Here is a 56,513-nt window from a genome sequence, read left to right as displayed (position 1 = left end):
GAACGGACACGTGCCGGTGACGATCGACGACCGGACGGCGGTGCCGAGCGACGCCCGGATCCGGGCTCTGCACGAACGGCTCGCGCCGTCCCGCGAGGCGTTGCGCCTCGTCTGGACGCACTGCCGGATCGTGTGTGACATCGCCGAACAACTGCTCGACCGCAGCGGTGTGGACGCGGACGCCCGGTTCTGCTCCCGTCACACCGGCGTCGGAATCAGCCGGGCCGACGTACGCCGGCAGGGGCTGCCGATCCCGGCCGCCGACTACACGGCCGTCACCGCCGAGGAACACCTCGTGATGTACGCCGACAAGTTCCACAGCAAGACCACGCCACCGTCGTTCGTCTCCGCCGCCTCCTACGCGGTGGCCGTAGGGCGCTTCGGCGCGGACAAGGTCGACCGGTTCGCGGCACTCGTCGAGCGGTTCGGCGAGCCGGACCTGCCGATGCTCGCCGCCAGGTATCGGCAGCCGATCGTCTGAGGGGACGCGGCGCCACCGCGGTCGTGGTCAGTTGCTCATCGGCAGCCGGTAGTCGCGGGTGCCGCCGCCGGCAGTCACCACCCGCACCTCGCCGCTGCGCAGCCCGTACGTCACCGACCAGCGGGTGTGCGACTGGCGTACCGCGTTCAGCAGCCGCAGCGCCCCGGCCGCGTCGACCACCCCACCGGTGCGGTCCAGTTCCTTCGCCAGCACGCCGTACCGGTGGTCCTGCCGCAGTTCCCGGTCCGGCACCCCGACGGCCGGCACATTGGTGAGCGCCTGCCACGGGCCCTGCCGCCGGTCCACAGTGAGTTTCCCGTCGACGAACTCCACCACCGCGGACGCGCCGCTGGCGTCGGCGAGCAGGTAGTGCAGCGGCGGCCCGCCGTCGAAGTCGAGGTTGTAGCGCCGGAACACGGCGACCGCCTCGTCCACGGTGGCGGCCGAGTCGAGCACCAGGCGCAGGATGCGCACCGAACCCACGGTGGGCCGGCCGGGCACCGGCTCGGCGCGTGCCCCGTCGTCGGCGGCCAGCCCGACCGCGAGGCCCCGCTCGTTCATCCCGTCGAACGGCAGCAGCGGCGCGTCCAGCAGCCGCCGGTCCCCCGTCGGGTCGGCGGACACGCCCAGGTACGAGATGTCGACGAGCGAGATGGAGGCGTACCCGTCCGGCGGGTCGGTGCGCAGCACCAGCGCCGGGTTCGGCTCCCAGTCGAAGTTGCGGGCGAACAGCGGCCGGTCGCGGTCGGCGAGCGCGGCGAACAGCGAGCAGCCGAACGGGCTCGGCGGCGTCGACCCGGCCAGCCCGGCGGTCGGGTCGTAGTCGCCGTCGTACGTCATCTCGTACATCGGCAGGTCGTCGATCTTGCGGAGGCTGGCCAGGGTCCGCTCGACCTGCCCCGGGTCCTGCCGGGACGCGGTCGGTGAGCCGGCCGCGGCCGGCGGGCCGGACCGGCGGCTCTCGCCGCAGGCCGTGCCGAGCAGGAGCAGCGCGAGCCCGCCGGCGATGAGGGTCCTCCGCATACCGCGACGCTAGAAGAGGCCTCCGCCGATGTCCATCCGGGATCCGGTCAGCTCCGCACGACAGCGAACATCCAGCAGCCGTACACGACGTTGCGGCTGTGCAGCAGGTCTACCGCCGCATCGGCGAACAGATCCGCGATCACCGCCTCCGGGTCGCCGCCGTCGTGTCGCCGTCCGCCCACGATGCGGCCCCTGCTGTCGTACGCGCGCAGCACCTGCTCCCGTCCGCGCCACTGGGACGGGTACGCCGTCACGTCGACCGGGCCGGCGCAGCCGGTGGCGTGCGTGAACACCGGCCCCACCTCGCGGTACGGGCCGGGCGGTAGCGGCGGGGCGTACCCGAACAGCAGCAGCGCCTCGTCCGGCCGGGCGTCGCGCAGGCAGCAGCGCAGCGGCTCCCCGCCGGTGGCGCGCCGGTGCTCGGGCGGCTGCCCGGTGGCGTCGCGGCCGGTGCGTCGAAGCTCGGCGAGCGTCCCGGCGGGCAGCGGGCGGATTCCGAACGCGGTACGGGTGGTCGTCACGGTCCCAGCCTGGCGCGGCCCGGGCCGCGGCGCTGGCGGTGATCGGACCTGGTGTTCGGGTGCCGCGAGAATGAGCGCCGAGCGGGCACCCGCGGGCCGCGTCCGGCGCCGACAATGGCCGGATGGACGTCGACGACTACCGGACCCACTCCCCGTACAGCGATCCCCGCCACCACGCGGCGCTGCTCGACGCCGTGCCCGCCGACCTGCCCACCGTCGCGGCGGCCGCCCGCAACGTGATCGTCCACTACCGCGCCGGTGGCGTGGAGCTGCCGGACGTCCGCCGGGCCGAGGTGAACCTGCGCTGGCTGGACCGCATCCTCGACGCCGACCAGTCCCGGTTCCCGCTGCCGCTGACCGCCGGGCGCCCGGCCGCCGAGCGGGTCGCCGGGTGCTGCCGGGACCACACGCTGCTCACCGTCGCGGCGCTGCGCCAGCACGGCGTGCCGGCCCGCAGCCGGGTCGGTTTCGTCAGCTACTTCTCCCCGGACTGGCACCACGACCACGTGCTCGCCGAGTGGTGGGACGGCGAGCGCTGGGTCTGGTCCGACCCGGAGCTGGACCCGGCCGGCGACTGGCCGTTCGACGGATACGACATCGACCCGGAGGCGGGGCACTTCGAGTCGGCGGCCCGGGTGTGGCTGGCGTACCGGGCGGGCCGGATCGACCCCGGCACGTACGGGGTGGACCCGTCGCTGCCGTTCCGGGGCGACTGGTTCATCCACGACTACGTGCTGCTGGAGCTGGCCCATCGGCACAAGGACGAGGTGCTGCTCTGGGACGGTTTCGGGGCGATGACCGACGACCTGGCCGGTGCCGACCTCACGCTCGTCGACGAGGTCGCCGCCCTGCTGGTCGCCGCCGACCGCGGCGACACCGCCGCCGGGCGGGAGCTGGCCCGGCGGTACGCCTCGGACGCCCGGTTGCGTCCGGGCCCGACGGTTCACTGCATGGACCCGGTCTCCGGCACGGCCGCTGACGTCGGCCTGCGGCGTTGACCGGGCTCATCCGGGCAGGGGCGCCTCGTCGCCTCTGGTGCGGCGCGGGTTGACCAGCCGGCGGACCATCGGCGCGGCGTTCCAGCGGGCCGCGCCGACCAGGTCCCGGGCGTGCTCCAGCACGGTGTAGTCGGGCCGGGCCATCCCCTCGGCGATGGCCCGGTCGAGGTCGTTGCCGCACCGGGTGAGCACGCTGTCGAAGTCGCGTCGGACCGGTTCGAGCAGGTCGTAGCCGAAGGAGCGGTGCAGCCGGGCGAACAGCGGCTTGTAGAGGCGGGCCCGCTCGTGCAGCCCCGACGAGTAGGACATCGGGTTCTTCGGCCGCTGCCGGACGTAGGAGGGCAGCACGTCCGCGAAGGCCCGCCGGACGATCCACTTCTCCTGCCCGTCGCGCAGCTTCACGTCCAGCGGCAGCCGCATGGCCAGCTCGACGACGCTGAGGTCGAGGAACGGCACCCGGGCCTCCACGCCGTGCGCCATGCTGGCCCGGTCGACCCGTTGCAGTTCGGTGCGGCACAGATTGCGGATCTTGTGCAGGAACAGCCGGCGGGACCGCTCCGGCCCGACCTGGTGGTACATCGGGTACCCGCCGAACAGCTCGTCCGAGCCGTCGCCGGTGAGCACCACCCGTACGCCCAGCTCGCGCAGCCGCCGGAAGATGGGCACCGAGACGACCGCGTTGATGATGTCGCCGTACTCGGTCAGCTCGGAGATCCGGATCGCCTCGCGGACGTCGGCGAGCCGGATGTCGCGCGGGCGCAGCTCGATCACCTCGTGCGGTACGCCGAGGTCGGCGGCGAGCCGACGGGCGTACGCGACGTCCGGGCTCTCCGGCACGCCGATGGTGACCGCCACGCAGTCGGGGTGCAGTTCCCGGGCGTGCAGCAGCGCCAGCGAGCTGTCCAGACCGCCGGAGAGCACCACGCCGACGGTGAGGTCGGTGTCCAGCCGGGCGCGCATCGCGTCGGTGAGCGCGACGCGGACCAGCAGGGCCGCCTCGTCCGGGTCGTCGATCACCGGCAGGCCGTCGCCGAGGGTGAGCAGGTCGACGTGCGGGCCCAGCCGGACCGGGCGGCCGGGCTCGACCCAGCCGTGGTGCCCGGGCGCCACCTCACCGATCGGCGCGCCGTGCCCGACCAGCGCCTTGACCTCGGAGGCGAGGTGCAGGCAGCCGGGCTGGCGGGACCAGTACAGCGGCTTGACCCCGAGCGGGTCGCGGGCCAGGTACGCCCGGCCGGTGTCCCGCTCGACGATCACGAACGCGTACTCGCCGCGCAGCCGGCGTACCGCGTTCTCGCCCCACTGGCGGAACGCGGTGAGCACCACCTCGGTGTCGCCGGTGGTGCGGAACCGGTGCCCGAGCCGGGTCAGCTCGGCGCGCAGCTCGTGGTGGTTGAAGATCTCGCCGTTGAAGCAGAGCAGGTGCCGCTCGTCCGGCGACATCCACGGCTGGACGGACCGTTCCCGGTCCACGATCTTCAGCCGCCGTACGCCGGCGAGGAGGCCGTGCTCCTGCCGGGTCTCGGTGACCTCACCGCGCGGCGCGAGCGCGGCGATCATCCGCCGGAAGGTGGCCGGGTCCGCGTCGGGGCCGATGCTCAGCGCGATGCCGCACACCGGGTCACACCCCCATCTCGGCCTCGTAGGCCCGCCGGTACCGGCGGGCGGCGGCCGGGGCGAGGCACACGTGCCAGGCCTGCCCCTCGTCGATCACGTTCACCTCGCCGGCGTCCTGCCGGGCCAGCAGCAGTCCGGCGAGCGCCGGGCGGGCGCCGAAGCGGTCGTACCACGCCAGTTCGACGTCGGCGGCCCAGCCGAGGCAGTGCCCGCTGGGCACCATCGCGGCGTATCCGAGGCGGCGCAGCCGGTACTGGTGCTCGGCGCTGCGGGCCAGGCTGGTCACCCAGAGCGGCGGTGTGCCGTCCGGCGCGACGGCCGTGAACTCCCGGGCCAGGTCGTTGAGGAGGGCGATCATCTCGCGGCGGGCCCGCCGGAACAGCAGCCCGGCGGTACGCGGGGTGGCGTCCGGGCGCAGCCGCCGCCGGACCGCCCGCAGCCCGCGTCCCACCACTGTGGCGGGCTGTTCCTGGTAGCGGAACTCCAGCAGGCCGCGGCGGCGCAGCCATTCCAGGTCGACCAGTTCGGTGCTGGCGCGTACCTGGTCGTCGGTGAGGAACGTCGCGCTGTCCCGCCACCAGAGCACGTCGACGCGGGAGAGCAGGTAGATCCGGACCAGCGCGGTGAGATCCTGCGCCGAACTGCGCGCGTTGGGCTGGTAGCGGGCCATCTCCAGCAGCAGCGTCTCCCGGGCGCCGATCAGGCCCTGCGGGGTGGCGTCGAGGACGGCGGCGATGGCCGGTTCGCGCAGCCGCTGGTCGAGGAGCACCTGGCGGGCGGTGGTGGACGGCGCGTCGGCGAGCGCGCCCATCTCGACCAGGAGTTCCGCCACCGCCGCCCGGTACGCGGACAGGTCCGGCGTGCCCTCGGCGCGCCGGCCGGCGGCGGGCACCCGCCGGGCGGGAGCGGCAGACGTGACGGCGGGACCGGGCTGGCGACCGGGGCTGCGGCTGGGCACTCGCATGGTCTCCGTCCCCTCTCGGTCAGGACACGGCGTGATTGGGCCTGCACACACCGTAATTAGCCGAGAGTGCGGCAATCGCCCCATCTCCTGCGAAGTGCCCGATCAGGTGGCGGACGCCCGTACCAACGCCTGCACCTCCTCGTACCCGGGCGGCGCCGGCAGGCCCGCGTCGCGCCCGGCGCCGATCGCGTCGGCCAGGTGCAGCGCCGCCCCGAGGGCCGCCCGGAACAGCAGCGAGCCGGTGCTGACCCGGGCCACCCCGAGCCGTCCGAGGGCGGCCAGGTCCGGGCCGCCCGGCCGGTAGAGCACGTTCAGCGGCAACCCGGCCTCGGCGGCGAGCACGCCGACCAGGTCGCCGGGCGCGCCCGGCACGAACAGGCCGTCGGCGCCCGCGGCCCGGAACAGCGCCGCCCGCCGCCGCGCCTCGTCCAGCGGCGACGGCACGCCCAGCCACCAGGCGTCGGTGCGGGCGTTGACGAACATCCCCGGTACGGCCGCGCGGACCGCCGCGATCGTGGCGGCGACGTGCTCCGCCGGGGCCAGGCGCCCGTCCGGGCGGCCGTCCTCCAGGTTCACGCCGACCACGCCGAGCGCGGCCAGCTCGCCGACGTAGCGCGCCACCTCCGCCGGGTCGTCGTGGAAGCCGTCCTCGATGTCCACCGTGAGCAGCGCCGGCAGGTCCCGCAGCCGGTACGCCAGCTCCAGCGTCTCGGCTCGGGTGGCGCGGACCGCGTCCGGCCGGCCGGCGGCCGCCGCCACGCCCAGACTGGTGGTGCCGATCGCCGGGTGGCCCCGGCCGGCGAGCGCCGCGGCGGAGGCGTGGTCCCAGGCGTTGGGCAGCAGCAGCGGGTCGCCGGGCCGGTGCAGGTCACGGAACGCGCGGTACCTGATCGTCGGTGAATCCATCGCCCGACCGTAGGGCGCTGACAGTTCGGCCCGGACCGAACGATCCGGCGGGCACACCCGGGGGTCAGGCGCGCGCGGGACCGGCGTCGCGGGGCGCGGGCAGGTCAGGCGCGAGCGGGACCGCTGTCGCGGGACGCGGGCGGGGCCAGCAGCGCCGGGTCGACCCCGAGCGCCTCGGCCAGCGCGTCCCGCCCGGCGGCGGTGAGCCGGACCGCCCGTCCGGTGCCGCGGGCGGTCCAGCCGAGGTCGAGGAAACGCCCGCACAGCGCCGCCCCGAGCGCGCCGGCCAGGTGCGGGCGTCGCTCGGTCCAGTCCAGGCAGTCGCGCACGAGCGGTCGCCGCGTCGCGCGCAGCGGTTCGACCGGTACGCCGAGACCCGCCAGCCAGGTCACGCCGGTGCCGGTCAGCGCCAGGCCGCCGGAGCGGTCGAGCACGCCGCGGTCGAGCAGGGCGTCGTGCAGCAGCACGCCGAGCCGCCCGGCCAGGTGGTCGTAGCAGGTGCGGGCGTACGCCAGGGCGGCGCCGGCCGACGCGGCGCGCAACGTGCGGGGCGGGGTGGCCGGGGCGGGCGCCCGCGCGGCCAGGTCCTCGACGAGCTGGGCGACGCCCGGGTCGGCGAGGCGGACGTACCGGTGTCGGCCCTGCCGCTCCTCGACGAGCAGGCCGCCCGCCACCAGCCGGGTGAGGTGGTCGCTCGCGGTGGACGCGGCGACCCCGGCGGCGCGCGCCAGTTCCCCGGCGGTCCAGGCGCGGCCGTCGAGCAGGGTGAGGCAGAAGCCGGCCCGGGTGGGGTCGGCGAGCAGCGCGGCGAACCCGGCGAGTCCGCGGCCGTCGGCGCCAGTGGTCATCGGCCCATGCTGACACGGGCACGGTTCGGGCCGCGTCGAACGGTCCCCGGGGTTCTTTACAGCACTCTCTCCAACGTTGTAGAAACGATGGCACCGCACCTCCGTCTACTCTCCCGAGGGCAGGCCCGATGGGACACCTCCGCCGCGGCGGCGCGCTCGCCGCCGTACTCACGCTTCTGCTCGCCGGCGCGCCTCCCGCGTCCGCCGCCGGGCCCGACCGCTACCGCAACCCGGTCTCCGCCGGGTTCGCCGACACCTTCGCCGACCCGGTCGTGGTGCGCGGCGACGACGGACTCTGGTACGCCTTCGGCACCTCCGACCCGCTGCGCGAGGGCGAGGGGCGCGCGCATCGGGTGCCGATCGCCCGCTCCGCCGACCTGGTCGACTGGTCCTACGTCGGCGACGCGTTCGCCCCGGACCAGCGGCCCGCCTACGCAGCGCCCGGCGCCGCGTTCTGGGCGCCCGACGTGCGGCGGGTGGCGGGCCGGTGGGTGATGTACGTGACGGTCACCGACACCACGGTCTCCGGCGACACGTTCGACACCGCCGTGGGCGTGGCCACCGCGCCGAGCCCGGCGGGCCCGTGGACGTTCGCCGACACACCCGTGGTCGCGCCGCGCCCGGGCGCCGGCGGCGGTTACCTGTGGACGATCGACCCGAGCCAGCTCACCGGCGCCGACGGCCGCCACTGGCTCTACTACGGCAGCTACTACGGCGGCATCTCGGTCACCGAACTGTCGCCGGACGGGCTGCGCGCGGTCGGCACGCCGACGCCGGTCGCGATCGACAACAAGTTCGAGGGCGGGTACGTGCTGCGCCGCGACGGCTGGTACTACCTGTTCGCGTCCACCGCGAACTGCTGCGCCGGGCCGGCCACCGGCTACTCCGTCCAGGTCGGGCGGTCGCGTGACCCGCGCGGCCCGTTCACCGACCGCGACGGCCAGCGCCTCGACGTCTCCCGGGCCGGCGGCACGCCCGTGCTCACCCAGAACGGCAACCGCTGGATCGGCACCGGGCACAACGCGGTCCTCACCGACCTGTCCGGGCAGGACTGGATCGTCTACCACGCGATCGACCGCGCCGACCCGTACCTGGACGAGCCGTTCGGCGTCAACGAGCGGCCGATGCTGCTGGACCGCCTCGACTGGATCGACGGGTGGCCCACCGTCAACGCGGGCGCCGGTCCCTCCGGCACCGCCCGGCCCGCGCCCGTCACCACCGGCCCGATCGACGCCCGCTTCACCACCGACGACCTGCGCGGCTGGCGGGCCGAGCACGGCCGCTGGCAGGCCGCCGGCGGGGTGCTGACCGGCAGCGGCACGCTGACCTCGCGTACCCGCGTCGCCGGTGACCTGCGGGTGGAGACCGACCTGCGGCTGACCGGCGCGGCCACCGCCGGGCTGCGGCTGCACGGCGTGGACGTCCGCGTCGGGCGCGGCCGGCTGAGCGCGGGCGCCGCGACCACCGCGCTGCCCGCCGGCCTCGACCTGAGCGACCGGCACAATCTCGCGATCGAGGTACGCGGGCGGCACCTCGTCGCCACGCTCAGCCCGTCCCGCCTCGGCGACCCGGTCGCCCGGGTGACGCTGCGGCTGCCCCGCCCCGCGACGGGTGAGGTGTCCGTGCGCGCCGAGGGCGGCCCGGCCGAGTTCGACGACGTCAGCGCCGCCCGCCTGTACCGTCCGGCGCGGCACACCGTCCCCGATCCCCGGGTCGGCCCGGTGCTGCGCGGCTTCTCCGACGAGTTCACCGGCGGGCTCGACCCGGCCTGGCAGTGGGTACGCCAGGATCCGGCCGCCACCGTGAGCGGCGGCGCGCTGCGCTGGCCGGTGCAGGACGCCGACCTGTCCGGCACCGGCAACACCGCCTCGGTGCTGCTGCGCGACGCGCCGGCCGGGAACTACGTCGCCGAGACGAAGGTGACGCTGGACCTGGGCGAGGACATCGTGCGCAACTACCAGCAGGCGGGCCTGGTCGCGTACGTCGACGACGACCGGTTCGCCCGGCTGACCCAGGTGGCGATCTGGAACACCCGGCAGGTCGAGTACGGCTACGAGCTGCCCTTCGCCGGGCAACCGGTGTACGGCGGCAGCATCGTCGGCACTCCCGGCACCACCACCTGGCTGCGGCTGGCCCACCGGACCGACCCGGTCACCGGCGAGCACGAGTTCCGGGCCGGGTCCAGCCGGGACGGGAAGCACTGGACGTGGGGCGCGGTGTGGACGTTCCCGGCCGGCACGACGCCGCGGATCGGGCTGGTGGCGCACGGCGGCGCCACGCCCGCGGTGACGGCCGGGTTCGACTACCTGCGCTTCCACCGCTGACGTCCGGGGCCGTCCCCTCCGGTGGGGGCGGCCCCGGCTCAGCCGCCGGTACGCGGGCAGGCGGTGGTCAGGGCGCTGACCGTGCGGGTGTCGCCGTCGTAGCTGCGCGCCGCCACGAACGCACCGGCCGGCGGGTGCGCCCCGACGACCGCCCGGGCCCGACGCCGGTCCGCCGCGCCGAACCGCAGCGCCAGGCTCAGGTGCGGCACCCACCGGCCGGGCTGGTGCCACGAGTGCCCGCCGGACGCCTCGGCGAGCACGTCCCAGACCGCGCCGTGCAGCGCGACGAGCTGCGGGGTCGGCCGGACCAGCCACACCAGCGGCGCGCTGCCGTCGAGCACCGCCACCCGGCCCAGCCGCACCGGCAGCGGCAGCGCCGCGTCGCAGAGGTCGGCCAGGCGCTGCTCGGCGCCGGGCGGGAACTCCTCGACCGAGGCGAGCGTCAGGTGCGGCCGGTTCGTCGGGTGCGTGTTGCGGGCCAGGCTGGGCAGCCCGGCGGCGGCGAGCCGGTCCCAGGCAGCGCGAACCGCCGCTTCCAGCTCGGGCGAGCAGAGCAGTTCGACCGTCCGCACGTGATCAGGCTAGTCGGCGCCGACCGCCCGCGACGCCCCGTACGTCAGAGCCAGCCGGCCTCGCGCGCCCGCCGTACCGCCTCCGCCCGGTCGGCGGCGCCGAGCTTCTGCACACAGGCGCTCAGGTGGTTGCGGACCGTTCCGGCGGCCAGATGGGTCCGCCGGGCGATCACCGCGACCGGGGTGCCCAGCTCGGCCAGCCGCAGCGTCTCCAGCTCACGCGGCGTCAGCGGGCACTCGGGCAGGGTGAGCGCGTCGGCCGCGAGCGCGGGATCGACGTAGCGGGCGCCGGAGTGCACCCGGCGGATCACGTCGGCCAGCGCGCCGCCGGGGGCGCCCTTGGCGAGGAATCCGCGTACCCCGGCGGTGAGCGCCGGCCGGAGCTGGGCGGGCCGGCCGTGTCCGGTGAGGATCACCGGGGCGCAGCCGGGCAGCGCCCGGGTCAGCTCGGCGGCGACCTCGACGCCGCCGGGCGGCGGCATCTCCAGGTCGAGCACGGCGACGTCCGGGCGGTGGGCCAGCGCCGCGTCCAGGGCGCTGCGCCCGTCGCAGGCGTGCGCGACCACCTCGATGTCCGGTTCCAGGTCGAGCAGCGCGGCGAGCGCGAGCCGGATCAGCTCCTCGTCGTCGGCCAGCAGCACCCGGATCACGGCGTCACCGGCACTGTGGCCACCAGGCTGAACACGCCGTCGGCGGCGTGCGCCCGGACCCGGCCGCCGGCCGGTACGAGCCGGTCGGCCAGGCCGCGCAGGCCGCCGCTGAGCCGGTCCGGTCCGCCGTCGTCGCGGACGCCGTCGTTGCGTACGGTCAGCGTCACCACGCCGTCCTCCCGGGTGATCTCGATCCGGCACCAGCCGGCCCGGCTGTGCCGCAGCACGTTCGTCCCGGCCTCGCGCAGCACGGCGGCCAGGTCGGCGGCGATCGGCGCGGGCACCTCACCGGCCGGCGGGACCACCGTCGTGCGTACCCCGCTGGAGCGCAGCACCTCCCCCACCGCGGCGGCCTGCTCGGCCAGGTCGACGGCGCGGTAGCCGTGCACCGCCGCCCGTACCCGGGCCAGCGCCGAGCCGGCCAGCCGCCGCGCCTCGGCCGCCTCCCGGGCGGCCCGGCCGGCGTCGCTCAGCGCCAGCCGCTCCGCCAGCTCGGCCTTGAGCGCGATCACTGTGAGGTCGTGGCCGAGCAGATCGTGTACGTCCCGGGCGAAGCGCAACCGCTCCTCGGCCGCGGCGAGCCGCGCCTGGGCCGCCTGCCCCTGCCGGGCCTCGACGAGCAGATCCCAGAACCACACCTGGACCCAGGTGAGCGCGGCGATCCCGGCGCCCACCACGCCGGTGACCAGCAGCGCCGTGGGCACCGGCCCACCCGTCGACCAGGTGACGGCGGCGGACACCGCGAGGACGCCGGCCGCCGCCACCGCCGCGACGACGGGCCGGAACAGCAGCGGCGTCATGCCGACCAGGGACGCGCCGAGCCACGCCCAGGTGGGCCAGGATCCGGCCGCGACCGGGCCGAGCAGCGGCAGGCTGAGCAGCGCCGCCACTGTGAGCGCGGCGTGCCGGCGACGGCGGGCCGGTACGGGCAGCCACGGCGTGACGGCGGCGTGCAGCACCGCGATCTGGGCGACCGTGAACGCGAGCAGCCCGGCGGCGCCGAGCGTGACGCGTACCGGGTCGGGCTCGCGGACCAGGCCGACGACGGGCAGCAGCACAGTGGTCCACACGTTCGTGGCCAGCGACAGCAGGGTGACCCGCCGGGCCCGGCGCAGCCGGTGGTCGGCGGAATCGACTGTCATGCCCGCCGATCCTAGGGCGTGCGCCGGCCCGCCCACCCCGGCAGATGTCACGGCCGGATCGTGCGATCCGCACGGTTTCCCGGTGACGCACGCGCCTTCTCCGGTGCGCCGGACGGCGGCAGGGTCGGAGCATGACGGAGATGACTGTGGTCGTACCCCGGCGGTGGGCCGGGTGGGCGCGGACCCGGCACCTGGCCGGGATGGTGGTGGCGATGGTGGCCGGCATGGTGCTGCTCGGGCCGTTGTGGCAGGTGGGCGGGGGCCTGCTCGGCGGCGCGGCGGTGCTGGCGCGGCCGGACGTGGGCGCGCTGGTGATGGCGACGAACATGGCGGCGGGCATGGCCGCGTGGATGTGGTACCGGGGGGACGGCCGGGCCGCCACCGCGGAGATGTCGGCGGCCATGTACGTGCCGTTCCTGCTGCTGCTCCCGCCCTGGTGGGCCGGGTGGGTCGGGGACGGCGCGCTGCTGCTCGGCGGTCACCTGCTGATGGTGCCGGCGATGCTGCTGGTGGCGCTGCGCCACCGGCACACGGCCGCCGCACCGCCCCGGCACCCGGTCGCCGCGGCCGTGGCGCGGGGGTGGCCGGCCGGGCTGGGGCTGCTCATGACGGTGGACATGTCGTTCGCGCCGACCGTCTTCGCGCCGTGGACGCTGCTGGTCCTGCCGGCCGGCTACCTGCTGATCGGCACCTGGCGGCGGCAGTGGCGCGACCGGCGCGCGCTGGCCGCGCAGCTCGCCGGGGCGGCCGTGTGGAGCGGCCTGGCGGTCGTGGCGATGACGGCGTCCGCCGGCGTCGCCGGGGTGCTCGTCGGGGCGGGCTGGCTCGTGCACGCCGCCTGGGACGCCTGGTACCACCGCAGCGGCACGGTGGTGCCGCGCGGGTACGCGCTGTGGTGCGCGGTGTTCGACGTCGGGGTGGGTCTCACCACGCTGCTGGCCGTCCTGTCCCGGTGATCCGGCGGGGGCACGGGGCCGCGCCGGATCACCCGGAGGGGACGGCACACGGGTGGCGCGGCGAACGTTTGCCCCGGTCGCCGTGACCGCCGTGCGGCGGTGATGAAAAACTTGCCGGATGAGCTCCGCACCGACCCCGACCGACCCCGCCATTCCCGACGACGCCGAGGACACCACCGCCTTCGCGGATCTCGGGCTGCGCGACGAGTTGCTGAACGCGCTTGCCGCGCTCGGCTACGAGGAACCGACCCCGATCCAGCGGGAGGCGATCCCTCCGCTGCTGGCCGGGCAGGATCTGCTGGGGCAGGCAGCGACCGGTACGGGCAAGACCGCCGCGTTCGCGCTGCCGCTGTTGCAGCGGATGCCGGTGGGGCGGGCCGAGGGCGACCCGGTGTCGCTGGTGCTGGTGCCGACCCGTGAGCTGGCCGTGCAGGTCTCCGAGGCGTTCCACCGCTACGGCAAGGACCTGGGCGCCCGGGTGCTGCCGATCTACGGCGGGCAGCCGATCGGCCGGCAGCTGCGCGCGCTCGACCACGGGGTGGACGTGGTGGTGGCGACGCCGGGCCGGGCCCTGGACCACATCGCCCGGGGCACGCTGCGGCTCGGCGCGCTGAGCACGGTGGTGCTGGACGAGGCGGACGAGATGCTCGACATGGGCTTCGCCGAGGACATCGAGGCGATCCTGGAGCACGCACCGGCCGGACGGCAGACCGTGTTGTTCTCGGCCACCATGCCGGCCCGCATCGACGGGCTGGCCCGGCAGCACCTGACCGACCCGGTCCGCATCCGGATCGAGCGGGAGCGGCCGGTCGCCGGGGAGGCGCCCCGGGTACGGCAGAGCGCGTACATCGTCTCCCGGGCGCACAAGCCGGCCGCGCTGGGCCGGGTGCTGGACGTCGAGTCGCCCACCGCCGCGATCGTGTTCTGCCGCAGCCGGGAGGAGGTGGACCGGCTCACCGAGACGATGAACGGCCGGGGCTACCGGGCCGAGGCGCTGCACGGCGGGATGAGCCAGGAGCAGCGGGACCGGGTGATGGGCCGGCTGCGCTCCGGCACGGCCGACCTGCTCGTCGCCACCGACGTGGCCGCCCGAGGGCTGGACGTCGAGCAGCTCACCCACGTGGTCAACTACGACGTCCCGTCCGCCCCGGAGTCGTACGTGCACCGGATCGGCCGGGTCGGCCGGGCCGGGCGGGAGGGCGTGGCGATCACGCTCGCCGAGCCGCGTGAGCACCGGATGCTCAAGACCATCGAGCGGGTCACCGGGCAGCGGATCGCCATCGACAAGATCCCCACGGTGGCGGACATGCGGACCCGGCGGCTGGAGCTGACCCAGGCCGCGCTGCGGGAGAGCCTGCTGGAGGACGACCTCGACCCGTACCGGGCGATCGTGGAGTCGCTGACCGACGAGTTCGACCTGGTCGAGGTGGCGCTGGCGGCGGTGAAGCTGGCGCACGAGGCGACGTCGCCGGGCTCGGACGACGAGGAGGAGATCCCGCAGGTTCCGGTCCGCGGCCCGCGCGAGGGCCGGCCGGAGACCGGCGGGCGGGGCGAGCGCCGGGGCCCGGGGCGCCCGCGTACCGGCGGCACCACCCAGGTCTTCATCGGGCTGGGCCGGCGGGCCGGGGTACGGCCGCAGGACCTGGTGGGCGCGATCACCGGGGAGACCCGGATCAACGGCCGGGACATCGGCTCGATCGAGATCGCCGACCGGTTCTCCCTGGTCGAGGTGCCGCAGGCGGTGGCCGACGAGATCATCGCGGGGCTACGGAACACCACCATCAAGGGGCGCAAGGCGACGGTACGCCGGGACCGGGACGGCGACGGCCCGGGCGAGCGCCGCGACCGGGGCTACGAGCGGCGCGACCGCCGCTGAGCCCGGCGCGACCCGCTGGGGGACACGACGTCGCCCCGGCCACCGTGCGTACGGTGGCCGGGGCGACGGTCGTCAGGCCGCGGCGAGCGCCGGACCGTCCAGCGACTCCGTGTCGATCTCGGCCGGGCGCAGCGCCAGCGCGAGCACGTCCGCCACGTCGGACAGGGTGTGCACGGTCAGCGCCTCCCGCACCTCGGCCGGCAGGTCGTCCAGGTCCGGCTCGTTGCGCTTCGGGATGATCACCTCGGTGAGACCGGCCCGGTGCGCGGCGAGCAGCTTCTGCTTCACCCCGCCGATCGGCAGCACCCGGCCGGAGAGCGTCACCTCGCCGGTCATCCCGAACTCGGGCCGCACCGGCCGCCCGGTCACCAGGGACGCCAGCGCGGTCACCATGGTGATGCCGGCGCTCGGGCCGTCCTTGGGTACCGCGCCCGCCGGGACGTGCAGGTGGATCCGCCGCCCGGCCAGGGCGTTCGGGTCCAGGCCGTAGCGCCGTCCGTTCGACCGCAGGTACGACCACGCGATGTGCGCGGACTCCTTCATCACGTCGCCGAGCTGGCCGGTGAGCGTCAGCCCCGGCTCGCCCTCCATCGTGGTGGCCTCGATGAACAGCACGTCGCCACCGGCGCCGGTGACGGCCAGGCCGGTCGCCACGCCGGGCACGGCCGTCCGCTCGGCCGACTCCGGCGTGAACTTCGGCCGGCCCAGGTAGCGGGCCAGGTTGCCGGCGTCGACGTGCACCGGCGCGGCGTCCGTGGCGAGCGCGACGGCGACCTTGCGCAGGATCTTGGCGAGGGCCCGTTCGAGCTGCCGGACGCCGGCCTCCCGGGTGTACTCGCCCGCGATCAGCGCCAGCGCCTCGTCGGCGACGGTGACCTCGCCGGTCGTCAGCCCGGCCCGTTCCCGCTGCCGGGGCAGCAGGTGGTCCCGGGCGATGGCGACCTTCTCGTCCTCGGTGTAGCCGTCCAGCGCGACCAGTTCCATCCGGTCCAGCAGCGGGCCGGGGATCGCCTCGACCACGTTGGCGGTGGCCAGGAACAGCACGTCGGACAGGTCGAGGTCGACCTCCAGGTAGTGGTCGCGGAACGTGTGGTTCTGCGCCGGGTCGAGCACCTCCAGCAGGGCCGCCGCCGGGTCGCCGGAGTAGCCGGCGGCCAGCTTGTCGACCTCGTCGAGCAGCACGACCGGGTTCATCGAGCCGGCCTCGCGCAGCGCCCGCACGATCCGGCCGGGCAGCGCGCCGACGTAGGTGCGCCGGTGGCCGCGGATCTCCGCCTCGTCCCGGACACCGCCGAGGGAGACACGGACGAAGTTGCGGCCCAGCGCCCGGGCGACCGACTCGCCGAGGCTGGTCTTGCCGACACCGGGCGGGCCGGCCAGGGCCAGCACCGCGCCGGAGCCGCGTCCGCCGACCACGCCGAGGTTGCGCTCCGCGCGCCGGTTGCGCACCGCGAGGTACTCCAGGATGCGGTCCTTCACGTCGGCCAGGCCGGCGTGGTCGGCGTCGAGCACGGCCCGGGCCGCGGCCAGGTCGGTGTGGTCCTGGGTACGCGTGTTCCACGGCATCTCCAGGACGGTGTCCAGCCAGGTACGGATCCAGCCCGCCTCGGGTGAGGCGTCACTGGCCCGCTCCAGCTTGCCGACCTCGCGCAGCGCCGCCTCGCGTACGTTCTCCGGCAGGTCGGCGGACTCCACCCGCGAGCGGTAGTCGGCGGAGCCGTCCGGCTCGTCCTCGCCGAGTTCCTTGCGGATCGCGGCGAGCTGCTGGCGGAGCAGGAACTCCCGCTGGGACTTCTCCAGCCCCTCGCGTACGTCGCTGTTGATCTGCTCGGTGACCTCCTGCTCGGCCAGGTGTTCCTTCACCCAGCCGACGAGCAGTTCCAGCCGGGCGGTGACGTCCGGCGCGGCGAGCAGTTCGGTCTTCTGCGTCAGGCTGAGCCAGGGCGCGTAACCGGCCGAGTCGGCCAGCTCGGACAGGTCGGTCATCCGCTCCATCGCGTCGATCACCTGCCAGGCGCCGCGCTGCTGCAGCACGGACGTCATGAGCGCGCGGTACTCGCGGGCGAGTTCCCGGGCGCGGCCCGCCGGTGCGGGCTCGTCGAGTGTGGTGGCCTCGACCCAGAGCGCGGCGCCGGGACCGGGCACGCCGGAGCCGATGCGGGCGCGGGTCAGACCACGGATGACCGCCGCCGGCTCGCCGCTGGGCAGCCGGCCCACCTTCTCGATCGTGGCGACCACGCCGACGGAGCCGTACTCGCCCTCGATGCGGGGTACGGCCAGGAGTTCCTTGTCGCCGGTGGCGCGCGCCGCGTCGACCGCGGCCTGGGTGGTCGGGTCGAAGGTCACCGGGATGACCATCCCGGGCAGCAGGACGGCGTCGGTCAGGGGAAGTACCGGAAGAGTTGCCATCGAACACCTGCCATCACGTTGGTTGAGCGTGTCTGGCTCAAGTAACAAAACGTGTCCCTTGTTCCGGGTTGTGACCCACGCCACTGCGGAGCGCCGCGTTCCCGCGCGCCGCACTCAATGGCGGCACCCTTTGCCGCGACCCGCCGAATGGAAACAGTCGGCTATTGTTGCGGAATTACCGCGCGGTAGGTCAAACTCTTAGCCACACCCCGCCCGACACAGGGAGTAATGGCGATGGCAAGGAAAGTAATCACCGTTCTGACCGACGACCTCGACGGCGGAAAGGCCGATCGGACCGTCGAGTTCAGCCTGGACGGCGTGGCGTACACGATCGACGTCTCGGACGAGAACGCGGGCGTCCTGCGCAAGGCGCTGGATCCGTACATCAGCGCTGGCAGGCGAATCGGCCGGGGAGCGCCCGAGGTCACCCGCGGCGCCCGCCGCACCACCCGGCCGAGCACCTCGGGAATGGACCGCGAGCAGAACCGCGCCATCCGGGAATGGGCCGCCAAGAACGGGTTCGAGATTTCCGAGCGCGGGCGCATCCCGGTCTCGGTGGTCGAGGCGTACAAGAACCGCTGACCGCCACCGGTTCACCGTCGGGCATCCCGGGGTCACGCTGAGAAATCGGTGTGGCCCCGATCGGCTTTCTATGGTCGGCGCTTTTCATCCGGCTGGATACCGCCGGCATGAAATTTCCTCCGGGATCGGCTCCCACCGCGCCGGTACGCGGGAACGGCAGCGGCCGCCCGGAGGAGTCCCCCGGACGGCCGCGGCCGTTCGCCCGCTCAGTTGACCCGGATGCGCACCACGTCGATGGCCGGGGTCTGGTTGGCCCGCTCCATCATCGGGATGCGGTGCGAGCCGTCACCGGCCCAGACCGCGCACTGCGCCACGCCCGACTGCGCCAGGCCCGGGATCTGGATCAGCACGTCGTCCGGCTGGTTGCCGCCCCGCCCGTCCTCGGTGGCGACGAAGAAGGCCGGCACGTCCTGCGGGTTCGGGGGCTGCCGGGTGCTGCCGAGCATCCGGCAGGCGGTGTGGAAGTGGCCGCGTACCAGACCCTCACCGTTGAGCAGCGAGCTCTCCAGGTAGTAGCCGCCCTGGCCGGCGGCGAGGAAGCGGTCCCGCACCAGGTTCTTGGTGGTGACCCGGAGCGTGAACGGCTGGTTGCGCCGCACCTGGTTCGGGAACTGCGTGATCAGCAGCGACGGGTTGTTCGCCGCGGCGCCCACCTCACCGAACGCGGTGCTCACGCAGCGGTTGCCGTTCTGGAAGCCGTCGTGGGCCTGGAGCTGGCTGCCCGAGCAGTCCTTGGCGAGCACGTCCAGGCCGTTGCCGCCCCCGTTGTTCTGGCCGCCGCCGTTGTTGTTCCCGCCGCCGTTGTTCCCGCCGTTCTGGCCTCCGTTGTTGCCTCCGTTGTTGTTGCCGCCGTTCTGGCCCCCGTTGTTGTTCCCGCCGTTCTGGCCGCCGCCGTTGCCGGGGGTGTCGGTCAGCGCGCACTGGGCGAGCTGATCCAGGCCCTGCGGGCGCTGGGCGACCCGGCCGATGGCGGTGGCGATCCGGTTGAGCGCCGCGGTCCGCTTGTCCGCGAGCGGACGCAGGATCGCGTTGTTGATGAACTCACCGCCGTTGCGGCCCTCCGCCGCGAGCCGCCGGTTCGCCTCGGCGATCTGGGTCTCCAGCAACGCCAGGGTGCGGTCCACCTCGGCGCGGGCCCGGTCGGGCACCTGCGGCAGCCGGCCGCGGACGTCCGGGCAGGCCACGGTCGGGGTGCCGGCGCCGGCGCCGCCCGCGTTGGTCTGCTGGCACTCGGCCGGCGACATCTGGCCGTCGCCCCAGTGGTTGCGGACCCAGCGGCCGTTCTGCCAGGTACGGGTGGTGCTGCCCTGGCCGTTCGGGGCGGTCGCCCCCGGGCTCGCGGGCACGCAGGACGCCGAGGCGGCGCGGGTGGTCGTCCGCCGGTCCTGGGCGGACGAGATCTGGGTGACGGCGACGATGCCGCCGAAGACCGCGAGCGTGCCGACCACGGCCAGCATCCGCTTGCTCCGCGCGTTACCGGATGACCGGCGCGCCCGTGTGGACCTGCGCATCGAATTGCTCTCCTTCTCGATCCGGTAGTTGACTGGTGATCCCGGCGGACCGATGAATTCGGGGTGTGAGATCACTGCGACGCTCGGTCGCACGTCAATGGCCGACGATGCCCTTTCCGCACCGTCTCCGCGCCGTCCGGGCGCGGCGGGGAAGATCTGCGTCCATTCCCGATGAGGTACGGAGCGCCGTCGGCGAAGGTTCAACCGGAGATCGGAAAAAAAATCGAAAGCCGCCGTCCTCGCCGGCGAGGAGGCTCAGTCGGCGCAGAGGTGGTCGAAGGCGAACCCGCCGTCGAAGGAGTCCCGCCGGGCCGCCAGCGCCCGTACCCGCCGGAGAAGCTCGTCGCGGTCCAGGAGGGACGGCGCGGCACCGTCGAGGTCACGCAGCCGCTCCCCCAGCGCCACCACGGCCAGGTCCTCGGCGAGCCGCCCCGGTTCGACCCCGCAGGAGAAGCCGCGCGAGGTCAGCCGTACCCGCTCCAGCAGGCAGCGGCCGGGCCGCACCTCGGCCCAGGCCCAGCCCTCCGCCGGGCCGTCGGTCCAGCGCACGTGCAGGCCGCGCACGATCGGATCGGCGATGCGGCCCGCCACGTACGCCTCGACCGCCTCGACCCGGGCGAGCGCGCCCAGGTCGTTCACCGGCCCGCGCCGGCCGTCCGGCAGCCGGCCCACGATGTCCCGGAAGCCGACCGCGTCGCCGCCTTCCGGGTCGGTGCCGTCGGCGTAGGCCCGCGCGTCCAGCACGTACTCGACGAACCGGCGGACCTGCTCCGCGCTGCCCAGCGCCGGCGACTCGACGCGCAGCAGCGGCAGGCCGACAGCGGCGCAGACCGCGTCGGTCAGCCGTTCCTCCCGCCGCGCGGGCGATCCGTCGGGGACGGGCGCGGTGAACCGCACCGCGAAGCGCGGCAGCCCGGTGTCGGCGGCGCAGACCACCAGATCGAGCGACGCCCGTCCGGCGGTGCTCCACTGGCTGCCGGTGACCCCCGGCGGGCGGCCCTGCACCAGCTGGCCGAGCCGCCGCCCGGCGTGGCCGAGGTGGCCGGCACGGGCCAGGGACGGCGCGACGCCGGGCGGGATCGGCCGCAGCCAGGAGGCGGTCACGCTGCCTGTGCTCGTCATCTCGCCCCGATCCCCCCTCGTCCGGTCGACGCCCGAGTGTAGGCGGTGCGGCACGAACGGTCCGGGCGACCGGTGCGCTACCGCGCCCGTGCCTCTAGGCTCTGCCCGTGCCCAGCGGACGGACCCCGGAACAGTTCACCAAACGCAGTCTCGTCGCCGTCTCCCACGCCATCGAACGCGCCGCGCTCGCCGAGGCCGAGGACGGCCCGCTCGTCGTGCTCGCGCTGTTCCAGCGGCTGCCGTACTTCGCCCGGGAGCGCGAGGTCTACCGGCGCATCGCCGGCCGCGCCGCCGTGACGGTGGTGGCGATGGTCGGCGGACCGCCCCCCGACCTGCCCGACGGTGCCTACGGCGTGACCCTGGACGAGGCGGAGGCGCTGGCCCGGGAGTGGACGGTGGTGGCGCTGAGCCCGCGTTTCGGCGCCACACTCGTCGCACACGACCGGGCCGAGGTGGCGCCCGCGCCGACGCTGGAGTCCGGCCGCCTGTTCGAGGGGCGCTGGGGTTTCCGCCGCGACGAGGCGCTGCACGAGGCGATCCGGTTGCGCGAACAGCTCGCCGAGCGGCTGCCCGCCGCGGCACGTACCGCGCTGGACGAGGCGATCGCCCGGGTGCGGGACATCCCGGCCGGGCCGGGCGAACCGCGCGCCGAGGCGGCGCTGCGGCTGCTGGCCCGCCGCGGTGACCGGAACAACCAGCCGGTCGAGCCGGCCGAGGCGATGCTGGACGAGACCGGCCTGACCCGGTGGTCCGGCGCGGACGGGGTGACCGCGTCCGGCACGCTGCCGGTGGCGCTGGTCGGCCTGCGGGTGGAGGCGCCGCCCGGCTCGCCGGAACGCTTCGGCCGCCGCGGAGTCGCCCGCGAGGGGCACGCCGTGCTCACCGCGATCACCGCCGTGCTGCGGCCGGTCGACCGCGCGCTGCGTGTCACCGAGAACGAGTTCCAGCTCCTCCTGCCGGGGCTCGACGAGCCGGCGGCGCTGGAGGTGGTACGCCGGCTGCACGACGCCATCGGCGCGCTGGCCCGGTCGTACCCGTTCATGGCGTACACCGTGCACGCGGCGGTCGGGGTGACCACCCGGCGTCCGCTGCCCACTGCGGACCTGCGCGCGGCGGTCGACTGGGCGGTACGCAAGGGCGTGCCGGTGGCGGGCCTGCCGACGGAGACCGCCGACGCCGTGGCCGCGCCGGCCCACTGACTGGGCGGTCCGGGCGGTCCGGGCGGTCCGGCTCGATGGGAGGAGACGCGGTGCGGGTGGTGTCGCTGGTGCCGTCGCTGACCGAGGCGGTCGCGGCCACCCGCCCGGAGGTGCTGGTCGGGGCGACCGACTGGTGCGCCCATCCGGCCGGGCTGGACGTCGCCCGGGTCGGCGGGACGAAGTACCCGGACCTGGACCGGGTACTCGCGCTGGAGCCGGATCTGGTGCTGCTCAACGAGGAGGAGAACCGGCTGGCCGACGCCGAGGCGCTGCGCGCGGCCGGGGTGCCGGTCCGGGTCACCTTCCCGCGTACCGTGCCGGAGGCCCTCGACCAGCTCGGTGAGCTGGTGGTCGCGCTCGGCGCCCCGGCCGAGCCGCCGTGGCTGCGCTCGGCCCGCCGCGCGTGGGCCGCGCTGCCGGCGCCGGGGCGCGTCCGCACCGCCGTGGTGCCGGTGTGGCGGCGGCCGTGGGTGGTGCTGGGGCGGGACACGTTCGCCGGGGACGTGCTGGCCCGGCTCGGCGTGCGCAACGGCTGGGCCGACGACCCGGACCGCTATCCCCGGCCGAGCCTGGACGAGCTGCGCGCCCGGGCGCCGGAGCTGGTCGTGCTGCCCGACGAGCCGTACCGGTTCACCGCCGACGACGGGCCGGAGGCGTTCCCCGGCGCGCCGGCGGCGCTGGTGTCCGGCCGGCACCTCACCTGGTACGGCCCGTCGCTGGCCGAGGCCCCGGCGCTGCTCGCCGCCCAGCTCGCCGGTGCCACCGAGGGCCCCGCCTGACCGGTCGGGCCCGGGCGTCGGCGCTCAGGCCACCGGGGTGGCGTGCACCGGGTCCAGCTCCATCAGCGTGGTGTCGTCCACGTCGTACCCGATCGCGTTGTGCACCGCGACCACGCCCGCGACCTGGGCGGCGAGACGGCCGGCCAGCTCGACGGCGCTACGCCGGTCCAGCCGCCCGTCCATGGTGACCTCGCCGCCGCGGACCTGGACGGTGACCAGGCCGTCGCGCACCGACAGCACCCGGCGCAGCACCTCGTGCACGACCTCCTCGCGGATCTCCGCGTCGGTGCGCAGGTGCACGCGCAGCAGGTCACCGCGGGTGACGATGCCGGCCAGCCGGCCCAGGTCGTCCAGCACCGGGAGCCGCTTGACCGCCTCGTGGTCCATCAGCCGGGCCGTCGCCGCGAGCGACGCCCGCTCGTGGGTGGTGACCGCCGGGGCGGTCATCAGGTCCCGGGCGACGAGCGCGCCCGCCTTCTCCCGCGCGGTACGGCGGCGCCGCCCCTCGAAGACCCGCCGCTCGTCCGGGTGGCCGGACCGCTCCACCTTGTGCAGCAGGTCCGCCTCGGAGATCACCCCGAGCACCCGGCGGAACGAGTCCACCACCGGCACGCCGCTGATCCGCTGCCGGACCAGCACGTCGACGACCTCGCGGTACGGCGTCTCCTCCGTCACCGTCGCGACGTCCCTGGTCATCACGTCGGCCACCTGCCACGTCCTCATCACGACCTCCTCCTGCCGGGCCTCCACCAGCGACGGTAGGCGGCCGGCGGGCGCCCTGGTCAGGGGCGACGGACCGGCCGCGACGGGCCGACCGGACCGGGTACGGACGGGACCAATGACCCGGTCACGAGGGCACCTCTCGGCCCTGCTCCCCGACGCCGCGCGGCGGTGGAATGAATGTGCCACCGGGAAGCGCGGTGCGAGGCACAGGAAGGGACGTGGAGACAATGACCGCGACAATCGAGCGGACCCCCGCCGCCGAGCGGACCCCCGCCGCCACCATCGCTCCGGCGGCGCACACCGAGACCACCCGCCAGAAGGCCACCCGGTACGTCTGGGCCGGGCTGCGGCTCGCCCTGGGCTGGGTGTTCCTCTGGGCCTTCCTCGACAAGATGTTCGGTCTCGGCCACGAGACCCCGGCGAAGAACGCCTGGATCAACGGCGGCAGCCCGACCAAGGGCTTCCTGGGCAACGCGGTCGAGGGCCCGTTCGCGGACCTCTACCGGAACATCGCCGGCGCGGCCTGGGCGGACTGGCTGTTCATGGTCGGCCTGCTCGGCATCGGTGTCGCGCTGATGCTCGGCATCGGCATCCGGATCGCCGCCGTCGCGGGCGGGCTGCTCCTGGTCCTGATGTGGACGGCCGTGCTGCCCCCGGCGAACAACCCCTTCATGGACGACCACCTCATCTACGCGGGCCTGCTGGCCGGCCTGGCCCTGGTGGGCGCCGGCAACACCCTCGGCCTCGGCCGGGCCTGGGCGAGGCTCCCCCTGGTCCAGCGTCTCCCCTGGCTGAAGTGACCAGCTCGCCCCGGGGCGGGCGTCGCCGGCAGGCGGCGCCCGCCCCCTTTCGTGTCCCCGCCACGCCGGTGTGCGGGGACCGGCGCGTATCGGCCGGTCGCGATCCGGCAGGATCGACTGTGACCACACCGTCAGCATCCGAGGAGACCCGCTCATGGACAAGCCCGAGGTCGGCCCGATCGAGGGCGCGCCGCCCGCCGATCTCGTCGTCGAGGACATCACGGTCGGCGACGGCCCGGAGGCCCGCCCGGGCCAACTGGTGAGCGTGCACTACGTGGGCGTGGCCCACTCGAACGGCCGCGAGTTCGACGCCTCGTGGAACCGGGGTGAGACGTTCGAGTTCCCGCTCGGCGGCGGTCAGGTCATCGCCGGCTGGGACCAGGGCGTCGCGGGCATGAAGGTGGGCGGCCGGCGCCGGCTCACCATCCCGCCGCACCTGGGCTACGGCGCCCGGGGCGCGGGCGGCGTCATCAAGCCGAACGAGACGCTCGTCTTCGTGGTGGACCTGCTCGGCGTGCGCTGAGCGCAGCGCCGTTCGCGCCGGGCCGTCGGCACTCGCGCCGGCGGCCCGGCGTGTGCTCAGGCCGCGCAGGCCACCAGCTCGTGGGAGCGGCCGGGCAGGTTCTGGGCCCGGCCGGACAGGTCTTGGACGTGGCCGGGCAGGTCTTGGACGTGGCCGGGCAGGTCTTGGACGTGGCCGGGCAGGTCTTGGACGTGGCCGGGCAGGTCTTGCGGGCGGTCGGAGCAGCGCACCGGGAGCACCCGGTGCAGGCCGGTCACCCGCAGCACGCGGGCCACGACCGGGTCGGGGTCGGTGAGCACCAGCTCGCCGCCGCGGGCCCGGACCCGCAGGTGGGTGGCCACGAGCGCGCGGACGCCGGCGGCGGAGAGCAGCCGCACACCGGACAGGTCGACCCGCAGCACCGGCCGGGCCGGCGCCGCCCAGAGCGCGGCCCGGAACGCCGTCACCGTGGCGATGTCGATCTCGCCGACCGGGCGCAGCTCGACCACGTGATCGTGCACGTCCATCGCCACGTGGAAGCGCTCACCGCTGTGTACCATGTGGCCGAACCTACCCGGTCCCACCGACATTTCCGGACCTCGCGGCGGGGGGTTCCGGGTAGTGTCCGGGAACCGACCCCGAGCCGTCTCAGGGTCATCCCGCAGCCGCCACGCCACAGCCGCGCGGGACGCGGCGAAACGCCGTCAGGGACTGCCCTTCGCGGCGCCGCCGGGCCACAATGACCCGATGGTCGTCCCCCGCCCGCGTGCGCCCCTGCTGATCCGGCCGGTCCGCGAGCCGGCGACGGTGCCGCCGCCGCTCACCGGTCCCTGGGCGCCCGCGGACACCCGGCTCGACCGGGCCGACCTGCTGCCGCTGCCGGCCGGCGGGCACGGCCCGGAGGACGTGGTGGTCGACGGCGATGGCCGGGTGGTCAGCGGCGACGAGGACGGCCGTCTCTGGTGGTGGCCGGCCGACTCCCCGCCCGGCACGCCGCCCACCCTGCTGGCCGAGACCGGCGGGCGGCCCCTGGGCATCGAGCGCGATCCGGTCGACGGCGGGTTGCTGGTCTGCGACGCGTACCGGGGGCTGCTGCGGGTCGACCCGGCGGGCCGGGTGCACGAGCTGACCGGGACGGCGCCGCCGGTGCACCTGGCCGACAACGCGGCGGTGGCGCGCGACGGCACCGTCTACTTCACCGACTCGTCCGACCGGTTCCCGCTCTCGCACTGGAAGCGCGACCTGCTGGAGCACCGGCCCAACGGGCGGATCCTCGCGTACGACAGGCGCACCGGGCGCACCGACGTGGTCGCGGACGGGCTCTACTTCCCCAACGGGCTCGCGCTGACCCCGGACGAGTCGGCGCTGATGCTCGCCGAGACCGCCACCCACCGGCTGCTCCGGGTGGACCTGCCGGGCGGGCGGGCCACGGTGCTCACCGACCTGCCCGCGTACCCGGACAACATCTCCGCGGTCGGCGACGGCACCTACTGGGTCGCGCTGCCCAGCCCTCGGCTGCGGGCCATGGAACGGCTGCTGCCGCATCCCCGGGTCCGGCAGATCGTGGCCCTGCTGCCCGGGGCGGTACAGCCGCAGCCGCGCCGCTACGGGCTCGTCGCGCTGGTCGACGGCACCGGCCGGGTGCTGCGCACGCTGCACGGCCCGAGTGGGGCGTACCCGATGGTCACCGGCGTGCGGCAACACGGCCGCCACCTCTGGCTGGGCAGCCTGACCGCGACCGGGGTGGCCCGCGTCGGCCTGGACTGAGCACGACGCGGGGCCGGCCCGCGCGGACGCGGGCCGGCCCCGTGGCCGTTCCTCCCCAGGTTCAGCCGCCGCTGTTGCTCCGCGAGGGGGCCGGGGCCGGTGACGACCCGCCGGCCACCGCGCCCGGGTGCGGCGTGGCGCTCTGCGTGGGCTTCAGCCCCGCCGGTACGGGCAGCGCGCTGCCCTTGGCGAACTCTTCCCAGCCGACGTTCCAGGCGGTGAAGCCGTTGCCCTGGTCGAGCGTCACCTCGGTGCCCTTGACCGTCACCAGGTCACCGACCTGCGTGATGCCCATCAGCCAGTCCGCGGCGGTGGCCGAGACGTTGGTGCAGCCGTGCGAGACGTTCGTGCTCCCCTGGTCGCCCTCCGACCACGGCGCCGAGTGGATGAACTCGCCGCCCCAGGTCAGCCGCTGGGCGTCGTCCACGTCGACCACGTAGCCGCCGTTGGGCTCACCGCGGGTGTCGAACGTGGTGTGCTCGTGCTTCTCCATGATCACCATCGTGCCGCTGGACGTCGGCGTGCTCGGCTTGCCGAGGCTGACCGGGATCCTCTTGAGCACCTTGCCGTCCTGGTAGACGGTCATCTGCTTGGTCGCGTTGTCGATGTCGAGCGTCACCTGCCGGCCGACCTTGGCGCTCGCGATCCGGTCGGAGTCGCCGATCGCGTCCTTGCCGATGGGCAGCCCCTGCAACGCGCTGCGCACGCTGATCTTCGTGCCCGGCTTCCACCGGTCCGGCGCCCGGTACTCGGCCTGCTTGCCGTCGGCCACCCAGGACCAGGTGCCCGGCTGCGGCGGGTCGGTCTTCACGAACAGCCGGCGCTGCACGTCCGCGCGGGCCTCCTTGGGAATCGGCGGGTCGAATCCGAGCACGACCGGCATCGCCGTCCCGTACGTCTGATTCGGCCGGAAATACAATTCACTGGTGACGGCCGGTTTGGTGGATTTGGCCATCGTCGTGAACGTCGTCTTCTGCGTGGCGGTCTTGCCGGAATGGCCGGTCGCGGTCACCTCCGCGGTGTACGTCCGGGAATTGGCGAGCGGCCGGTCCGGCACCCAGCCGGAGCCGTCCTCACGCGGCTGGGCCGGCACGGCGTTGCCCTTGTCGTCGGTCAGCTTGACGGCGGTCACCTTGCCGTTGCTCACCTTCGCACCCACCTCCGCGCTGATCGGCACGTCCCGGGTGCGGTCGGCCGGCGTCACGGAGACCGACGGCGGTGCGGCCTCGGCCCGTTTCGCCGCCGACTTCGGGCCGGCGGTGCACGCGCCGACCGCCAGTGGCGCGGCTGCGACGGTCATCGCGAAAAGCGTCAGTCGGCGCCTCGCAAACATATTTCGCCCCCCATTTCCGAACCCTCTCGCCCACATTCTGTAGGCCCGGGATCGCGCCGTGGCACCTTCGGCGGAATTGATCGGAAACAGCTGCGCGAATTGTGCCGGACAGGTAATTCCCGTCCCAGGTTGCGCCGCACGCGCCCTCCGCCCGGTTCCCCCCGCCCGCGCCCGTCTCGCACCCCCCGCGCCCCGCCCGCGACCCGCCCCACCCCGGCCCACCCCGGCCCACCCCGGCCCACCCCGGCCCACCCCGTCGATCATGAAGTTAGCCGCGCGGTGTGTCCGTTTTCTCCCCGCCAACCTCATGATCGACCCAGCGAGGGCGGGCGCGAGGGGCCGGTGCCGCGAGATCTTGGTACCAAACGGCCCTCAGAGGGGCGCTTTCCTACCAAGATCCCGGCCTGTCCCACCCGCCGAAACAGCTATCCCGCGAGACGGACAGCGCCGGGCGCCGCAGGTCAGTCAACCCGGGCTCTCGCCCACGCCACCGCACCACTGCCGCGATCTTGCAGTTGCGGCCCTCGAGAAGGGTGCGAATCGGGCACATCGGGGGCAGCAAGTGCAAGATCGCGAGCGGGTGGCGGGGACGCGTGCGGCCCCGGCCCCCTGGTGGGGGCCGGGGCCGGGAGCGGGCGGGTCAGACGTTGGCTACCAGCAGGGCGGGCTGCTCGACGCAGTCGGCGACGTGGCGCAGGAAGCCGCCGGCCACGCCACCGTCGCAGACCCGGTGGTCGAACGTGAGACTGATCTGGGTCACCTTGCGTACGGCGAGCTGCCCGCCCACCACCCACGGCTTGTCGACGATCCGGCCGACGCCGAGCAACGCCGCCTCCGGGTGGTTGATGATCGGCGTGGAGCCGTCCACGCCGAACACGCCGTAGTTGTTGAGCGTGAACGTCCCGCCGGTCAGCCGTGCCGGCGGCAGCGTGCCGGCCCGGGCCGCCGCCGTGGTCTCGGCGAGCGCGGCGGCCAGCTCCCGGGTGGTGAGCCGTTGCGCGTCGCGCACCACCGGCACGACCAGGCCCCGGTCGGTCTGAGCGGCGATGCCCAGATGTACGCCCGCGGACTGCACGATCCGCTGCCCCTCGGTGTCGACGTGCGCGTTGAGCTGCGGATACCTCCGCAGGCCGCTGAGGCAGATCCGGGCCAGCAGCGCCAGGATGCTCACCGGTGCGTCAGGGGTGGCCGCGTTGATCGCGGCGCGCGTCTCCAGCAGGCCGGTGGCGTCCACGTCGACCCAGATGGTCACCTCGGGGATCTCCCGCCGGCTGCGGGAGAGCTTGTCGGCGATCACCTTGCGGATGCCGGTGAGCGGGATGACCGTGTCACCGTCGCCCGCCGGGGCGAGCCCGGCGTGCGCGGCCGGGGCGTCCGGCACCGCGGCCAGCCGGGCCGGCGGAGCGGGGGCGGCCACGGCGGCGTCCAGGTCGGCCCGGCGGATCACGCCGCCCGGCCCGGTGCCGCGCAGCGACGCCAGGTCGATGCCGTGCTCCTTCGCCAGCCGCCGCACGATCGGCGAGATCACCAGCGGCGCCGCCGGTCCGCCGGTCCGTGCGGGATCGGCACTCCGGTCCGCCGAGACGGACGCGCCACTCGGAGCGGACGACCCGGCCGGAACCGGACCCGCCGGGGCCGGAGAGCCCGCCGGAACCGCGGCCGCAGAGGCCGCCGGAACCGCCGCCGCAGAGGCCGCCGGAACCGGGCCGGCCGGGGCCGGAGCCCCGGACGCGGCCGCCGGACCGGGCGAGGGGTCCGCCGCGTTCGGCGTACCGGGCTCGGGGGCCAGCGCCAGCCGTGGCCTGCGCCGCCGCCGGCCCGTGCCGCCGTGGCCGGTGCCGTAGCCGATCAGGACGTTGCCGGAACCGGCCCGCTCCTCCTCGCGGTAGGTGGCGTGCGGGTCGGGGGCGCCGTCGAGCGGGGCGATGGTGATCAGCGGCTGGCCCACCGGGCGTACCTCACCGGCCGCGCCGTGCAGGGCCACGACCCGGCCGGCGTACGGGCACGGCACGTCGACCACGGCCTTGGCGGTCTCCACCTCGACCACCGTCTGGTCCACGGTCACCACGTCGCCGACTGCGACCCGCCACTCGACGATCTCCGCCTCGCTCAGCCCCTCCCCCAGGTCCGGCAGGAGGAAGTCGCGGGTTCCGACAACGGTGCTCATGCCGCCACCCACCGGCTGTCGGGCTGGTCGTCCCACTGCAACCGGGCCACGGTGTCCAGCACCCGGTCGACCGAGGGCAGGTGCGTGTGCTCCAGCATCGGCGCCGGGTACGGGATGTCCAGCCCGGACACCCGCAGCACCGGGGCGTGCAGCGCGTGGAAGCAGCGCTCCTGCACCCGGGCGGCGATCTCCGCGCCGACACCGGCGAAGCCCTGCGCCTCCTGGATCACCACGCACCGGCCGGTACGGCGTACCGAGGCGGTGACCGTGGCGTCGTCGAACGGCACGATGCTGCGTACGTCGACGACCTCCAGGTCCCAGCCCTCCTCGCGGGCGGCCTCGGCGGCGGCGAGCGCGACCGGCACGGCCGGCCCGTACGCGATCAGCGTGGCGTCGGTGCCGGTGCGGCGCACCACGGCGGTGCCGATCGGCGCGGTACGGGCGGGCAGCTCGGCCTCGGCGCTGGTGAAGTAGAGCTTCTTGGGCTCCAGGAACACCACCGGGTCCGGGTCGTCGATGGCGGCGCGCAGCAGCGAGTACGCGTCGTCCACCGTCGCCGGCGTGACCACCTTCAGGCCGGGGGTGTGCGCGTAGTACGCCTCGGACGAATCGCAGTGGTGCTCCACGCCGCCGATGCCGCCGGCGTACGGCACCCGGATGACGATCGGCACGCTCAGTGCGCCGCGGGTGCGGTTGCGCAGCTTCGCCACGTGCGAGGCGATCTGCTCGAACGCCGGGTACGCGAACGCGTCGAACTGCATCTCGACGACCGGTCGCAGGCCGGACATGGCCAGGCCGACGGCGAACCCGACGATGCCGGCCTCGGCCAGGGGGGTGTCGAAGCAGCGCTTGTCGCCGAAGCGGGCCTGCAGCCCGTCGGTGATCCGGAAGACGCCGCCGAGCTGGCCGACGTCCTCACCGAAGACGAGCACCCGGTCGTCGTCGAGCATCGCGTCGGCGAGCGCGGCGTTGAGCGCCTTCGCCATGGTCATCGTGGCCATCAGGCGTCCCCCTCCGCGTCGGCGGCCAGCTCGGCCCGGACCATCTCGCGCTGCTCGGCGAGCTGCGGCGTCGGCTCGGCGTACACGTGGTCGAACAGGCTCAGCGGGTCCACGGTGGGCTGGGAGTCCATCCGGCGGCGCAGCGTCGCGGCGTACTCCTCGGCCTCCGCCGCGATGGCCGCGACGGCGGCGTCGTCGAGCACGCCCCGGGCCCGCAGGTACGCCTCGAGCCGGGCGATCGGGTCGCGGTCGCGCCACGCCTCGACCTCGTCGGCGTCGCGGTAGCGGGTCTGGTCGTCGGCGTTGGTGTGCGGCTCCATCCGGTAGGTGTGCGCCTCGACCAGGTAGGGGCCCTTGCCGGCGCGGGCGTGCGCCACGGCGCGCTCCAGCACCGCGAGGACGGCCACCGGGTCGTTGCCGTCGACCTGCTCGCTGGGTACGCCGTAGCCGACGCCCTTGTAGGCCAGGCTCGGCGCGGCGGTCTGCCGGGACAGCGGCACGCTGATCGCGTACTTGTTGTTCTGCACCAGGTAGACGACCGGCGCCTTGAACACGGCGGCGAAGTTGATGCCCTCGTGGAAGTCGCCCTCGCTGGTGGCGCCGTCGCCGATGAACGCCAGCGCCACGGTGTCGCGCCCCTGGTACGACTCGCCGTAGGCCAGCCCGGCGGCGTGCACGCACTGGGTCGCCAGCGGGGTGCACTGCGGCGCGGTGTGGGTGACGGCCGGGTCGTACCCGCAGTGCCAGTCGCCGCGCAGCAGCGTGAGCACCTCGACCGGGTCGAGGCCGCGGGCGGTCAGCGCCATCGACTCGCGGTACGTGGGGAACACCCAGTCGGTGTCGCGCAGCGCGAGGACGCCGCCGATCTGGCACGCCTCCTGACCGCGGGCGGACGGGTAGACGGCGAGGCGGCCCTGCTTGGTCAGCGCGGTGGCCTGCACGTCGAAGCGGCGGCCGACGACCATCCGCCGGTACATCTCGCGCAGCGTCTCGACCGGCGGCTCCGGGTAGTCGTCGCGGGCCGGCAGCGGGGTCCCGTCGGGTTCGAGCAGCCGGACCGGCTCCCGCTGCGGCATGAAGCCGGCCGACGGGTCGGGTGCGGCCGGGGTGGTCTTCCGGCGGGTGCGCGGGGATGCCCTGCGGACCGCCTGGGGTGTGGTCGTCACGGCGGGGACCTCCTGGACGTGTGGTGGCCCTATGCTCCCGGTAGTGGATGATTGACTCAACATCCGGGATGAACGCGGGACGAATGGCACGGGAGGGCGGCTGCGATGAGCCATGAGACCGGCGCCACACCGGGCGCGGCGGGCGGAACGGGACGTTCGGCCGGGCCGCTGGACGAGGTCGACCGGCGGATCCTGCGCGAACTGGTCCGCGACGCCCGGGTCTCCATCCGTACGCTCGCCGAACGCGTGCACGTCTCCCGCACGAACGCGTACGCCCGGGTGGAGCGGCTGCTGCGTGACGGGGTGCTGACCGGGTTCACCGCGCGGGTCGCGCCGGAGCCGGCCGGGCTGGGCACGTCGGCGTACATCGCGCTGACCATCGAGCAGAACACCTGGCGGGAGGTCTCCGCCGAGCTGGCCCGGGTGCGCTACATCGAGCACGCGGCGCTGCTCAGCGGCGAGCACGACGTCCTCGCCCTGGTCCGGGCGCCGGACAACGCCACGCTGCGGGACGTGGTGCTGGACCGGGTGCAGAGCATCGCCGGGGTGCTGTCCACCCGTACCTGGCTGGTGTTCGAGGAGTTCGACGGCACGCAGAGCCCCTGGGACTGACCGGTCAGCGTTCCGGCGGCGACTCCAGCCCTTCGGCGTCGGCCCGGTCGAGCAGCGGCTGGAGCGAGTACCGCCGCCTGTCCAGCCCGGCGTGCGGGTCGCCGCGCCCGGCGAACCGCGCCGGCATGGTGAGCACGTCGAAGTCCTCGGGCCGGGCGCCGTCCAGCTCGGACCAGTCCAGCGGCGCCGAGACCAGCGCCGCCGGCGTCGGCCGGATCGAGTACGCCGAGGTCATCGTGTGGTCGCGGGCCATCTGGTTGTAGTCGACGAAGACCGGCCGGTCCCGCTGGTCACGCCACCAGGTGGTGGTGACCAGGTCGGGCAGGCGGCGCTGCATCTCCCGGCCCAGCGCCAGGACGGCCCGCCGGCACTCGCCGAAGCTCCAGCGCGGCTCGATCGAGACGTAGACGTGGATGCCGCGCCCGCCGGTGGTCTTCGGGAAGCCCTCCAGGCCCAGCTCGGCCAGGTACGCGCGTACCTCGTGCGCCACCGGCACCACCTGCGCGAAGTCGACTCCGGGCATCGGGTCGAGGTCGATGCGCAGCTGGTCGGGGTGTTCCACGTCGTCCTTGGACACCGGCCACGGGTGGAACCGCAGCGTGCCCAGGTTGGCCGCCCAGATCACCACCGCAAGCTCGCTCGGCGCCACCTCGTCGGCGGTGCGGCCACTGGGGAACGTGATGTGCGCGGTGCGGACCCAGTCGGGCGCGCCGGCCGGGAGGCGCTTCTGGTAGAACGCGTCACCCTTGTTGGTCTGCCGGGTGGCGACCTTGGCGCCCTCGAACACGCCGCGCGGCCAGCGTTCCAGCATGGTCGGCCGGTCCCGCAGCGCGCGCAGGATGCCGTCGCCGACGGACAGGAAGTAGCGGACCACGTCCAGCTTGGTCAGCCCGCGCTCCGGGAAGTAGGGCTTGTCGGGGCTGGAGACGCGGACCAGCCGCTCTCCCACCTGGATCTCCTGCGCCGCTGTGGTCGCCACCGCCACACCTTGACATCCTTTTCCGCCCTGAAGGACGGAGATTCCTTCCACGCTGCGCGTGGACGGCGCGGCGTCTGGGTGGGTTACCGCTTCACCGCGCGGCGCCGGGACGCGTCCCGGTCTTACCTGCGCTCCACGGTCGTTTCCGTTGTCCGCCTGTCCGGCGGCCAACACGTTCAGCGCCGCGTTCACGTCCCGGTCGTGGGCTGCTCCGCAGGGGCAGTCCCACGCTCGGATGTCCAGGGCCATCTTGTCGTTGATGCGTCCACACTTCGAGCACATGCGGGTGGACGGGAAGAACCGGTCCACCCGGCCGAAGGTGCGCCCGTGCCGGGCGGCCTTGTACTGCAGCATGGCGATGAAACTGGCCCACCCGGCGTCGTGGACGCTCTTGGCCAACCGGGTCCTGCCGAGACCGGTCACGCACAGGTCTTCGACGTACACCGCTTGGTTGTCGCGGATGATCTGCGTCGAGAGCTTGTGCTGCCAGTCCCGGCGGGTGTCGACCACCTGCGCGTGAGCACGGGCGACCTTGACAACGGCCTTCCTGTGGTTGGCCGAGCCCTTCTGCTTGCGGGAAAGGGCCTGTTGCAGCCGCTTGAGCCTGCGGGCCGCGCGGCGCAGGAACTTTGGTGCGGCCACCTTCGTACCGTCCGAGAGTACGGCGAAGTGTGTCAGGCCCAGGTCGATACCCACCTGCGAGTCCAGCTCGGGCAGCGGCTCGACGGTGGTCTGCACGACGAACGAGGCGAAGTACCGCCCGGCCGCGTCCTTGATGATCGCCACGCTGGACGGGGCCGAGGGCAGCGTCCGTGACCAGCGGACCGCGAGGTCGCCGACCTTCGGCAGCCGCAGGCGGCCGTTGTCGAGAACCTTGAACCGGGAGTTCTTCGTGAACCGGATGGCCTGCCGGTTGTCCTTGCGCGACCGAAACCGCGGCGGCGCGACCGTGCGTCCCTTGCGCTTGCCCGAGATCGAGGCGAAGAAGTTACGGTAGGCCGTGTTCAGATCCGCGAGTGCCTGCTGCAGCACCACGGCCGAGACTTCACCCAGCCACGCCCGCTCCGGGGTCGCCTTCGCCTCGGTGATCAGACGGCGGGACAACTCGGCGTCCGAGACGTACGGCAAGCCTTGTTTCCGTGCCTGCTGACGCAGGCGCAGCCCGTCGTTGAACACCACCCGCGCGCACCCGAACGCCCGAGCCAGCTCGATCTGCTGGCCGGGCGTCGGGTAGACGCGGAACTGGTAACGAAGCTGCACAACAAGCACCGTATCAACTTGGTCTATGGCTGAAGCTTCAGGCATCCGTACTGGCAGGCACTGCGTTTTCGCGATGCATGTCTACTTGGTCCTCGTGACGAAGTTTCGGCATAAGGTGTTCGCCGGCCGGCACCTGACCCGGATTGAGGCGATCATGCGATATGTCTGCGCCGACTTCGAGGCCGAGCTGGTGCAGTTCAACGGCGAGAACAACCACGTCCACCTGCTCGTGAACTTCCCGCCGAAGGTGGCGGTGACCCGGCTGGTCAACAGCCTCAAGGGCGTGTCCTCGCGTCGCCTGCGGCAGGAGTTCCCCGACCTGGTGCACCACTACTACCGGGCCAACAAGCTCTGGTCGGGCTCGTACTTCGCGGGCTCCGTCGCCGGCGCACCACTGAGCCTCGTGAAGCAGTACATGGACCAGCAGAACCGTCCCGGTCAAGGCACTGCTCAGGCCTAACGGGCCTCCCAGCGCGGGCCCTCACCCCCGGCCAAAAGGCCGGAGCACTGGCCCACATTCCGGTAGCGAGCCTTCCCGGCCGTGGGGACCGGCTCACCGGGACTCCGCCGTGACCGACAGCCGGATCCAGGCGTCGACCCAGGCCCGTACCGCCGGTTCGCCGGGGTCGGCGCCGAGCGCACCGGCCAGTCCGGACAGGGCCGCGCCGCAGCGGTCCAGGCCGGCTCCGCCGAGCCCGGCCGCCGTCGCGCGCAACCGGTCGGGGAAGCCGGCCGGCAGGTGCCGCAGGCCGGTGTGCGCGGCCTGGGCGAGCAGCGCCGACGCCGTACCCAGCGCGGCCGCGACCGGGTCGGGCCGGGCGTCGACCGCGCCGGCCAGCCGCCCGTCGCCCGCGCCGGGCGCCAGATCCGGTACGACCACCGCGTCGGCGACCACCGCCAGCGGCTCGACGACGAGTCCGTCGGCGCCGCGGCGCACCGTCCCGCTGACGTAGCGCGGCCGCCCGTGTGTGCCGTCGAGCGCCGCCGCGAGCGCGTCGAGCGCGCCCGGTGCGGCGGCGTGGTGGGTCGCGGTGACAGTCGCCGTGCCGCCGTCGGCCCCGGTCACGGTGGCGTCGAGGCGCTGCTCACCGGCCGCGTACCCGATGGCGCGCACCTCGCCGAGCGCGAGGACCCGCACCGACTCGGCCGCGGTGCGGGGACGCAGCAGCCGGGGTGGCCGCCCGGCCAGCTCGGCGGCGAGCGCGTCCGGGTCACCGGTGAGCAGGCCGGGCGGCAGCTCGGACCACGACCCGGTGCCGGGGGTGACTGTGGTGCGGGCCAGCCGGCCGGCGGCGAACCGGAGCCGGTGCGCGGCGCTGCGCACCGCCGACTCGGAGACCACGTTGCCGGTGGCGAGCGCGCCGAGCGTGGTACCGGTGACCCGCCGCCCCGCGAGTTCGTGCCCGGTGGGCGGGCCGTCGCCGGTGACGGGGTAGGCGCGGCGCAGCACCAGCACCGAGACGGCCGCCGGGTGGGCGAGCACCACGTCCACGCCCACCTCGCCGCCGCCCTCCCGGACCCGGACGCCGAGGCCGGTCAGGCGTACCCGCCGCAGCGGCGTCTCCGCCGGCTCGTGGGTGCCCAGCACCCGCTCCGGCGGCGTGGCACCGGAGTTGGCCACCGCGCGCCGCCGCGCGGGCAGCTCGGCGAGCAGGCCGGCGAACGTCTCCGGCCGGTACCGGGCGCCGCGCGCGGCGTACGCCTCCAGTTGCCCGGCCAGGTCGTCCACCGCCAGCAGCGGCCAGCGCAGACCGGCCGCGTCGAGGTCGCGCCGGGCCGCCGCGAGCCGGGCGGCCACACCGGAACCCAGGTGCGCGGCCCCGGTCAGCAGCACGTCGGCGGCCAGCGCCACCGCCGCGTCCAGCGCCGGATGGTCCGTCGCGCTGGCCGCGCCGCCGACGCGGACCTGCGCCTCGGAGCGGTCCGGCTGCTCCCGGTCGGCCGTCCGGCACGCCCACACCGCGAGGGCGATCGCCTCGCCCCCGTCGTCGGCCGCGTCGCCGCGCGCGTACCCGATCTGGCGGGGCACCAGGAAGCGGACCGTACCGGTGGGCAGTTCCACGCGCGGGACCGGGTCGGCGGCGTCCGGCCGGTGGACCACCGCGGTGTAGCCGCGCCGCCGGCGCCGCTGCGCGGCGGCGAGCGCGGGCGCGTCGATCGCGGCGGCCAGTTCGGCGTCGGTGACGTCCCCCGGCGACCACCGCCACGGCTCGCCACCGCCCAGGGCGTCCTCCCGGCCGGACACGCCGGCGTCCCGGTCCGGTGCGGTGTCGTGGTCCGGCACGGCATGCCGGTCCGGCGCCGCGGGCTGGGCCGGCGCGGCCGCGTGGCTCGGCGTGGTGGCGGCGTGCGCGCGCTGGTAGGTCAGCACGACGGCGAGCAGGTGCCGGCACACGCCCGGCGCCGGGCAGGAGCAGCAGGCGGCCGCCAGCCCGCCGCCCGGCGGGAGCGTGACAGTCACCCCGTCCGGGTACGCGGCGCGCACCGCTCCGTCGGCGTCCTCGGTGAGCGTGGGCCGCTCGCCGGCGTCGACCTCCTTGGAGGCGCGTTTCACCAGGCCCCTGTTGCTCAGCGCGGCGAGCACGTCCGGGGTGAGCGCGATCAGGTCGTCGCGGGTCATGCGGTCCCCCTACCGGCCCACGTGCTCGGCCACGAACGCGGCCAGCTCGCCCGGTGTCATCGCGCCGACCGCGGCGCCCACGTCGGCCAGCCGCTGGGCGGTGGCCCGGTCGTACGCCGGGTCGGCCTCCTCGTCCAGCGCAGCGAGGGCCAGCACGTGCGTGCCCTGCTCCACGAGTTGCTTCACCGACCGGACCAGACGACCGGCGTCCCCGCCCTCGTAGAAGTCGGACACAAGCGCGACGATGGCCCGGCGCGGGTTCTCCACGAGCTGCGCGCCGTACGCGACCGCGCGGGCGATGTCGGTGCCGCCGCCGAGCTGCACCTTCATCAGCAGCTCCACCGGGTCGTCCACGTCGGAGGTCAGGTCGACCACCTCGGTGTCGAAGGCGACCAGGTGGGTCCGTACGCCGGGCAGCCCCCACAGGCAGGCGGCGGTCACCGCGGCGTGGATCACCGAGCCGAGCATCGAACCGGACTGGTCCACCAGCAGGATCACCTGCCAGCGGTCGAGGTGGCGGCGGGTGCGGGAGAAGAAGTGCGGCTGCCGTACGTGCAGCCGGCGCTCGTCCGGCCGCCAGTGCGCCAGGTTCGCCCGGATGGTGCGCCGTACGTCGAAGTTGCGGGCCTGCCGGAACCGGCTGGGGCGGCGCGCCCGGGGCCCGGAGAACGACTGCCGGACGTCGGCGGCCAGCCGCTCGACCAGTTGCCGCACCACCGCCTCGACCAGCTTGCGGGCCAGCCGCAGCACCTGCGGGTCCATCAGGTGCTTGGTGCGCAGCACCGCGCGCAGCAGCGCCGGATTCGGCTCGACCCGGGCCAGCACCGCCGGGTCGGTGACGACCTCGTGGATGCCGTACCGCTCGACGGCGTCGCGTTCCAGCCGCTGCACCGTCTCCTTCGGGAACAGCCGGGTGATCCCGTCCAGCCAGTCCACTGTCGTCAAGGCGGACGGGCCGGACCCGCCCCGCCGCACGTCGCGGCGGCCGAGTTCGGCGTCGCGGCCGTAGAGCCAGTCCAGCGCCGCGTCCCGGCCGGCCGCCTCGGCCGACAGGCCGCCCAGGCTGTCCTGCGCGGCGTCGCCGAGCACCAGCCGCCAGCGTTCCCGCATCGGGTCGGTCACGTCCCGTCCCCCTCCCACAGCCCTTCCCGGGTCAGCACCGCGTCGACCCTCTCCTCCACCGCGCGGGCGGCGGCCACCAGCAGCGGGTCGGCGTCCAGCCGCAGCAGGTCACCGGGCGGCGCGTCGCCGCCGTGCAGCGCCTGCACGTGCCGGGCCACCGCCGCCCGTTCCCGGGGCGGGAACCAGCCGAACGCCTGCCGCAACGCCGGCAGCGCCACCAGGAAGTCGTGCGCGCCCATCGAGGCGAGCAGTTCGTCCACCACTGTGAGCAGCGCCGCGTCGCCGCTGGCCACCTCCTCCCGGGCCAGCGCGAACAGCCCGCCCAGCCAGTCGCCGAGCGTGTCCGGCGCGGCCACGGCCCGGACCGCGCGGGCGGCGTCCGGCACGTCGCCCAGCGACCAGGCCAGGCCCAGCGCCGCGCCGCGCAGGTCCGGCGGGGCCGCCGCGTCGGCCGCCACCCGCCCGGCCACGGCCAGCGCGTCGGCCGGGTCGAGGCCCAGCGCCGGGCCGGCGTGGCGGACCGCGTCCCGGACCGCGACGAGCGCGGTCAGCCGGCCCGGGTCGGCGGGCGCGGCCGCCGCGCGTACGCCCTCGACGAGCCAGAGCGCGCGGCGTACGGCGGCGATGATCAGCGCGCCCAGCGGGGCGGTTCCGGCGCTGCCGAGGAGCCGGTCGTGCCGCCACAGGGCCAGTGCCACGGCCAGCGCCCGGCCCAGCGCCCGCAGGTCGGTGACCCCGCCGGCGGCGCGGGCGATCGCGGTGAGCGTGCGAGCAGAGTGCTCGGGCAGCCCGGCCAGCGCGGTGTCGAACAGCGTCGTGGCGAGCGCGTCCACGTCCGCGCCGATCAGCGTCACCCGCTCCTCGATCCGGGCGGTGACCGCGTCCAGGACCGTCGGGCCGTACCCGCCGGCCTCGATCACCCGGGCGAGCCGGTCCGCCGACGGCGCGGGCGACCAGCGTTCGGTGAGCAGCGCGTCCGCGCCCACCCGCGGGCCGCTCTCGCGGGTGTGGCCGGGTACGTCGAGCAGCCGCAGCCGGTGCAGCAGACGGCTGCGGGCGAGGTCGTCCGCGTCGGTCAGGTCCAGCTCGACCGTCGCGTGTCCGTCGATGCGGTGCCGTTCCAGCTCGGCGTCGACGTCGTGCACGAGCGGCGGGAGCGGCGTGTCCGGGTGCAGGCGGCCCACCCGGTCGCCGCTGAGCGCGGCCACCATCTCCACCACCACCGGGTGGGCGCCGGGTGCCAGCGTGCCCCGGGTCGCCCACGGCAGCGGCTGGTCGAGCGCGTCGGTGACCAGCGCGGAGACCAGCCCGTCGAGCACGTCGACCCGGCCCGGGTGGGCGTGGCCGCGCAGCCGGGCCAGGCCGCCGGCCATGCTCCGGGCGGCGATCAGGTCGGCGGTGGAGACGGGCTGCCGCCGGGTACGCAGCCGGGCCGCCACCGCCTCGGTGAGCGCCTCGGCTGCCCGGCTCGGGCCGTCCTCCCAGACCCGCTGGTAGTACGCCGGTGAGGGCATGCCGGACTGGTAGCCGACGAACGCGTCGAGGCGCCGGAACGAGTACGGCACGAGGTAGCTACCCGCCACCGCGCCGGACGCCGGGGCGGGCACCTCCGGCCAGTCGTCCTCCTCCGGGCCGCCGCTGTCCGGGCCGGTGCCGTCCGGACCCGCGGTCAGCCGGACCAGGGCGGGACGGTGGAAGCCACCGGTCACCACCAGCACCGGGCGGCCGGCGGCCCGGCGCCGGGCGGCGCGTACCCAGCGGGCCATGTACGCCTCCCGGGCGGTGTCGTCCTCCCCGGCCGCCGACTCGCCGCGCAGCACGTCGAAGTACGTATCGAGCCGCTCGGCCAGCCCGTCGTCCGGGCCGATCTCGAACAGGTGGTCCCAGAGCGCGTCCACGTTGTCCACGGCGAGCGTGGCGCAGAGCCGGCGGACCGCCTCGGCGTACCGCTGGTCGGCGTCGGCGTACCGGTTGGCGCGGTCGCTGAGCGCGGGATGCCACGCGGGCAGGTCGATGAAGCGCAGCTGCGCGCCTGCCTCCCGCCCGGCGGTCAGCGCCACCCACTCCGGCGAGTACGCGCAGAACGGGCTCCAGGAGGCGTACCGCCGCGTGCCGTCGCGGTGCGCGGTGAACACGGCGATCGGCAGCTCGTGGTCGAGCAGCAGCTCGTCCATCCGCCCGTTCAGGTCGGCCGGCCCCTCCACCAGCACGTACGCCGGTCGCAGCCGCGCCACGGTGGCCGCGACCAGCCGGGCGCAGGCCGGACTGTGGTGCCGGACGCCGAGGAACGTGACGCCGCCGGGCGCCTCGGTGGCGCTCACCCGGGCAGCAGGTGCCGGGCGTCGTGCACCGCCCGCCACTGCGCGCCGGAGCGGCGGGACACCTGCTGTTCCAGGTAGCGCCGCAGCCGGGCCAGGTCCTCCGCGTCGTCCTTCGCGGCGGTGCCGGCCAGGCAGGCGACCAGGTCGGCGGCGTCGCCGGGTTCGCCGCGCAGGAACCAGCCCCGCAGCCCGACCGCGTGCGCCACCGACACCGCCTCCGCGGTGCTCATCACCGCCGACAGCCGCTCCATCGCGTCGCCGCGTTCGGTGATCCCGGTCCGCAGCTCCCGGAACGTGGTGACCAGCACCTCCAGCAGGTCGCGGCGGGGCGGCGCGGTCACACCGGAGCGGCGCAGCAACTCGCCCGCCTCCGCCTCCACCAGTTCCAGCTCGGTGCCGAGGTCGGGGATCGGGAACACGGTCTCGAAGTTGAACCGCCGCTTGAGCGCGGCGCTCATCTCGTTGACGCCCCGGTCCCGGGTGTTCGCGGTGGCGATCACGTTGAACCCCTCGCGGGCGAACACCATGGCGTCGGCGCCCGGCAGCTCCGGAATGGCGAGCACCCGGTCCGACAGCGGGGAGAGCAGGCAGTCCTGCACCTCCAGCGGGCAGCGGGTGATCTCCTCGAAGCGGACCACCCGCCCCTCGGCCATGCCGCGCAGCAGCGGCGCCGGCACCAGCGCGCGCGGCGACGGGCCGTCCGCGACCAGCAGCGCGTAGTTCCACGAGTAGCGGATCTGGTCCTCGGTGGTGGCCGCGCCGCCCTGGATGGTCAGCGTCGAGTCGCCGCTGACCGCGGCGGCGAGCAGCTCCGACAGCAGCGACTTGGCGGTGCCCGGCTCGCCGACGAGCATCAGCCCGCGGCTGGTCGCCAGCGCCACCAGCGCCCGGTCGATCAGCGACGGGTCGCCGACGAACTTGCGCCGGATCCCCGCGGCCGGGTCGCCGAGGATGAACCGGCGCGCGGCGCGCAGGCTCAGCCGCCAGCCAGGCGGGCGCGGATCACCGTCGGCGGCGGCCAGCGCGGCCAGCTCGTCGGCGTACCGGACCTCGGCCGGGGGCCGCTGGGCCCGCTCGGCGGTCGGGTCGAGCGTGGTCACCGGGTCACCTCCGCCAGGTCGCGCAGCACCTCGGAGACGGTGACGTCGTCCAGGTCGCCGAGGCGGACCTTGCCGCCGCGCGGGAACCAGTCGCCGTGCGGTACGTCGTTCACCCAGATCGCCTCGATCTTCTGGTCGGGGAACATGTCCACCACGCCGACCGCGATGCCGGGGTCCAGGTCGATCACCACGGCCCGGTCGCCGGGGACGTCGCGTTCCAGCCAGCTCTGGATGCCGGCGTCCTGCGGCATGCCGCGCCGCCAGCCCCGCCGTTCCAGGCTGAGCAGCCGCCCGGCCGGGACCGTGACGCCCATGTGGCGGTGCAGCAGCGCCTCGCCGCGCTCGGCCGCGTCCAGCCGGTACACCTCGCGGCCGAGCTGCGGGAAGGGCTGGAGGATCTCGTAGTCGGCGAAGACCTCCGCCCACGCCGGCACCGCCGCGCCGAGGTGCAACGGGTGGGCGATGGTGACCGTCGCGTCGTCGGGCAGCGCGTACGTCTCGTCGTCGACGTCGGCGAGCGTGCGATCCTCGGCCACCCGGAACGCGGTGCCCACCGTCCCCGCCTCGTCCACAGTGGCCCAGACCAGCCGGCGGACGACGTGCCAGAGCAGCGGGTGGGACAGGAAGTAGCGGCGGAAGTCCGCGGCCGGCCAGCGCCGCCCGGTCACCATGGCCGCCTCGAAGCGGCGGATCTGGTCGGCGGCGAGCGTGCGCACGTCCTTCTTCAGGCCGGCGAAGCGCTTGTGCGCGGCGGGCGCCAGCGTGGCGTCGTCCCGGGCGCCGGGCTTGGGCAGATCCTTGCGTCGGGCGCCGGTGCCGTCCACCACGTACGGCTTGAGCTGCTCGTCGAAGCCGACGGTGAACCGGCGCGGCCCGTAGTCGAGGACCAGGCTGCCGTCGGCGTCCAGGCCGAGGTCGGGCACCAGCCGGTCGCCGAGCTGCTCGGGCGTCAGGCCCAGCCCGTCGGCGACCTCGGTGACCTTGCGCGCCGCCTGCTCCCGCAGGCCCCGGAACTTCACCTTCTGCGAGATGCCGTAGAGGTGCATCAGCGCCACGTCGGTGCCGATCTGCGCCAGCACCTCCAGGCCGGTCACCGCCCGCGTGTGCTGGCTCTCGCCGGGCCAGGCCCGGACCAGCGGCGCGAGCCGCCGCGCGGCCGAGTCGTCGCCGAGCAGGCCCAGCGCGGTGAAGGCCCAGCCGTCCTTCGACGGCGCGCCGGCGCTCTGCCAGCTCTCGAACAGCGCCCAGGCGAACTCCGCCAGGGAGTCGGTGTCGCACGCCGCGCGGACGACCTCCACCCCCGGGTACGGCTCGCCGGGCGAGGAGATGGCGAGCATCGTGCAGAGGTGACGTACCGCGTCGGCGGGCAGCGCCGCCGAGCGGTCCCGCAGCAGCACCTGCGGTAGCACCGCCGGGTCCAGCCAGGCCGGCAGGCTCGGCATCCGGGCCGGGAGCTGGACCAGCGGGTCGGCGTCGAGCATCGCCGTGGCTGCGGCGAGCGCCTCGTCGCCGTTCTCCCGCGCCACGCCCAGGAGTACCTCGCGGTGCTCCACGGCGACCAGGCGCAGCGCCCGTTCGGCGGCCCGGCGGGGCGGGCCGGGCGTGCCCAGGGCGGCCGGCAGCAGCGCCCGCGTGGCGTACTCCGGGTGCCGCCGCAGCCAGGCCCGGGCGGTCGGGCGGACCGTCTTGAGCCGGTCGAGCCAGTCGGCCATCAGGTCGGCGACCTCACCGTCGGCGTACGGCAGCAGCACCTCGCCGACGCCCTTCGGCGCGGTACGGGCCAGGTGCAGGGCGGTGGGCAGCGCGTCCAGCCCGTACCGGCCGGCGAGGCGCACCATCCACCGGTCGGCGCCCCAGGACTCGCCGGGCCGCCAGGACGGCAGCAGCGGCCGGGCCAGCTCCTCGGTGGCCCGGACGAAGAAGTGGATCGCCGCATACGACGCGGCCCGCCCTTCGGCGACCTCGGTGGCGAGCACGGCGAGGTCGTCACCCCGCCAGTAGCCGGCCCAGCCGGGCACGATCGCGGCCCACCGCTCCCGCTCCCCCGGCAGCCAGGCCATGGCGGACCCGGCGGGGCGGGCCAGCCCGTCCACCACCGGCGGGGTGGGCCGTGGGCGCCGGACCGACCAGGGCGGGGACACCAGCACCGGCGGCAGCCGGTCCGGCGCGGCGACCGGCAGCGCGGACGCGTCGTCGCGGATCCGCTCGATCCGCTCCCGCTGCGCCGGGCCCAGCGCCGGCAGCGCCGCCTCGACGGCCGCCGGGTTGGCCAGCACGTGCGCGCGCAGCAACGTCGCGGCCTCCCGCGCCGCCGGGCTGCGCCCCTCGGCGGCGGCGGACAGCAGGCGCACACCGCGCACCGGGAAGCGGCGCAGCATCTCCGTCACCGCGGGCGGGACGTACCTGCGGTCCAGCCGGTCGAGCAGCGCCGTCATCGGCTCGTCGCCGGGCAGCGCCGCCAGCAGCGACACCAGCCGCTGCCGCCCGTCCGCGCCGGTGTGCTCGTGGTCGAACCACCCGGCCAGCACCGGCGCGATCGGCGGCCCGACCGCCGCGGTGGCGGTGACGACCGGCGCCTGGTCGTACATCAGCCGGTAGACCGCCAGGTGCCCGTCGAGGGCGTGGATCGCGTCCACGTCGTCAACCGCGCAAAGCAGCAACTCGGCGAGCAGCGGGCCCCCGTCGCGCGCCACGTCGGCGACGTCCTGGGCCACCCAGTCCCGCTCGGTGGGCAGCAGGAACGAGGTGACCGCCCGCGCCGCCAGCGCCCCGGACCGGTACGGGACCAGCGCGGCGCGGACGGCGGCGTGGTCGGCGTCACCGGCCGCCGCGAGGTGCGCGCGAACCCGGCGCAGCACGGACTGGCGCAGACGCCAGTGGCCGTAGTTGTGTGACTTCTCCGCCTCGGTGCGGTTCAGCAGCGCCGGGGACGCCGGCCCGGTGGCCGCCACGGTGATCTGCTCCGTCACTGCGACAGCCGCGCCGGCCGGGCCGAGATCGGCGACCAGCAGGTCGGCGAGGGCCACCCCCTGCTGGTCGCGGCCGTGATAGCCGAGCGCCACCGCCACTGCCGCCACCAGCGCGGCCCCGCCCAGCGGACCGGGCTCGCCGTCGAGGTAGCCGCGCAGCGCCGGGCCCAGCTCCGGATCATCCCTGGCCTGCGCGGTGGCGGCCACCGGGGCGGCCACCGAGTCCAGCACCTTCCGCCCGGCGGCCCGGCCCTTCGCGGCGCTCGGCAGGGCCGGGCCCGGCGTACCGCCCCGGCGCGGGACCAGCATCCGCCGCCAGCCGGCCGGAACCTCGAACGCGTCCTCGTCCGGCAGTTCGTCAGTCGACGCCACAGCGGTGACCGGCGCGGCTCCGGCCGGATCGGCGTCGGCCCCGTCCGGGCCGTGGCCCGGCGCGACCGGCTCGGCGGCGGGCGCTCCGGTGTGCCCGGCGGAAGGCGCGACCGACGTCTCGGCGTACCCCTTGCGCAGTTTCTCCGCGATCAGCCGGTCGGCGTGCGCGGCGGCCTCGGCCGGCGAACCCAGTTCCTTGACCTGGGTGCGGCCCTGCGCGCCGATGGATCCATAGCGGACCGTCACCGTCGCGTCGCGCTGCCCGACCTCCCAGAACTTGGCCGAGCTGCCGCCCACGAACTCGAATCTGCGCACACCGTCTCCTTGATCGCCCGCAGTGTGCCGGGACCATAACCGGCCCCGCCGACACCCGTGGAGCCGCCGGGGGCGCTACTCGCTCCGCAGGGCCGTCGCGGTCCGGGTCCGGGCCGCCCACCCGGCCGGCAGCAGCGCTCCGAGCAGGGCCGTCAGCGGTCCGCCCAGCGCCAGTGCCGTCAGGAGGAGCGGTCCGTACACGTCGAGCAGACTCGCCGGCAGGTGCAGTCCGCCGCCGGCGGCCATCATGGGGACGACGAGCCGGTGCATCGCCACACCCGCGGGTACGCCGAGCAGCCCGCCGACCAGGCCGACCCCGGCGACGGACGCGACCACCATCGCGATCGTCTGGCCCGGCGTCATGCCGAGCGCCTTGTGCACGCCGAGGTCGTGGACCCGGTCGCGCAGGTCGAGGACGAGCATGTTGAGCACACCCAGCGCGGCCACCGCGAGGAGCAGCAGGGTCAGCGTGGCGGTCAGCCCCTCCACGACCAGCAGGAGCGGGTCGGTCTCCCCGCCGCTCGGCCGCGCCGTGAGGCCCCGGCCGGCGAGTGCGCCGGTCAGCGCCCGCGCGTAGGCGTCGGCGTCGGTGTCCGGGGCGAGCGCGACGCGGTACTCGGACGGGTTCCGGCCGGTGGGCGTGGCGGTGCCGGTGAACACCGCCATGACGGACTCGAACACCTCGCCGACGATGCGCAGGCGTAGGGGCGTGCCCTCGATCCGGACCGTGACGGTGTCACCGATCCGGGCTCCGGTCGCGGTCAGCAGGGGTCCGCCGGCGACGGCCTCGCCGGGTGCGGTGAACCAGCGTCCGGACACCATCTCGAAGCCGTCCCACGCCGCGTCGCCGCTGATCGTCGTGACGGAGACCGGATCGGCGACGCCCGCGACGGCGCCCGGTGCCTGCGTGAGGCCGTACCTGGCGCGGGTGCCCGGCTGCGCGTCGATCGCCGCCAGCACCGCGGCAGGAGCGGCTGTGGGAGCGGCGGCCGGTCCGGCGGCCGGGTCGCCGTTCACCGTGACGTCCGCGACGTCCTGGGTAAGCGCGGTCTGGATGCGCAGCAGCGACGCGGCGAGCCCGGTCGCGAACGTCACCGCCGCCGCGCCGGTCGCGACCGCCAGCAGGATCGCGACCGTGCGCGCCGGCCGGGCGAACGGGCGGCCCAGGCCGAGGCCCACCGGCCTGGACACCGGCAACCGTGCCGCCAGGCGCGACGCCCACCGGCCCCGGGCCGGACCGGACGCCCGTCCGACCGCGATCGCGTCCACGGTGCGCAGCCGGCCCGCCCTCAGCGCGGCGGCCCACGCGGTCAGCGTCACCACCGCCAGCACCCCGCCGGTGGCCAGGACTGTCACCCACCAGGCGATGGTGGCGTTCGCCGAGCCGTAGACCTGCTCGGTCTCGGCCAGTACCGGCAGCGCGACGAGGTTCCCGGTGACCGCTCCGGCGACGGCGCCGACGGCGGCCGGAACCAGCGTCTGCGCGACGAACGCGCGGACGACGCCGGCGGGGGTGCAGCCGAGCGCCTTGAGGATGCCGATCCGGCGGGTGGCGGCACCGACCGTCCCGGCGACCACAGTGCCGACCACCAGCAGCGCCATCACGATGCCGAGCAGCGCGAACGCGACGAGGAACGGCACGAAGACGGCCGCGTCCTCGACTGCCTGCTGCCGGACGTCGAGCCAGGATCGGGCGCCGGTGACCGCGCCGGCGGGCAGCGTGGCGACCACGGCGTCCCGGCCGGTCCCGACCTCCGTCGCGGTGCGCGCGTCCGCGAACCGGTACAGCATCTGGTACCCGTCCGCCGTGTCCGGCCCGTCGAGTACGCCGACGGCGGACGGCAGCACCCAGGCCCCGGCGGTGCCGCTGATCGACCGGGCCGTACCGACCACTGTGAACTCGGAGCCGCCGGGTGTGGTCAGGCGGGAGCCGGGCGGCACGCGGACGGCGCCGCCGCTGAGCACGATCTCGTCCGGACCGGCCGGCCACCGCCCGCCGGCCAGCTCGATGCGGTCGACGGGGCCGCCGGGGTCGGCGCGGACGACGACTGTCAGCGGCGGTGTCCGCATCCCGCCGCGCTCCGTGAAGGCGACCACCAGCACCCGGTACGGGCCGGCGGCGGCCACCACGCCCGGCGCCGAGGCCGACGCGACGAGCTGTGGTTCCGTCACCGCGCCGGAGTCCGCCCGCACGGTCAGGTGCGCTCCCCGCTGGGCGGCGAACGCGTCGTCGAAGGGCGCCTGCGACGCAACGAGCAGCCCGGCGCCGAGCACCGTGGCGGTCACGGCGGCCGCGGTGACCAGACCGACGACGACTGTCTGCACCCGGCGGCGACGTACGCCGGACCGGACGACCCGGCGCAGCCCGCTCACCGTGGCACCTCGACCCGGCCGTCGCGCAGGCGGATCGTACGGCCGGCGGACGCCTCGGCCAGTCGCAGGTCGTGGGTGACGAGCACGATCGTCTGGCCGCTGCGGTGCAGGTCGTCGAGCAGGCGCCGGACGTCCTCCCCGGAGGCGGTGTCCAGCGCGCCGGTCGGCTCGTCGGCCAGCAGGAGCGCGGGCCGGTTGACCAGGGCCCGGGCGACGGCGACACGCTGGCGCTCACCGCCGGAGAGGCGTCCCGGGTACGCGTGCGCGTGCCGGGCGATGCCGAGCGAGTCCAGCAGGGAGGCCGCGTGTGCGCGCGACGCGCGGGCCGGCGCGCCGGCGAGTTGTGCGGGCAGCAGTACGTTGTCCAGCACGGTCAGGTCGTCGAGCAGGTTGAAGAACTGGAAGACCAGGCCCACGTGTGCGCGCCGGAACCGGGCCGACGCGGCCTCGCCGAGCTTCTCCAGCCGGGTGCCCGCGACGGTCACCGTGCCGGCGTCCGGCCGGTCCAGCGCGGCGAGCAGGTTGAGCAGCGTGGACTTTCCGCTGCCGGACGGGCCGAGCACTGCCACGCACTCGCCGGGCCGGACGGTCAGCGACACGTCGTGCAGCGCGGGCGGCCCCTCGCCGTAGCGGCGGGTCACCCCGTATACGTCGATCACCGGATCGGTCATGTGTCGCCCCTTGTCAGCGGTCGATTGGACGCCGTGACGTTAGGGGCAGGCCGGAGGTCCGGGCATCGGCCCGGCGACGCACCGCCGTACCGCCGGAGGTGGATCTTCGTCCGGGGTCATCCCTGTGATGTAGTCGCAGTGCATACCGGGGCCGATGCCCCGGCGGGCGCCGGCGGCGAGAATGTGGCTCGTGAGAGGCATCGTGGCGACGGGACCGCTGCCGAGGCCGGGCTGGCGGGCGCTGCTGCTCGACGCGGCGCTGGCGGGTGTGCTCGGGCTGGTGTGCTTCCAGGTCGCCACCGACGACGTCGGCGTCCCGCCCCCGCCGTTGCCGCCGCCGCTGCCGCTGCCGCCGTCGGCGGTCCCCCCGGAGGTGCAGCCGGCGCCGCCCGGGTCGACGCTCGGGGCGCTGCTGCTGGTCTTCGTCATGTGCGCGCCGCTGGTGCTGCGCCGCCGGTATCCCCTCGCGGTGCTCTGGGCGACGATGGCCGCCGCGTCACCGGTGCTGGTGACCGATGGGGACCGGCAGCCCGCCCTGTACTCGTGCGTGGTGCTGACCTGCCTCGTCGCCGTCTACAGCGCGGCGGCGCACAGCCCGTACCGGCTGCCGGTGCTGGCATCAGTCCCGGTGGTGGCGCTGCTCGCCCTGGGCCTGCGGGAGCTGATGCCGGTCACGGTGTCCGCGGATTATCTGCCGTTCGTCGTGCTGGCCCCGCTGGTGGCCGCCGCGGGCGGCCACCACGTGTGGCGGCGACGGGCAGGTGAGGACCGGCAGCGGCTCACCGCCGAGGCCCGCGCCCACGAGCGGGCGCTGCGCGACGCGGTCGCCGGTGAGCGGGCCCGCATCGCCCGCGAACTGCACGACGTCGTGACGCATCACGTCAGCGTGATGGTCATCCAGGCCGGCGCCGCCCGGACGGTGCTCGCCGCCGCACCGGACCAGGCGCGGGAGGCGCTGCTGGCGGTCGAGTCGACCGGGCGGTCCGCGCTCACCGAGCTGCGGCACGTCATGGGCCTGCTGGCCGATTCCGAACCGGGCGCCCCGGAGGACCCCCAGCCCGGCATCGACGACCTGCCGGAGCTGGTCGAACGCATGCGTGACGCCGGCGTGCCGGTACGGCTGACGATCTCGGGCGAGCGCCGGCCGGTCACCTCCGGTGTCGGGCTGACGGCCTACCGGGTGGTGCAGGAGGCGTTGACCAACATGGTCCGGCACGCGCCGGGTGCCGCCGGCACCGTCGTCGTCGAGTACGCGCCGGAGAGCCTGCGGATCGAGGTCGGCAACACCGAGCCCGGCGTCCCGGCCGCCGCACGCGCGACGGGCGGGCGCGGGCTGATCGGGCTGCGGGAGCGGCTCGCCGTCTACGGTGGGACGTTGCGCGCCGGCGCGCGGCCGGGCGCCGGTTATCACGTCGAGGCCCTGATCCCCTGGGAGGCGACATGACGGTACGAGTGGTGGTCGCCGACGACCAGGCGCTGGTCCGTACCGGGTTCCGCATGATCCTCACGGCCGGTGGGGTGGACGTGGTGGCCGAGGCGGCGACGGGCGCGGAGGCGGTGGAGGCGGTCCGCCGCACCAGGCCCGACGTGGTGCTCATGGACGTGCGCATGCCCGAGTTCGACGGCCTCGAGGCCACCCGCCGCATCCTCACCGGGGCGGTCGCGGCGCCGCGGATCATCATCCTCACCACGTTCGACCTGGACCAGTACGTCTACGCCGCGCTCGCCGCCGGGGCGAGCGGCTTCCTGCTCAAGGACGTGACGCCGGAACACCTGGTGGCGGCCGTACGCATGGTCCAGGACGGTGACGCGCTGCTCGCACCCGCGATCACCCGCCGGCTGGTGCGGCGCTTCGCCCGCCGTGACCCGCAGACGGCGGCGGTGCACCGCGATTTGGCCACGTTGACCCGGCGCGAGACGGAGGTCCTGCGCCTGCTGGCCGGCGGTCTGAGCAACGCCGAACTCGCGGACGCGCTGCACCTGTCCGAGGCGACGGTGAAGACCCACGTCGCCCGCATCCTCGCCAAACTCAGTCTGCGCGACCGGGTCCAGGCGGTGGTGGTCGCCTACGAGACGGGCCTCGTGAGTCCCGGTTCGCCGGAGGACTGACCGCCCGGCGGCGGCCGCCACGTGCTCAGGTGATCAGCAGCGCCCCGACGACGATCAGCGGCACCGAGACGAACAGGAAGATGCCGACGCCGGTGAGCACCCGCCCGCCGCCGCCGTCCTCCCGCTCGGGGGCCAGGCCGAACGTGGACCGGGCCGGCAGCATGCCGATGCGGCTCAGCGTCAGGTCACCGGTCATCCCGATCACGGCGCCGACGATCATGAACGCCACACGTCGTTGGAGATTCTGCCGCGTCGATGCAGGGCCGCGCAGCCCGGTGTGTCGCCGGTCCGGCACGGTTATCCCCGGTCGAGCCCGGGTACCGGGAGCCGCATGGCGGAGTTGGCATCGCTCTGGATCGTGCGGCACGGCGAGAGCACGGCGAACGTCGCGGCCACGGCAGCCGAGACGTCCGGCGCCGAGCTGATCGACCTCACCCACCGGGACGCGGACGTGCCGCTGTCGCCGACCGGCGAGGATCAGGCGCGGGCGACCGGGCGATGGCTGGCCGGGCTGCCGGAGTCGCAACGGCCGGACGTGGCGGTGGTGTCGCCGTACCTGCGGGCGGTCCGGACCGCCGAGCTGGCGCTCGACGGCACCGGGATCCCCCCGAGCGTCGACGAGCGGCTGCGCGACCGGGAGCTGGGCATCCTGGACGGGCTCACCGGCCAGGGCGTACGCCGGCGCCACCCGGAGGAGGCGCAGCGGCGTACCCGGCTCGGCAAGTTCTACTACCGGCCGCCCGGCGGCGAGTCCTGGACCGACGTGGCGCTGCGGCTGCGGGCGCTGCTGGGCGACCTGCGCCGCGACCACGACGGGGGCCGGGTGCTGCTGTTCGGCCACGACGCGCTGGTCTTCCTGCTGCGCTACCTGGTGGAGGGGCTCACCGAGGCGGAGCTGATGGCGCTGACCCGCGAGCACGTGATCGCCAACTGCTCGGTCACCGGCTGGCACGCCGACGACTCCGGCCGGCTCGTGCCGGACGTGTTCAACGACGTCGCCCACCTGCGCCGGCAGGGGGCGACACCCACCAGGGAGGACGAGGTCCATGCCGAGCCGGTCTGACGTGATCACCCCCGCGCTGCTGCGGGACTGGGCGCTGCCGGTGCCCACCGGCGGCAAGGAGGCGCGCGGCACCGTGCTGGTGGTCGGCGGCTCCCGGTTCACCCCCGGCGCGGTGCTGCTCGCCGGGGTGGCCGCGCTGCGTGCCGGGGCCGGCGTGCTCCAGCTCGCCGCGGCCGAGTCGACGGCCGCGTCGCTGAGCATCCAGGTACCCGAGGCGCTCGTGATCGGCCTGCCGGAGACCGACGACGGCGCGGTACGCGGCGACCCGGGCGACCTGCTCGGCGGGTTGGTCGCCGAGGCGGACGTGGTGGCCGTCGGCCCCGGCCTGAAGGACATCGACGCCACCGGGGAGCTGCTGCGCCTGGTCCTGGACGCGGCCGGGCGCGAGACCGCGCTGGTGCTCGACGCGTACGCGCTCGGCGCGCTCAGCCACGCGCCGGACCTGCTGGTCGGGTCCGGCCGCAAGGTGGTGCTCACGCCCAACCTGACCGAGGCACACCATCTGCTGGGCCGCGATCCGGGCGACGACCTGGACGCCGAGGCGGTGGAACTCGCCGGCCGGTACGACGCGGTCGTGTCGCTGTACGGGCACATCGCGACGCCGGACGGCCGGGCCTGGCGGGAGGAGAGCGGGGACGCCGGGCTGGGTACCTCGGGCAGCGGCGACGTGCGGGCCGGACTGCTCGCGGGCCTGCTCTCCCGGGGTGCCGACCCGGCGCAGGCGGCCTGCTGGGCGGCGTTCGCGCACGCGGTGAGCGGGCAGCGGCTGGTCCCCCGGTACGGGCGGATCGGCTTCCTCGCCCGGGAGCTGCTGGACGAGATCCCGTACACGATCGCCACCGTCTGACGATCCCGGTGCCGCTGATCGCGGCGGGCCCGGTCTGTTTGTCCTGGTGGGGTGCCGGGTAGGGGGGCACCGTCAGCCGACTTAGGAGGTAACCGGTGTCCACCGACGCGATCGTCCTGCTCAAGGAGGACCACAAGGAGATCCGCCGCCTGTTCAAGGCCTTCCAGGAGGCCGAGGAGGGGCCGGCGAGCAAGCGCGGGAAGATCGTCGAGCAGATCCTCGAAGCCCTGACGGTGCACACCTACCTGGAGAACGAGGTGATGTACCCGGAGGTCCGCAAGCTGGTGCCCGACGTCGAGGACGACGTCCTGGAGTCGTACGAGGAGCACCACGTCGCGGACGTGCTCTGCTTCGAGCTGTTCACCATGGACGCCGACGACGAGCGCTTCAACGCCAAGACGACGGTGCTGATCGAGAACGTGTTGCACCACGTCGAGGAGGAGGAGGAGGAGTGGTTCCCGAAGGTGCGCGAGGCGCTCGGCCGTAACCAGCTCCAGGAGATCGGCCAGCGGATGCTCGACCTGCGGCCGAAGGCGCCGAAGACGCCGGCCGCCCCGAAGGCGCTGAAGAAGTCCCTGGACGCCGTGGTCGCCTGACACCGGCCGCCCCGGAACGCGAGCGGGACCGCCCCTTCTCCGGGGCGGTCCCGCTCGCGTCGGTGTGGTCATGGTCGTGCCTCCTCTCCCCGGGCCGGGTCGGGGCCGGCCCTCCCCCACGATGTGCCCCGGGCGGGCGGCCCAACCCCGCAGGTCCCGGCCGGGCCGGTAGGATCGGCACGGGCCGTGACTGGCGCGTGGAGATGGAGCACCATCGGGGAGCGGCCTCGTCATGAGGACGCATGCCGAGCGCCTGGGCCTTCCGCACGTCACCTGGAGGTCGCATGTCGCGCAACGCCGAGTCCACCGCCTTCCGCAGCGCGTTGGAGGTCGTCCGCGGCGTCGAGCCGCGCGTGGCCGACGCCATCGCCGCGGAACTGGCCGACCAGCGCGAGTCGCTCAAGCTCATCGCCAGCGAGAACTACGCCTCCCCCGCGACGCTGCTGGCCATGGGCAACTGGTTCAGCGACAAGTACGCCGAGGGCACCGTCGGGCGCCGGTTCTACGCCGGCTGCCAGAACGTCGACACCGTCGAGGCGCTCGCCGCCGAGCACGCCCGCGAGTTGTTCGGCGCGTCCCACGCGTACGTGCAGCCGCACTCGGGCATCGACGCCAACCTGGTCGCGTTCTGGGCGATCCTGGCCGACCGGGTCGAGTCCCCCGCGCTGCGCAAGGCGCAGGCGCGGCAGGTCAACGACCTCACCGAGGCCGACTGGTTCGCGCTGCGCCGCGAGCTGGGCAACCAGCGGATGCTCGGCATGTCGCTGGACGCCGGCGGGCACCTCACCCACGGCTTCCGGCCGAACATCTCCGGCAAGATGTTCGACCAGCGCAGCTACGGCACCGACCCGGCCACCGGCCTGATCGACTACGACCGGGTGGCCGAGGCGGCCCGGGAGTTCAAGCCGCTGATCCTGGTCGCCGGTTACTCCGCGTACCCGCGGAAGGTCAACTTCCGGATCATGCGGGAGATCGCCGACTCGGTCGGCGCCACCTTCATGGTCGACATGGCCCACTTCGCCGGGCTGGTCGCCGGCAAGGTGTTCACCGGCGACTTCGACCCGGTGCCGCACGCGCACATCGTCACCACCACCACGCACAAGTCGCTGCGCGGCCCGCGCGGCGGCATGGTGCTCTGCGGGCCGGAGCTGGCCGACCAGGTCGACCGGGGCTGCCCGATGGTGCTCGGCGGGCCGCTGCCGCACGTGATGGCCGCCAAGGCGGTCGCGCTGGCCGAGGCGCGCCGCCCCGACTTCGCCGGCTACGCCCAGCGGATCGTGGACAACGCGCAGGCGCTGGCCGACGGGCTGCTGCGCCGGGGCGCGACGCTGGTCACCGGCGGCACCGACAACCACCTGGTGCTCATCGACGTGTCCGGGTACGGCCTGACCGGCCGGCAGGCCGAGCAGGCGCTGCTGGACTCGGGCATCGTCACCAACCGCAACTCGGTGCCGCAGGACCCGAACGGCGCCTGGTACACCTCCGGCATCCGCATCGGCACGCCGGCGCTGACCACCCGCGGTCTCGGCGCCGCCGAGATGGACGCCACCGCCGAGCTGATCCACACCGTGCTCAGCCAGACCACGCCGGGCACCGGCCCGGACGGCGCGCCGTCGAAGGCGAAGTACGTGCTGGACCCGGCCGTCGCGGAGTCCGTCGGCAAGCAGGCCGCCGACCTGCTCACGCCGTTCCCGCTCTACCCCGCCGTGGACCTGGGCTGACAGTCGTGACGGCGGCGCCCCGGGAGAACGATCTCCCGGGGCGCCGTTGCGAACGGGGTCAGCGCAACGGGCGCTTCAGGTGGTAGCGGTGGACCTCGGTGCTGCCCTGCACGTTGTTCACGTCCTCGGCGGCGGAGACCAGCTCCCACCCCTCCCGGCCGACCCGGTTGAGGTGCGCGACGGCGGTGTCGCCGTACGCGGTCACGTCGGTGCGTGACCCGTCCGGGCCGTACCACACGAACGAGACGTGGAAATTGCGACCCTGTCCCTGATACCGACGAACGAGCAACGCGTACTCCCAGGCAACCATTCGTCCATTATCAACAGAGGAACGGCGTCAGGAAACACGCAGGGTGCCGGAACGCTGACACTCCGGCGTCACACCGCCCGCCATGGTGTCCGTGACCAGCGCGGCGAGCCGGTCCAGCCCCAGGTCGATGGACTCCGGTGTGACGGCGCTCACCGACAACCGCAGCGCGCTCACCGGTGCGCCCGCGTCGTAGAAGTGCGCCATCGGCGTCCAGAGCACGCCGTACTCGCGCGCCGAGCGGTGCAGCAGCGCGTCGTCGACGGCGAACGGCACGCTCACCACCACGAAGAACCCGCCCGCCGGCACGGTCCAGGAAACCGGGCCGCCGGCCGGGAAGCGCCGGGCCAGGCCGTCGGCCAGGTGGCGCAGGTTGCGGGCGTACGCGGCGCGCTCCCTGATGTTCGCGGCCACCAGCGAGCAGTCGTGCGCGAGCAGCGCGCCGCCGATCACCGCCTGGCTGATCGGCGACGTGTTCACGGTGACCATGCTCTTGATCTTCGCGAGGTGGTCGGCGAGCGGGACCACGGCGCCGTCCGCCTCCCCCACCCGCTGGTCGGCCACCACGTAGCCGACCCGGGCGCCCGGCAGCACGGTCTTGGCGAACGAGCCGAGGTAGACCACCCGGCGCGCGGTGTCCAGCGCCTTGAGCGTGGGCCGCCGCGCGGTGCCGTCGGCCGGGAACAGGCCGTACGGGTTGTCCTCGATCAGCAGCAGATCCTCCTCGGCGGCCAGCTCCAGCAGCCGCCGCCGCTGCGCGGTGTCCATGCTGACCCCGGACGGGTTGGCGAAGTCGGGCATCACGTAGCAGCCCCGGGGCCGCAGCCCGTCCGCGCGGGCCCGGCGCACCCCGGCGCGCAGGTCGGCCAGGTCGACGCCGTCCGGCCCGCCGGCCACCGGGCGCACCGGCAGGTCGACCAGGCGGGCCGCGCCGGTGAGCCCGACGTACGTGGGCGCCACCGCGAACAGCACGTCGGCCGGGCCGGCCCGCAGCGCGCGCAGCACCAGGAACATCGCCTCCTGGCAGCCGACTGTCACCACTATCGACTCCGGGTCGACGGTGAGCCCCTCGTCCACGGCGAGGTGACGGGCGATCAGGTGGTGCACGACGCCCTTGGTGCGGCCGTACTGCAACAGCGTCCGGTCCACACCGGCCCGGTCCAGCCCGACGTCCTCGGCGAGGTAGCGGCGGAAGCGGTCCAGGTGCGTGTGCAGCA

General features: G+C 75.0%; 48 protein-coding genes, 1 pseudogene and 1 riboswitch (1 of these 50 cut by a window edge). Of the genes and pseudogenes, 19 read left to right on the top strand and 30 right to left on the bottom strand.

Annotated elements, in window-relative coordinates:
- Positions 1 to 10 precede the first annotated feature (10 nt).
- On the top strand, positions 11 to 481 hold the full coding sequence (locus ABIH81_RS22385) for a phosphohydrolase (protein ID WP_349876849.1): 471 nt from the start codon (positions 11 to 13) through the stop codon (positions 479 to 481).
- A 27-nt stretch (positions 482 to 508) separates the two neighbouring features.
- On the opposite strand, the gene ABIH81_RS22380 is transcribed toward ABIH81_RS22385, so the two are convergent.
- Both ABIH81_RS22380 and ABIH81_RS22375 read right to left on the bottom strand, forming a co-directional pair.
- Positions 509 to 1,504, bottom strand: a complete 996-nt coding sequence (locus ABIH81_RS22380; RefSeq protein WP_349876848.1) for a carcinine hydrolase/isopenicillin-N N-acyltransferase family protein — start codon at positions 1,502 to 1,504, stop codon at positions 509 to 511.
- Between the two features lie 47 nt (positions 1,505 to 1,551).
- Positions 1,552 to 2,025, bottom strand: a complete 474-nt coding sequence (locus ABIH81_RS22375; RefSeq protein WP_349876847.1) for a DUF1203 domain-containing protein — start codon at positions 2,023 to 2,025, stop codon at positions 1,552 to 1,554.
- Positions 2,026 to 2,147: 122 nt separating this feature from the next.
- Between ABIH81_RS22375 and ABIH81_RS22370 the strand changes: the two genes are divergently transcribed.
- Positions 2,148 to 3,023, top strand: coding sequence for a transglutaminase domain-containing protein (locus tag ABIH81_RS22370; protein WP_349876846.1), 876 nt, complete (start codon positions 2,148 to 2,150; stop codon positions 3,021 to 3,023).
- Between the two features lie 6 nt (positions 3,024 to 3,029).
- On the opposite strand, the gene ABIH81_RS22365 is transcribed toward ABIH81_RS22370, so the two are convergent.
- From ABIH81_RS22365 to ABIH81_RS22350, 4 genes are all read right to left on the bottom strand, one after another.
- Complete coding sequence (locus ABIH81_RS22365; protein WP_349876845.1) at positions 3,030 to 4,640, bottom strand: asparagine synthase-related protein; 1,611 nt, start codon at positions 4,638 to 4,640, stop codon at positions 3,030 to 3,032.
- A gap of 4 nt (positions 4,641 to 4,644) precedes the next feature.
- Entirely contained in the window at positions 4,645 to 5,604 is a 960-nt protein-coding gene (locus ABIH81_RS22360; protein WP_349876844.1) for a hypothetical protein, read from the bottom strand.
- Positions 5,605 to 5,706: 102 nt separating this feature from the next.
- A complete protein-coding gene (locus ABIH81_RS22355) occupies positions 5,707 to 6,510 on the bottom strand; it encodes an isocitrate lyase/phosphoenolpyruvate mutase family protein (protein ID WP_349876843.1) in 804 nt (267 codons plus the stop codon).
- A 104-nt stretch (positions 6,511 to 6,614) separates the two neighbouring features.
- The gene (locus ABIH81_RS22350) at positions 6,615 to 7,358 is read right to left on the bottom strand and encodes a winged helix-turn-helix domain-containing protein (protein ID WP_349876842.1); all 744 of its coding nucleotides are present in this window, start codon (positions 7,356 to 7,358) and stop codon (positions 6,615 to 6,617) included.
- Between the two features lie 128 nt (positions 7,359 to 7,486).
- Here ABIH81_RS22350 and ABIH81_RS22345 point away from each other — a divergent pair, with 128 nt between their 5' ends.
- Positions 7,487 to 9,682, top strand: coding sequence for a family 43 glycosylhydrolase (locus tag ABIH81_RS22345; RefSeq protein WP_349876841.1), 2,196 nt, complete (start codon positions 7,487 to 7,489; stop codon positions 9,680 to 9,682).
- A 38-nt stretch (positions 9,683 to 9,720) separates the two neighbouring features.
- On the opposite strand, the gene ABIH81_RS22340 is transcribed toward ABIH81_RS22345, so the two are convergent.
- Genes ABIH81_RS22340 through ABIH81_RS22330 form a run of 3 tightly spaced genes read right to left on the bottom strand, consistent with a single transcriptional unit; the run spans position 9,721 to position 12,046 of the window.
- Positions 9,721 to 10,254: a 2'-5' RNA ligase family protein gene (locus ABIH81_RS22340; RefSeq protein ID WP_349876840.1), complete on the bottom strand. Its 534-nt coding sequence runs from the start codon at positions 10,252 to 10,254 to the stop codon at positions 9,721 to 9,723.
- A gap of 44 nt (positions 10,255 to 10,298) precedes the next feature.
- On the bottom strand, positions 10,299 to 10,904 hold the full coding sequence (locus tag ABIH81_RS22335) for a response regulator transcription factor (RefSeq protein WP_349876839.1): 606 nt from the start codon (positions 10,902 to 10,904) through the stop codon (positions 10,299 to 10,301).
- Positions 10,901 to 12,046, bottom strand: a complete 1,146-nt coding sequence (locus ABIH81_RS22330; protein WP_349876838.1) for a histidine kinase — start codon at positions 12,044 to 12,046, stop codon at positions 10,901 to 10,903. Before ABIH81_RS22330 ends, ABIH81_RS22335 begins: the two co-directional genes overlap by 4 nt.
- 131 nt (positions 12,047 to 12,177) lie before the next feature.
- Here ABIH81_RS22330 and ABIH81_RS22325 point away from each other — a divergent pair, with 131 nt between their 5' ends.
- Entirely contained in the window at positions 12,178 to 13,002 is an 825-nt protein-coding gene (locus ABIH81_RS22325; protein WP_349876837.1) for a hypothetical protein, read from the top strand.
- Between the two features lie 118 nt (positions 13,003 to 13,120).
- Positions 13,121 to 14,878: a DEAD/DEAH box helicase gene (locus ABIH81_RS22320; RefSeq protein WP_349876836.1), complete on the top strand. Its 1,758-nt coding sequence runs from the start codon at positions 13,121 to 13,123 to the stop codon at positions 14,876 to 14,878.
- A 72-nt stretch (positions 14,879 to 14,950) separates the two neighbouring features.
- Here ABIH81_RS22320 and lon read toward each other — a convergent pair whose 3' ends face one another.
- Positions 14,951 to 17,287 carry an endopeptidase La gene (gene lon, locus ABIH81_RS22315; protein WP_349876835.1) on the bottom strand — a complete coding sequence of 779 codons (2,337 nt, stop codon included), beginning with the start codon at positions 17,285 to 17,287 and terminating at the stop codon, positions 14,951 to 14,953.
- Between the two features lie 234 nt (positions 17,288 to 17,521).
- Here lon and ABIH81_RS22310 point away from each other — a divergent pair, with 234 nt between their 5' ends.
- Entirely contained in the window at positions 17,522 to 17,869 is a 348-nt protein-coding gene (locus ABIH81_RS22310) for an Lsr2 family protein (protein ID WP_151501357.1), read from the top strand.
- Between the two features lie 206 nt (positions 17,870 to 18,075).
- Here the strand turns inward: ABIH81_RS22310 and ABIH81_RS22305 are convergent, their stop codons facing one another.
- Both ABIH81_RS22305 and ABIH81_RS22300 read right to left on the bottom strand, forming a co-directional pair.
- Entirely contained in the window at positions 18,076 to 19,380 is a 1,305-nt protein-coding gene (locus tag ABIH81_RS22305; RefSeq protein WP_349876834.1) for a hypothetical protein, read from the bottom strand.
- A 255-nt stretch (positions 19,381 to 19,635) separates the two neighbouring features.
- Positions 19,636 to 20,502: a DUF2726 domain-containing protein gene (locus tag ABIH81_RS22300; RefSeq protein ID WP_349876833.1), complete on the bottom strand. Its 867-nt coding sequence runs from the start codon at positions 20,500 to 20,502 to the stop codon at positions 19,636 to 19,638.
- A 107-nt stretch (positions 20,503 to 20,609) separates the two neighbouring features.
- On the opposite strand from ABIH81_RS22300, the gene ABIH81_RS22295 reads away from it, so the two are divergent.
- Both ABIH81_RS22295 and ABIH81_RS22290 read left to right on the top strand, forming a co-directional pair.
- Positions 20,610 to 21,701 (top strand): DICT sensory domain-containing protein, encoded by a 1,092-nt coding sequence (locus ABIH81_RS22295; RefSeq protein WP_349876832.1) that lies wholly within the window; start codon positions 20,610 to 20,612, stop codon positions 21,699 to 21,701.
- A 50-nt stretch (positions 21,702 to 21,751) separates the two neighbouring features.
- Positions 21,752 to 22,480, top strand: a complete 729-nt coding sequence (locus tag ABIH81_RS22290; protein WP_349876831.1) for a helical backbone metal receptor — start codon at positions 21,752 to 21,754, stop codon at positions 22,478 to 22,480.
- 24 nt (positions 22,481 to 22,504) lie between these two features.
- On the opposite strand, the gene ABIH81_RS22285 is transcribed toward ABIH81_RS22290, so the two are convergent.
- Positions 22,505 to 23,203 carry a CBS domain-containing protein gene (locus ABIH81_RS22285; RefSeq protein WP_128139085.1) on the bottom strand — a complete coding sequence of 233 codons (699 nt, stop codon included), beginning with the start codon at positions 23,201 to 23,203 and terminating at the stop codon, positions 22,505 to 22,507.
- A gap of 227 nt (positions 23,204 to 23,430) precedes the next feature.
- Between ABIH81_RS22285 and ABIH81_RS22280 the strand changes: the two genes are divergently transcribed.
- Together ABIH81_RS22280 and ABIH81_RS22275 are read left to right on the top strand one after the other, a co-directional pair.
- A complete protein-coding gene (locus ABIH81_RS22280; RefSeq protein ID WP_349876830.1) occupies positions 23,431 to 24,003 on the top strand; it encodes a hypothetical protein in 573 nt (190 codons plus the stop codon).
- A 154-nt stretch (positions 24,004 to 24,157) separates the two neighbouring features.
- Positions 24,158 to 24,526: an FKBP-type peptidyl-prolyl cis-trans isomerase gene (locus ABIH81_RS22275; RefSeq protein WP_349876829.1), complete on the top strand. Its 369-nt coding sequence runs from the start codon at positions 24,158 to 24,160 to the stop codon at positions 24,524 to 24,526.
- Between the two features lie 56 nt (positions 24,527 to 24,582).
- Here ABIH81_RS22275 and ABIH81_RS22270 read toward each other — a convergent pair whose 3' ends face one another.
- Positions 24,583 to 25,065, bottom strand: coding sequence for an STAS domain-containing protein (locus ABIH81_RS22270; RefSeq protein WP_349876828.1), 483 nt, complete (start codon positions 25,063 to 25,065; stop codon positions 24,583 to 24,585).
- 187 nt (positions 25,066 to 25,252) lie between these two features.
- Between ABIH81_RS22270 and ABIH81_RS22265 the strand changes: the two genes are divergently transcribed.
- Complete coding sequence (locus ABIH81_RS22265) at positions 25,253 to 26,272, top strand: SMP-30/gluconolactonase/LRE family protein (RefSeq protein WP_349876827.1); 1,020 nt, start codon at positions 25,253 to 25,255, stop codon at positions 26,270 to 26,272.
- Positions 26,273 to 26,333: 61 nt separating this feature from the next.
- On the opposite strand, the gene ABIH81_RS22260 is transcribed toward ABIH81_RS22265, so the two are convergent.
- The 4 genes from ABIH81_RS22260 to pdhA all read right to left on the bottom strand — a co-directional run bounded on the left by ABIH81_RS22260 (position 26,334) and on the right by pdhA (position 31,972).
- On the bottom strand, positions 26,334 to 27,605 hold the full coding sequence (locus ABIH81_RS22260) for an Ig-like domain-containing protein (protein WP_349876826.1): 1,272 nt from the start codon (positions 27,603 to 27,605) through the stop codon (positions 26,334 to 26,336).
- Between the two features lie 640 nt (positions 27,606 to 28,245).
- Positions 28,246 to 29,772: a dihydrolipoamide acetyltransferase family protein gene (locus ABIH81_RS22255; protein WP_349876825.1), complete on the bottom strand. Its 1,527-nt coding sequence runs from the start codon at positions 29,770 to 29,772 to the stop codon at positions 28,246 to 28,248.
- Positions 29,769 to 30,773 carry an alpha-ketoacid dehydrogenase subunit beta gene (locus ABIH81_RS22250; protein WP_349876824.1) on the bottom strand — a complete coding sequence of 335 codons (1,005 nt, stop codon included), beginning with the start codon at positions 30,771 to 30,773 and terminating at the stop codon, positions 29,769 to 29,771. Before ABIH81_RS22250 ends, ABIH81_RS22255 begins: the two co-directional genes overlap by 4 nt.
- Positions 30,773 to 31,972, bottom strand: a complete 1,200-nt coding sequence (pdhA, locus tag ABIH81_RS22245; RefSeq protein WP_349881178.1) for a pyruvate dehydrogenase (acetyl-transferring) E1 component subunit alpha — start codon at positions 31,970 to 31,972, stop codon at positions 30,773 to 30,775. Before pdhA ends, ABIH81_RS22250 begins: the two co-directional genes overlap by 1 nt.
- Before the next feature lie 72 nt (positions 31,973 to 32,044).
- Between pdhA and ABIH81_RS22240 the strand changes: the two genes are divergently transcribed.
- Positions 32,045 to 32,551 (top strand): Lrp/AsnC family transcriptional regulator, encoded by a 507-nt coding sequence (locus ABIH81_RS22240; protein WP_349876823.1) that lies wholly within the window; start codon positions 32,045 to 32,047, stop codon positions 32,549 to 32,551.
- 4 nt (positions 32,552 to 32,555) lie between these two features.
- Here ABIH81_RS22240 and ABIH81_RS22235 read toward each other — a convergent pair whose 3' ends face one another.
- Both ABIH81_RS22235 and ABIH81_RS22230 read right to left on the bottom strand, forming a co-directional pair.
- Positions 32,556 to 33,536, bottom strand: a complete 981-nt coding sequence (locus ABIH81_RS22235; RefSeq protein WP_349881177.1) for a DNA primase small subunit domain-containing protein — start codon at positions 33,534 to 33,536, stop codon at positions 32,556 to 32,558.
- Between the two features lie 219 nt (positions 33,537 to 33,755).
- A pseudogene (locus ABIH81_RS22230) lies at positions 33,756 to 34,835 on the bottom strand (transposase); the annotation flags it as partial.
- Here ABIH81_RS22230 and tnpA point away from each other — a divergent pair.
- Positions 34,816 to 35,250, top strand: a complete 435-nt coding sequence (tnpA, locus tag ABIH81_RS22225) for an IS200/IS605 family transposase (protein WP_349876507.1) — start codon at positions 34,816 to 34,818, stop codon at positions 35,248 to 35,250. The pseudogene ABIH81_RS22230 and the gene tnpA overlap by 20 nt on opposite strands.
- 93 nt (positions 35,251 to 35,343) lie before the next feature.
- Here tnpA and ABIH81_RS22220 read toward each other — a convergent pair whose 3' ends face one another.
- The 7 genes from ABIH81_RS22220 to ABIH81_RS22190 all read right to left on the bottom strand — a co-directional run bounded on the left by ABIH81_RS22220 (position 35,344) and on the right by ABIH81_RS22190 (position 48,653).
- Positions 35,344 to 37,410, bottom strand: a complete 2,067-nt coding sequence (locus ABIH81_RS22220; protein ID WP_349876822.1) for an SWIM zinc finger family protein — start codon at positions 37,408 to 37,410, stop codon at positions 35,344 to 35,346.
- 9 nt (positions 37,411 to 37,419) lie between these two features.
- Complete coding sequence (locus ABIH81_RS22215; protein WP_349876821.1) at positions 37,420 to 38,532, bottom strand: VWA domain-containing protein; 1,113 nt, start codon at positions 38,530 to 38,532, stop codon at positions 37,420 to 37,422.
- Positions 38,529 to 40,853 carry a DUF5682 family protein gene (locus ABIH81_RS22210; RefSeq protein ID WP_349876820.1) on the bottom strand — a complete coding sequence of 775 codons (2,325 nt, stop codon included), beginning with the start codon at positions 40,851 to 40,853 and terminating at the stop codon, positions 38,529 to 38,531. Before ABIH81_RS22210 ends, ABIH81_RS22215 begins: the two co-directional genes overlap by 4 nt.
- A complete protein-coding gene (locus ABIH81_RS22205) occupies positions 40,850 to 41,953 on the bottom strand; it encodes an AAA family ATPase (protein WP_349876819.1) in 1,104 nt (367 codons plus the stop codon). Before ABIH81_RS22205 ends, ABIH81_RS22210 begins: the two co-directional genes overlap by 4 nt.
- The gene (locus ABIH81_RS22200) at positions 41,950 to 45,609 is read right to left on the bottom strand and encodes a DUF4132 domain-containing protein (protein ID WP_349876818.1); all 3,660 of its coding nucleotides are present in this window, start codon (positions 45,607 to 45,609) and stop codon (positions 41,950 to 41,952) included. The genes ABIH81_RS22205 and ABIH81_RS22200 overlap by 4 nt, the downstream gene beginning before the upstream one ends.
- Before the next feature lie 75 nt (positions 45,610 to 45,684).
- Positions 45,685 to 47,982 carry an FtsX-like permease family protein gene (locus ABIH81_RS22195; RefSeq protein WP_349876817.1) on the bottom strand — a complete coding sequence of 766 codons (2,298 nt, stop codon included), beginning with the start codon at positions 47,980 to 47,982 and terminating at the stop codon, positions 45,685 to 45,687.
- Positions 47,979 to 48,653: an ABC transporter ATP-binding protein gene (locus ABIH81_RS22190; RefSeq protein WP_349876816.1), complete on the bottom strand. Its 675-nt coding sequence runs from the start codon at positions 48,651 to 48,653 to the stop codon at positions 47,979 to 47,981. The genes ABIH81_RS22195 and ABIH81_RS22190 overlap by 4 nt, the downstream gene beginning before the upstream one ends.
- A gap of 181 nt (positions 48,654 to 48,834) precedes the next feature.
- Here ABIH81_RS22190 and ABIH81_RS22185 point away from each other — a divergent pair, with 181 nt between their 5' ends.
- Positions 48,835 to 50,097 carry a histidine kinase gene (locus tag ABIH81_RS22185; RefSeq protein ID WP_349876815.1) on the top strand — a complete coding sequence of 421 codons (1,263 nt, stop codon included), beginning with the start codon at positions 48,835 to 48,837 and terminating at the stop codon, positions 50,095 to 50,097.
- A complete protein-coding gene (locus ABIH81_RS22180; RefSeq protein WP_349876814.1) occupies positions 50,094 to 50,762 on the top strand; it encodes a response regulator transcription factor in 669 nt (222 codons plus the stop codon). The genes ABIH81_RS22185 and ABIH81_RS22180 overlap by 4 nt, the downstream gene beginning before the upstream one ends.
- Positions 50,763 to 50,787: 25 nt before the next feature.
- On the opposite strand, the gene ABIH81_RS22175 is transcribed toward ABIH81_RS22180, so the two are convergent.
- On the bottom strand, positions 50,788 to 50,991 hold the full coding sequence (locus tag ABIH81_RS22175) for a hypothetical protein (RefSeq protein ID WP_349876813.1): 204 nt from the start codon (positions 50,989 to 50,991) through the stop codon (positions 50,788 to 50,790).
- Positions 50,992 to 51,093: 102 nt separating this feature from the next.
- On the opposite strand from ABIH81_RS22175, the gene ABIH81_RS22170 reads away from it, so the two are divergent.
- The 4 genes from ABIH81_RS22170 to ABIH81_RS22155 all read left to right on the top strand — a co-directional run bounded on the left by ABIH81_RS22170 (position 51,094) and on the right by ABIH81_RS22155 (position 54,989).
- On the top strand, positions 51,094 to 51,825 hold the full coding sequence (locus ABIH81_RS22170; RefSeq protein ID WP_349876812.1) for a histidine phosphatase family protein: 732 nt from the start codon (positions 51,094 to 51,096) through the stop codon (positions 51,823 to 51,825).
- Positions 51,809 to 52,672, top strand: coding sequence for an NAD(P)H-hydrate dehydratase (locus ABIH81_RS22165; protein WP_349876811.1), 864 nt, complete (start codon positions 51,809 to 51,811; stop codon positions 52,670 to 52,672). The genes ABIH81_RS22170 and ABIH81_RS22165 overlap by 17 nt, the downstream gene beginning before the upstream one ends.
- Positions 52,673 to 52,767: 95 nt before the next feature.
- Positions 52,768 to 53,268, top strand: coding sequence for a hemerythrin domain-containing protein (locus ABIH81_RS22160; protein ID WP_349876810.1), 501 nt, complete (start codon positions 52,768 to 52,770; stop codon positions 53,266 to 53,268).
- A gap of 176 nt (positions 53,269 to 53,444) precedes the next feature.
- Positions 53,445 to 53,534: riboswitch (ZMP/ZTP riboswitch) on the top strand.
- 18 nt (positions 53,535 to 53,552) lie between these two features.
- Complete coding sequence (locus tag ABIH81_RS22155; protein ID WP_349876809.1) at positions 53,553 to 54,989, top strand: glycine hydroxymethyltransferase; 1,437 nt, start codon at positions 53,553 to 53,555, stop codon at positions 54,987 to 54,989.
- A 58-nt stretch (positions 54,990 to 55,047) separates the two neighbouring features.
- On the opposite strand, the gene ABIH81_RS22150 is transcribed toward ABIH81_RS22155, so the two are convergent.
- Positions 55,048 to 55,299, bottom strand: a complete 252-nt coding sequence (locus tag ABIH81_RS22150; RefSeq protein WP_091056082.1) for a hypothetical protein — start codon at positions 55,297 to 55,299, stop codon at positions 55,048 to 55,050.
- A 27-nt stretch (positions 55,300 to 55,326) separates the two neighbouring features.
- Positions 55,327 to 56,513, bottom strand: partial view of a PLP-dependent aminotransferase family protein gene (locus ABIH81_RS22145; RefSeq protein ID WP_349876808.1) — the 3' portion only. Its footprint extends 157 nt past the window's final position; only the last 1,187 of its 1,344 coding nucleotides appear in the window; the start codon falls outside the window, past its right edge; its stop codon occupies positions 55,327 to 55,329.

Source organism: Micromonospora sp. HUAS YX12 (assembly GCF_040215685.1).
Classification (GTDB): Bacteria; Actinomycetota; Actinomycetes; order Mycobacteriales; family Micromonosporaceae; genus Micromonospora; species Micromonospora tulbaghiae.
Note: the sequence above shows the minus strand (reverse complement) of the source record. Positions and strands in the feature narration are given on the sequence as shown.

Bases quoted from the DNA above. Each gene is read 5' to 3' on its own strand.
- ABIH81_RS22380 (WP_349876848.1), bottom strand. From the start codon at position 1,504: ATGCGGAGGACCCTCATCGCCGGCGGGCTCGCGCTGCTCCTGCTCGGC.
- ABIH81_RS22370 (WP_349876846.1), top strand. From the start codon at position 2,148: ATGGACGTCGACGACTACCGGACCCACTCCCCGTACAGCGATCCCCGC.
- ABIH81_RS22360 (WP_349876844.1), bottom strand. From the start codon at position 5,604: ATGCGAGTGCCCAGCCGCAGCCCCGGTCGCCAGCCCGGTCCCGCCGTC.
- ABIH81_RS22355 (WP_349876843.1), bottom strand. From the start codon at position 6,510: ATGGATTCACCGACGATCAGGTACCGCGCGTTCCGTGACCTGCACCGG.
- ABIH81_RS22350 (WP_349876842.1), bottom strand. From the start codon at position 7,358: ATGACCACTGGCGCCGACGGCCGCGGACTCGCCGGGTTCGCCGCGCTG.
- ABIH81_RS22345 (WP_349876841.1), top strand. From the start codon at position 7,487: ATGGGACACCTCCGCCGCGGCGGCGCGCTCGCCGCCGTACTCACGCTT.
- ABIH81_RS22330 (WP_349876838.1), bottom strand. From the start codon at position 12,046: ATGACAGTCGATTCCGCCGACCACCGGCTGCGCCGGGCCCGGCGGGTC.
- ABIH81_RS22325 (WP_349876837.1), top strand. From the start codon at position 12,178: ATGACGGAGATGACTGTGGTCGTACCCCGGCGGTGGGCCGGGTGGGCG.
- ABIH81_RS22320 (WP_349876836.1), top strand. From the start codon at position 13,121: ATGAGCTCCGCACCGACCCCGACCGACCCCGCCATTCCCGACGACGCC.
- lon (WP_349876835.1), bottom strand. From the start codon at position 17,287: ATGGCAACTCTTCCGGTACTTCCCCTGACCGACGCCGTCCTGCTGCCC.
- ABIH81_RS22310 (WP_151501357.1), top strand. From the start codon at position 17,522: ATGGCAAGGAAAGTAATCACCGTTCTGACCGACGACCTCGACGGCGGA.
- ABIH81_RS22305 (WP_349876834.1), bottom strand. From the start codon at position 19,380: ATGCGCAGGTCCACACGGGCGCGCCGGTCATCCGGTAACGCGCGGAGC.
- ABIH81_RS22300 (WP_349876833.1), bottom strand. From the start codon at position 20,502: ATGACGAGCACAGGCAGCGTGACCGCCTCCTGGCTGCGGCCGATCCCG.
- ABIH81_RS22285 (WP_128139085.1), bottom strand. From the start codon at position 23,203: ATGAGGACGTGGCAGGTGGCCGACGTGATGACCAGGGACGTCGCGACG.
- ABIH81_RS22280 (WP_349876830.1), top strand. From the start codon at position 23,431: ATGACCGCGACAATCGAGCGGACCCCCGCCGCCGAGCGGACCCCCGCC.
- ABIH81_RS22275 (WP_349876829.1), top strand. From the start codon at position 24,158: ATGGACAAGCCCGAGGTCGGCCCGATCGAGGGCGCGCCGCCCGCCGAT.
- ABIH81_RS22270 (WP_349876828.1), bottom strand. From the start codon at position 25,065: ATGGTACACAGCGGTGAGCGCTTCCACGTGGCGATGGACGTGCACGAT.
- ABIH81_RS22265 (WP_349876827.1), top strand. From the start codon at position 25,253: ATGGTCGTCCCCCGCCCGCGTGCGCCCCTGCTGATCCGGCCGGTCCGC.
- ABIH81_RS22260 (WP_349876826.1), bottom strand. From the start codon at position 27,605: ATGTTTGCGAGGCGCCGACTGACGCTTTTCGCGATGACCGTCGCAGCC.
- ABIH81_RS22255 (WP_349876825.1), bottom strand. From the start codon at position 29,772: ATGAGCACCGTTGTCGGAACCCGCGACTTCCTCCTGCCGGACCTGGGG.
- ABIH81_RS22250 (WP_349876824.1), bottom strand. From the start codon at position 30,773: ATGGCCACGATGACCATGGCGAAGGCGCTCAACGCCGCGCTCGCCGAC.
- ABIH81_RS22240 (WP_349876823.1), top strand. From the start codon at position 32,045: ATGAGCCATGAGACCGGCGCCACACCGGGCGCGGCGGGCGGAACGGGA.
- tnpA (WP_349876507.1), top strand. From the start codon at position 34,816: ATGGCTGAAGCTTCAGGCATCCGTACTGGCAGGCACTGCGTTTTCGCG.
- ABIH81_RS22220 (WP_349876822.1), bottom strand. From the start codon at position 37,410: ATGACCCGCGACGACCTGATCGCGCTCACCCCGGACGTGCTCGCCGCG.
- ABIH81_RS22190 (WP_349876816.1), bottom strand. From the start codon at position 48,653: ATGACCGATCCGGTGATCGACGTATACGGGGTGACCCGCCGCTACGGC.
- ABIH81_RS22185 (WP_349876815.1), top strand. From the start codon at position 48,835: ATGTGGCTCGTGAGAGGCATCGTGGCGACGGGACCGCTGCCGAGGCCG.
- ABIH81_RS22180 (WP_349876814.1), top strand. From the start codon at position 50,094: ATGACGGTACGAGTGGTGGTCGCCGACGACCAGGCGCTGGTCCGTACC.
- ABIH81_RS22170 (WP_349876812.1), top strand. From the start codon at position 51,094: ATGGCGGAGTTGGCATCGCTCTGGATCGTGCGGCACGGCGAGAGCACG.
- ABIH81_RS22165 (WP_349876811.1), top strand. From the start codon at position 51,809: ATGCCGAGCCGGTCTGACGTGATCACCCCCGCGCTGCTGCGGGACTGG.
- ABIH81_RS22155 (WP_349876809.1), top strand. From the start codon at position 53,553: ATGTCGCGCAACGCCGAGTCCACCGCCTTCCGCAGCGCGTTGGAGGTC.
- ABIH81_RS22150 (WP_091056082.1), bottom strand. From the start codon at position 55,299: ATGGTTGCCTGGGAGTACGCGTTGCTCGTTCGTCGGTATCAGGGACAG.